Raw genomic sequence first — 48,745 nt, 5'->3', positions numbered from 1 at the left:
AAATTCTTATTTAACAATTTAAACATTATTTTTATTTATATACTAATTTTATCTTATAAGGAATATAATACTAAAGCTTATAGCAACTTTATAGATGTAGTCGTATAAAAAACTATTGACACAAATTAAAAAACATTATATAATGTCTATTGTGTTAGCGATGAAGACGTGCGGGGGTGGCGGAATAGGCAGACGCGTACGTTTGAGGGGCGTATGGAGTTATCCGTGCGGGTTCAAGTCCCGCCCTCCGCACCAAAATGAAAATAGATATTTTACATAAAAAAAATAAGCCTTTTGAAAGGCTTATTTTTTATTGTATCCAAATAACTTACCTATACCTTTTATTATGTAAACTATCAGACTTATTAGAAGATAAAGTATGAATAAAAGAAAAAGACTTGCACCAACTGTATGAAATGCATCTAAGATACTTACTTTAGATACTATTGATATAATTGTTGCTACTATCAAAATAGCAAGTAACTTATCTTTCATCCTCTCCACCTCCATCTATAATTTCCCTTATTATACTATTATTTTACAATAATTTTGCTTGAAAGACAATAATTGATACTTAACTATACTATATAAGCAGTAGTGAATTATTCGAGAGGTGGTTTTATGTCAAAAACTAAGGTTTCTAAAATTGTTAAACAAAAATAAGTTTTTAAGGCTTTTTTTATTACCATTTTAGCATTATAAGTGACATAAATATGATAGTTATAATGGTTGTAGATGTTATAAATATGGAGGCAAGTTTTACGTTTAAATTCCTCTCATCTGAATATATTACTGCTACTAGTGCTGTTGGCATTATTGAGCCTAGCATTATGGCTTTAATTGTCATTGAAGCTGTGCTGAAGAAAAGTGGCAGTGTAATAAACAATACTATACCAGGTATGTACTTTATAATAAGGCCTTTTATCAGTGATACTAATTCGTCTTTATCTAAATTAAAATCAAGGAAGTATCCGATTACGAAAAGGGCTAAGGTAGTATTTGGAAGTGAAATTTGTTCCACCAGATTAACGATTAAGCTTGGAAACTTAAATCCCAATATATTCAAAGTAAATGCAATAATATATGTATCAAATGGAACAAAGTATAAGATTTTTTTTAAAACTTTTTTTATATCTATTTTGCTACTTTGGGAGAATACATATGCAGCAATATATGCAATTCCAAAGACGTTAAATGAGTTACCCATGTCAAACATAGCAATGTGTAAAAGTCCATTACTACCATATATCTGCTGAATAAAAGGAAATGCAAAAAGACCGATGTTGTACCCACATAGTGAAATCATAAGCGTGCCTTTAGTTTCTTTTTTTAAGTTGGCATTTTTAAAAATTAAAAGCCCAATAAGAAAAGTAATAAAGCCCATGACAAATCCAGAAAATGTTAAAATGAATAGATTTGTACTTACTTTCGTAGTAAAAAATACTTTTGCAATGCTGGCAGGTAGAGTTATATATATGATGAAGTTATTTAATACCTTTCCAGTTTCATTTGGTAAAAATTTCATCTTTTTTACTGCATAGCCTAAAAAAATTATTATAATGCTTATTGATATTTTTTGAAGTATGATTATCTGACTCATCTAGATCCCCTTTCTGTATTGTTAAATAAAATTATACTATATTAGAGAGATTATTTATATAGATTGTAACAAATTTATAAATTTTTTATAAAATATATTAAGGAAATATTAAAAAAATATTAAAAAATTATTATGAAAACATTGACTTTATTAATAATATCTGATAAAATAAAAGAAACTTGTACATATTAGCAATCTTGCCGAATCCTATGTAGGTACGGAGGATTTTTCATGTTTGGGGTTAATCTGCCATATGCAGTAGGGGTACCTTCTATCCCGCACCCGTCAACTAACTCCGGAGGCAAAAAGGAAGGAGATTAGCTATGAATTGTCGATTAAGTAAATTAGTTTTTGGTGTATCCGTTTTCGGTATGACACTTGTAGGTTCTTCAATGTTGACGCATGTTTACGCAGATAGTCTTGGAACTGGCATTGTGACAGGAAATAATGTAAATATCAGAAGTGGTGGCAGTTTATCATCAAAAGTAATAACTCAATTAAATTGGAATGACGCTGTCACTGTACTTGGACAGGAAAATGGCTGGTACAATATAAAATTATCTAATGGAACTGTTGGATGGATATATGGGCAATACCTTTCTTTAAGATCATCATCTAGCACAGTGTCTAGAGGGGATGTTGATAGAAGTGTTGTTTCCAGGTTGATAGACTTTGGTAAGAAGTTTTTAGGGACTAAATATGTCTATGGTGGTGAATCACCTTCTGGATTCGATTGCTCTGGATTTACACAGTACGTCTTAAAAAGTGTAGGGATAGATCTTCCGAGAACTGCTTCAAGCCAAGCAACAGTTGGAACATATGTAGACAGAGGAAATTTACAGCCTGGTGATTTGGTGTTTTTTAAGACATTAGGTAGCAGCATAATAAATCATGCTGGTATATACATAGGGAATGGAGAGTTTATGCATGCCTCATCAGGTGCAGGAAAAGTCATGATAAGTTCACTTAACGATGGCTATTACAGCACTCACTATGCCACAGCCAGAAGAGTAATACAGTAAATAATATAGAGACAAAAAGGCACTTTCATGTGTCTTTTTTTGATGCATTTTTAGGTGATATCCTGACTTTTGCAGCAAAAAAGGATAAAAAAAGCCCCTAAGCCCTTAAAATGAAGGCTTTCGGGCTTTCTGTTTTTGTCAAAAAGTTGTAGTGGAAATGTCATTTTTTTACTTCTCCTAAAATTTTTTTAATCTCTCCTAATGTCATAATCTTTTTCCCAAAATCAATGCCTAATTCTTTACCTATATCTTCAAGAACATCATTATTAAAATCAAACAGATAATAATTTTCTTGTATGTAACTGCAGGATGCTTTTGCTAGACTCTCAAGTATAGCTGAAACAGAATATTTTCCCTTTAATCTATATTCAAGTATTCTCACAATTACAAGTGATATAAAGCATATCAGAAAATGAGCATCAATATGTTCCCTCAGTGATAAATAAACTGGTCTGCTTTCGATATCACTTTTAGTTATTTTAAAAGATTCTTCTATTTTCCAAAGACCACGGTACATTTCAATAATTTTATCATCAGATTCTTTGTATTCACTAGTAACTATTGCATAATATCCATCAAATTTTTCTTCTTCTTTTAGCCTTTCCTCATCAAATGTTAAATGCTGATGAGCACTTTCTAATATTTCGCCGGTTTCTTCATCAAAAATGAGATTCTTTACATATTTGGAAGCACCATATGATGTAGCTCTATTGTATTTTGCTGGATTTTTAATTAAGTCTTTTGCTTTCTCTATTGTAGCCGCTCGTTCATATTTCGCTTTTAAGGCATACTCTTCACTATAGAAAATAACCTGTTTTTCATCAACTACCTTTTTCATTTTTTTGCCTTTAGTGGTGGTTACTAATATTTCTCTTGGATAAAGTCTGGATTTTATCTTGAAGCTATCTCCTCTGTATGTATATCCATTTTCGTCAAGAACATATTTCTTAAATTCCTTATCCGCACAACGAACAGAATAGCTGAATACATAACCATTACCAGCAGATAAAGTATACCAAATGTTATCGCCAGTGATGATACCTTTATCAGCAACTACAATAATTCTTCCCAAAGAATAATCATGTTGTATTTTCCTTAACATAGGCATAAGTGTAGTTTTATCTAGAGCATTGCCAGGAAAAAGTTTATATGTAATAGGTATACCATTGGTATCCATAAATAATCCCATCTGCACAATTGGATCTGGCCTGTGTTCTTTAGAAACGCCTTTTTTACGCAATTCATCCTGTTCATCAATTTCAAAATAATAGTTGGTAACATCGTAATAAACCAGATTAGTATTTCGCTCATATAAAGACTTAATATGCTCATGAACCCAAAGCTGCAAAGCATCACTATGTTTGTTAAAAAAAGATAAACATCTGTAGATATCATCCAATGAAAAATCAAACCTCTCAAAGAATATATCTCTATTCTCATAAGTCTTTTTCTTTGAAGCAGGATACAATAAACGTGAAAATACGAGAAGTTTCATAATAGCATTAGCATCATACTCTTCTTTTGAATGACGCTGCCTGTTTTTCAAAAATTTGTCCAATTCAAGCTCGTGATAAATCTTACTAAATGCAGCGTAGCCAAAGTTTTTACGATTATTCGTATTAATCAAAAGTCTTTCATTAGGAGAAAAACTAAGAGTAATTGGAGCCTTTTTCATGGCTTTTTGTTCATTCAATTCTTTAACCTTTTGTTCAAAAAAAGCGATTGGATCATCGTATTGTTTTTGAAGTTCATCGAGGTATCCAAGGGATTCAATAGTAACAGTTCTTGTATGCCCTCTTTCTTTATCACGATATCCATCTGCAATAGATAAGTATATTCTACCGGAACTGCGTCTACTTTTCTTTAAATACACATTAAACTCCCCCCAATAAAATTCAATATAACTATATTATACCACAATCCGTAATAATCCGCAACCAAAATATGACAAAAATTTAAAAAAATTTTACCCGGAATCGTTAGTAAAATTGCTGGTTCTGGGTTACGCTACATAAAATTTTGCTGCAAAACTAGGGAAAAGGCACTTTCATGTGTCTTTTTTTGATGCATTTTTAGGTGATATTTATAGTTTGTTGACTATTTAAGCATATTAATATATCATTATATATTGTATAAAATTTGCATTTGTATGGAAGGAGTTAACCTAAATGGGGTTTGTAAGGGACGATATAAGGAATGTGGCTATAATAGCGCATGTTGATCATGGGAAAACAACTTTAGTAGATGGAATGCTTAAGCAAAGTGGCATTTTTAGACAGAATGAGAAAGTCGAAGAAAGAGTAATGGATTCAAATGAATTGGAAAGAGAAAGAGGAATAACTATTCTTTCGAAGAATACTGCCATAAGGTACAATGGTGTAAAGATAAACATAGTCGATACGCCTGGACATGCTGATTTTGGCGGCGAGGTAGAACGGGTACTAAAAATGGTTGATGGTGTATTATTGCTTGTAGATGCTTTCGAAGGACCAATGCCTCAGACCAGATTTGTATTAAGCAAGGCTTTAGAGCTTAATTTAAAACCTATAGTAGTTGTGAACAAAATCGATAGACCTGATGCAAGGCCAGAGGAAGTCATCGATGAAGTCCTTGATCTTTTTATTGAATTGGGTGCTGATGACGATCAGATAGATTTCCCTGTAGTATATGCTTCTGCCAGAGAAGGCATTGCTAAGTTAAGTTTAAAGGATGAATCAGTAGATCTGCGTCCTCTTTTTGACACTATCTTAAAAGAGATTCCGGCGCCAGAAGGTAATATAGATGATCCACTGCAGCTTATTGTTACCACACTTGACTATGATGATTACATTGGAAGAATCGCCATTGGAAAAGTGGTTAGAGGTAAAATCGTATCAGGTGAAAATGTAGCAATATGTAAAAGAGATGGGTCTTTGCAAAATGTTAAATTAAGCAATCTGTATCAATATGAAGGTTTGAAAAGGGTGCAGGTTGATGATGCTAAATTAGGTGATATAGTAGCTGTATCAGGTATAAGCGACATTGAGATTGGAGAGACGATAGCCGATCCAGAAAATCCAGAAGCTGTAGACTTTGTTGAAATAGAAGAGCCAACCATTTCCATGACATTTGGTGTAAATACGAGTCCGTTTGCAGGCAGAGAGGGCAAATACGTAACATCAAGGCATTTAAGAGAAAGGCTTTTTAAAGAGCTTGAAACGAATGTAGCGTTAAGAGTTGAGGAGACAGAGACGACAGAAGCATTTAAAGTATCTGGACGTGGTGAACTGCATTTATCCATTTTGATAGAGACTATGAGGCGTGAAGGATATGAGCTTCAGGTATCTAAGCCATCTGTGATTATAAAGGAGATAAATGGTGTCAAGCACGAGCCTATTGAGCTTGTTACTATTGACATACCAGAAGATTACATGGGTGTAGTCATGGAAAAGATGGGCTCAAGAAAAGGAGAGCTTATGGATATGCACACTTTAAAACCTGGTACATTAAGGCTGAAATTTAAGATACCCACAAGAGGTCTTATAGGATATCGCTCTGAATTTCTTACTGATACCAAGGGAAATGGGATAATGACATCTATAATCTATGACTATGAACCGTACAAAGGGGATATACCTACAAGATCGAGAGGGTCTTTAGTGGCTTTTGAAGCTGGCACTACAACGACTTATGGACTTTACAATGCACAAGAAAGAGGAACTCTTTTTGTAGGTCCAGGCGTCGAAGTGTACGAAGGCATGATAGTTGGTGAAAACTCCAGAAGTGACGATATAGATGTCAATGTATGTAAGAAAAAGCATGTTACTAATTTGCGCTCTGCTACTGCAGATGAGGCATTAAGACTTTCACCTATAAGAGAGATGTCTCTTGAAGAGGCTTTGGAATTCATCGCTAATGATGAGCTTGTGGAAGTTACGCCTAAAAGTATAAGACTTAGAAAAAAGATATTAAGCTCGCAACAAAGGTATAAAAATGCTAAATATAAACAATAAAAGGGGTATGACCCCTTTTTTATTTTGAACCATCGGATGTGTCATTCAATATTTTGCTTATGTAGTTTACGGTTTCTTCATAGGGCGGTATGCCACTGTATTTATTTACAGATTCTTCTCCCGCGTTGTATGCTGCTAAAGCCAATGCGGTATTGTTGTATTTATTAAGCAGTTGGCTCAGCAGTTTTGTTCCACCATCAATATTTTCTTCTGGGTTAAAAGGATTTGTAACACCTAAATACTGTGCTGTTGACGGCATTAACTGCATTAGGCCCATTGCGCCTGCGCTTGATACAGCATAAGGATTGTAGTCTGATTCGGCTTTTATGACGGCATCTATCAAATCTTTGCTGACGCCGTATTTTTTTGAAGCCTCATCTATATAGCTTTCTATTTTGTCTTTTGATACGTCAGTCATATCTGGCGTTTTATTATTAAAATCAATTGTTTCCGATTTTATATCTTCAGTTGAAGCAGTGCCTTCGCTTATCAATTCATTTAAGATGTTCTGAAATGAATTGCTTTTATCTACGAGGTTTATTTTTACAGGCAATCGCGATTGTATATCGCTAAATCTGCTTTCGATGATTGAATCTACAAAGTCCATTTTCAAAAACCTCCTCATAATTATCTATAATTCGACATAAAATTTAAAAATCCTTTTTCGCTTTAAAAAATGAGAATATAGTCTCAAATAATGAATGATTTGTAAAAAGGATTTTAGTGTTTGGTGTAGAATATATAATTAGGTGATTTATGTGTATACAGACGAAGAAAGCAAGAAAAATACAAAATTAGGTTTTAAAAGAGTTATATTGTTATTGCTTTTATCAATAGTAGCATCTATCGGAATAGGATTTATAATTTCTCAGTATGCCATAAAGCCATATCTGGCTAAGCTGTCTGAAAAAAATGTTTATTCTTATTCCGCGAAGATACCACAGCTTAATTATTACATTGTAAAAATAGGCCAGTACAGCGATGAAAAAGATGCTTCATATAATTTGAATTTGCTTACTATGAAAGGAATCTACGGAGAAATCCTTAAAGATGGTGAAAATTATATTTTGTGTTTGGGACAATTTATGGACAAAAAAGATGCCGATGCTTTTGGCTTAATGCTTAATAAAAGTGGCATTAAATCATCTATAAATTTATATGATGGACCTGTTTACCAGATATATTATGAAAAAAATTCAGAAAAGAATGTTAAGGAAGCAATTGACAATATAGATGTTTTTTTAAACAGTTTGTCACATTTATCACAGCTTTCGTACAAAATAGCTGTTGGAACTGCCAGCGAAAAAGATATTGACGATACAGAAAAGTACTTTAAAAAGTATAGCAATATGACTTATAATATAAATATAGATGAAAATTTAAAAAAGATTTTAGATGATACAAAGGCGATTAATAGTCAAATTTTAAACAATTTTGGTGATATAAAGATATCGTTTGAATTAAATGATGGAAATGCTTACAGGTTAACTCAGAAGCTTCTTATGGATTCCATAAAACAGTATTATGACAGCATGAGTTCTTTAAAATAGGGGAGTGTAGCATGAAACTTGAGGAAGTGAAAGAAATATTAAACGCGGAAGTGCTTTGCGGGCATGATAGATTATCTGAAGAAGTAAACACGGCATGTGGTGCAGATTTGATGAGCGATGTTTTGGCTTCAAAAGATGAAAAATCTCTGCTTTTAACAGGACTTACAAATGTTCAAGTTGTTAGGACAGCGGAGGTCTTAGGCGATATAGTGTGCATCGTCTTTGTGAGAGGTAAAAAGCCTGGACCTGAGATCTTAAAAATGGCAGATTCCGCATCGATAGTAATTATGAAGACAGATTATCCGCTTTTTATCGCTTGTGGTCTTTTATATAAAAATGGACTTGATTGTGGGAGTGAATTTTAATCGTGAAGCCGTATACAATGGATTTTGATGTTAAAGCAAGAGATTTTTCATCCGCAGGAGAATCGTCAAGCAAGTTCCGAAAGACGCTGCTTATGCTTTCAATACCATCTGACATAGTTAGAAGGGCATCAATTGCAGCTTATGAAGCCGAGATGAATATAGTTATTCATTCTTACGGAGGCAAGATGCATTTTGAAATATATTCTGACAAGATTGTGATAATTGCTGATGATACAGGTCCTGGCATAAAAGATTTAGAGCTGGCTATGAAAGAAGGATATTCCACAGCGCCAAAAGAGGTGATTGAGATGGGATTTGGCGCAGGAATGGGTCTTCCAAACATGAAGCGAAATGTCGACAATATGGAAGTAGTTAATCACGATGAAAGCGGAACAAAGATCGTAATGACGATTAATTTTTAAATTCTAAGGTGGTTGTTTTCAATGTATTTTCATTCTGTGACTCTTGATAAAGATAGATGCAAAGGTTGTACCAATTGTATAAAAAGATGTCCTACTGAAGCTATACGTGTAAGAGACGGAAAGGCAAAGATAATAAAAGAGAAATGCATTGACTGCGGAGAGTGCGTAAGGGTGTGTCCTTATCATGCTAAAGTCGTGGTGACAGATGATATAAGCATGATGGAAAATTACAAGTATAAAATTGTTCTTCCCGCGCCTTCTCTTTACGGGCAATTTAAAGACATGACAATAGGTGACATACTGGCATCTTTGCAGTCATGCGGGTTTGACGAAGTTTTTGAGGTTGCTTATGCTGCTGACATAGTATCGTATATAACTCGAAATATAGTAAAGACGAAAGATTACAAAAGGCCTATTATATCATCCGCATGTCCTGCTATTGTCCGGCTTATTCAACAGAGATTTCCTTCATTGATGGATAACATTTTAGACATAATGCCGCCTGTTGAGGTGGCTGGGAAGATTGCCAGAGATGAAGCTAAAAAGAAAACAGGGTTAAAAGATGAAGAAATAGGGGTGTTTTTCGTATCGCCGTGTGCTGCAAAAGTCACTAGCGTAAAAAATCCCATAGGCATTGAAAAATCGTATATAGATGGTGTTTTTTCTATGAGGGATGTATACAGCATGATATTAGATAAAAGAAAATTTGTTGAGAAGAAAATCGATCATATTTCATCGATGATAGGTGTCGGATGGGCAAATGCAGGCGGTGAATCGTACGGCACATCGTTGGAAAATTGTCTTTTTGTAGATGGAATTCAAAATGTCATAGGTGTATTGGAGGATATTGAATTAGGAAAATTAGACGACATTGATTTTTTTGAAGGTCTTGCTTGTGTTGGTGGGTGTGTAGGAGGACCTTTGACTGTCGCAAATAATTTCGTTGCTAGAAACAGGATAATGAAATTGAAAGAAAAATTAAACAAGGATGAAGTTACAAAAAAATATATAGAAGTTGATTTTAATGAGTTTATGCTAAATGTCAAACTTAAAAAAAGCGATGTCTTAAATTTAGATGAAGACATAGACAAAGCTATTGACATGATGAACTCAATTGATGAAATCTATAAAAGTTTGCCGGGGCTTGATTGCGGTTCTTGTGGTTCTCCTGGGTGCAGAGCTCTTGCGGAAGATATAGTAAAAGGATTTGCCAGCGAATATGACTGTATCTTTAAATTAAAAGACAGGATAAAAATACTGGCAGAAGAAATAAACAAGCTTTCTATTAAAATTCCGCCTGTAATAGGCAGTGATAAGGAGGTAAAGCATTGAAAGTAAAGGATATATTAAGTCATGAATTTACCTTGGTAGCGGGTGAGGGAGGCATAGAAAAGGAAGTAAGCAATGTCTATGTGTGCGATTTATTAAGCTTTGTTATGTCACATGTGAAAAGTGGAAGTGCATGGGTAACGATTCAGACGCATGTAAATGTGATTGCGGTCGCTGTTATGACAGAGATAAGCTGCATCATCATCTGTGAAGGCGAAAAACTTGATGAAAATGCTAAAGAAAAGGCTGATGATGAAAACATACCTGTTATAGCGTTTAATGGCAGTTCATATGAAGCAGCGATTAAATTGAGCGAGATGATTAAATGAAGTTTTACTATGACTTGCATATTCATTCATCATTATCGCCATGTGCCGATGATGATATGACTCCAAATAATATCGTCAATATGGCTTTAATAAAAGGGCTTGATGTAATATCTTTGACAGATCACAATTCAACTAAAAATGTAGAAGCCGTCCATGAATTATGCCGGCAAAAGGGAATAAAGTTTATACCAGGCATAGAAGTTCAGACAAAGGAAGAAGTTCATGTGTTATGTTATTTTTTTGATATTCTTGACTGTTTGAATTTTGGCGAAATGATTTATGACAGCTTAGACTGCGTAAAAAATAACAAATATCTTTTTGGAAATCAATTGATTATGGATAAAGACGACAATATTGTGGATGAAGCAGAAAAGCTGCTTCTATCTTCCAGCAGCTTTTCTGTTGATGAAATCTTTAGAATGATGGATGGCATTGGTGCTGCTGTGCCTGCTCACATAAATCGCACTTCTTACAGCATCATTTCAAATCTCGGTTTTATACCAGATATATCAAATCTTAAAACTGTAGAAGTGTCTTCGGCATCGATTGACAATAGCATTGTAGATGAATGTATAAAAAAGTACAAAGTGCTCACTTCTTCTGATGCTCATCATTTAGGACATATAAGCGAAAGGGTAAATTGCTTTGATTTAGATGACTTGGATATGGTAGTTGACTGGATGTGCAAGTAAAGAAAACATATCAAATTAGTCGGGATTTATCAGAAAATAAAAAAATTTTTATTTTTACCTGTTAAAAAAATAATTAACATATGGTATAATAATTATGTCCTATTTTGCAATTTTAAAGATTTTTTTAAAAGGAGGGTATTAGATGCAGGCAATCTACGAAAAATTCAGCGAAGAAAATATAAACAAGTTAAAAAAAGTTATAAACCAGTTGAAAGATACAGACGGTTCTTTAATTGCTGTCATGAATGAAGCTCAAGAAATATTTGGCTATTTGCCTATAGAGGTTCAGCAATTTATTTCAGAAGAAATGAATGTACCGTTGACAGAGATATTTGGCATTGCGACTTTTTACTCCCGCTTCACATTAAAACCGTCCGGGAAGTACAAAATCGGTGTTTGCCTTGGTACTGCTTGTTACGTAAAAGGTTCCGCGATGGTTCTTGACAAATTAAAAGAGAAGCTTGGCATAAGCGTAGGTGATGTGACAGGTGATGGCAAGTTTTCTCTTGAAGCCACTCGCTGTTTAGGTGCTTGCGGTCTTGCACCTGTAATGATGATAAACGGAGAAGTTTTTGGCAGATTGACACCTGACGATGTTGAAGATATATTAAAGAAATTTGATTAGATATGAAAGAGTTATCGCTTTACATTTTGGATATTGCCCAAAATAGCATAAAAGCCGGTGCAAAAAATATATCGATCAAGTTGGAAATTGATCATAAAAAGGATTTTATGCGTTTAAGTATTGAAGACGACGGATGTGGAATGGATGAAGAACTTTTAGAGAAAGCTTTTGATCCATTTACAACAACGAGGAAAGAGCGAAAAGTCGGATTAGGTTTGCCATTTTTTAAAGAATTAGCTCTTCAATGCGGCGGAGATGCAAAAATAAAGTCTCAAAAAGGTGTTGGCACTTATGTGGAAGGAACTTTTAAACTTTCAAGTATCGATTTAATTCCAATTGGCGATATACCTTCTACTTTAATTTCGCTTATAGTCTCTGATAGTGATGTTGACGTTTTGTTTGAAATTATATCAGATGGTAGAAAATTTTCATTTAATACTTTGGATATTAAAAAATTGCTAAACGGCGTAAAGATTACAGAGCCTTCTGTATTGCAGTGGTTAATTGAGTATCTTGAAGAAAACATAAATTGTGTCATGGAGGTGTAAATATGAAATCTATAGAGGAATTAGAAAAGATAAGAAAAGAGACATTGGAAAAGGTAAATCTTCGTAAAGATCGGAATGGCATAAGGATCACTGTCGGCATGGCTACATGCGGCATAGCTGCTGGTGCAAGGCCTGTTATGATGGCTATATTAGATGAGCTTGGTAAAAGAAATATTACGGATGTGGTTGTTGCTGAGACTGGTTGTATTGGCATGTGCAAATATGAACCTATGGTAGATGTTTATGTTCCGGGACAAGAAAAAGTTACGTATATAAAAGTTGATGAAAACAAGGCAAGGCAGATAGTTGCGGAACATGTAGTTAATGGACATCCGATTAAAGAATGGACTATTAGTAGTGTTGAATAAAGGAGGGCTGTAGATGTTATATAGATCACATGTTATGGTGTGCGGTGGTACTGGATGTACATCGTCAAATTCAGATAGAATAGCAAAATGCTTTGAAGAAGAAATTGCAAATAAAGGTTTAGACAAAGAAGTTCAGGTTGTAAGAACTGGATGCTTTGGACTTTGTGAGTTGGGCCCGGTTGTCGTCGTGTATCCAGAAGGAGTGTTTTACAGCCGCGTCAAAGAAGAATATGTTCCAGAAATCGTGGAAGAACACCTTCTAAAAGGAAGAGTTGTTAAAAAGTATCTTTACGGAGAAAGCGTCACAGAGGAAGGAATTAAGCCTTTAGAGGAAACAGCATTTTTCAAGAAACAGCAGAGAGTTGCTTTAAGAAACTGTGGACTTATAAACCCAGAGGATATAAAAGAGGCAATTGCATTTGACGGATATAAAGCATTGGCAAAAGTGTTGACTGAGATGACTCCAGAGCAAGTTATAGCGGAAATTAAAAAGTCAGGCTTAAGAGGTAGAGGTGGTGGCGGCTTCCCTACAGGTATAAAGTGGGAATTTGCTTACAACCAAAAAGAGACGCCTAAGTACGTCGTTTGTAATGCTGATGAAGGGGATCCTGGTGCCTTCATGGATAGAAGCGTATTAGAGGGAGATCCTCACAGCGTCTTGGAAGCTATGGCTATAGCAGGATATGCAATTGGTGCTAACCATGGTTATATTTATGTAAGGGCTGAATATCCTCTTGCAGTAAAGAGGCTTCAAATTGCGATAGATCAAGCAAGAGAGTACGGACTTTTAGGTAAAAATATTTTCAATACGGGATTTGACTTTGATATAGAGATAAGACTTGGAGCAGGTGCTTTTGTCTGCGGTGAAGAGACTGCACTTTTAAATTCTGTCATGGGAAAACGCGGTGAACCAAGGCCAAGGCCTCCATTCCCTGCTGTAAAAGGCGTGTGGGAAAAGCCAACTATCATAAACAACGTTGAAACTTATGCAAATATTCCTGCGATAATATTGAATGGCGCAGAATGGTTCGCAAGTATAGGCACTGAAAAATCCAAAGGCACAAAGGTATTTGCTCTTGGTGGAAAGATCAACAATACTGGCTTGGTGGAGATACCTATGGGTACAACCCTAAGAGAGATCATATTTGAAATAGGTGGCGGAATACCAAATGGCAAGAAATTCAAAGCAGCTCAAACTGGTGGACCATCTGGTGGATGTATTCCTGCGGAGCATTTAGATACACCTATTGACTATGATTCGCTTCTTAATATTGGTTCCATGATGGGTTCAGGTGGACTTATTGTAATGGACGAAGACAACTGTATGGTTGATATTGCAAAATTCTTCTTGGAATTTACCGTTGATGAATCATGTGGCAAATGCTCACCATGCCGCATAGGTACGAGAAGAATGTTGGAACTGCTTAATAAGATAACATCAGGAAAGGGCGAAGAAGGAGATATCGAGAAACTTGAAACTCTTGCTAATTCCATAAAGGCGTCTTCTTTGTGTGGATTAGGCCAAACAGCTCCTAACCCTGTTCTTTCCACTATAAGGTATTTTAGAGATGAATATGAGGCACACATAAAGGAGAAAAGATGTCCTGCAGGTGTTTGCCAGGCGCTTCTGAAATTTAGAATTGATCCAGATAAATGTAAAGGATGCGGCATATGTGCCAAGAATTGTCCTACAAACGCCATATCTGGAAAAGTAAAGCAGCCTCATGTGATAGATCAAGATAAATGTATAAAATGTGGAACATGTATGGATAAATGTCCGTTTGATGCTATATACAAGAAATAGTAATGAAAGGAGTGCAAAACATGGATAAAGTTCGAATAACTATTGATGGAATTCCTGCAGAGGTACCGGCTAACTATACAGTATTGCAAGCTGCAAAATATGCAAACATTGAGATTCCCACATTATGCTACCTTGAAGAGATAAACGAAATAGGTGCATGCAGGCTGTGTGTTGTTGAGATAAAAGGCGTTAGAAATTTACAGGCATCTTGTGTTTATCCTGTAAGCGACGGAATGGAAATATACACAAATACGCCTCGTGTAAGAGAAGCAAGAAGATCTAACTTAGAGCTTATACTATCTGCACACGACAGAAGCTGCCTTACATGCGTAAGAAGCGGAAACTGTGAATTGCAAGATTTAAGTAGAAAGTTTGGCATAGATGAAATAAGGTTTATGGGCGAAAATATAAAATATCAAAAAGATGAGTCATCACCTTCCATCGTAAGAGACCCAAATAAATGCGTATTGTGCAGAAGGTGTGTTGCTACCTGCAACAATGTGCAGAATGTTTTTGCCATAGGCATGGTTAACAGAGGATTTAAGACTATTGTTGCACCTTCATTTGGCAGAGGTCTAAACGAATCACCATGTATTAGCTGCGGACAATGTATAGAAGCATGTCCTGTCGGAGCGATTTATGAAAAAGACCATACAAAGATGGTTTACGATGCGCTTTTGGATGAAAAGAAATACGTTGTAGTTCAGACAGCACCTGCTGTGAGAGTTGCACTTGGCGAAGAATTTGGAATGCCTTATGGATCAATAGTCACAGGTAAAATGGTGTCAGCTTTAAAAAGGCTTGGATTTGATAAAGTATTTGACACAGACTTTGCTGCAGATTTAACTATAATAGAAGAAGGCAATGAACTTTTAAAGAGGCTTAACGAAGGCGGCAAGCTTCCTATGATAACATCCTGCAGCCCTGGATGGATAAACTATTGTGAGAGGTATTATCCTGAATTTATAGATAATCTTTCCACTTGCAAATCGCCTCACATGATGATGGGTGCAATAATAAAGAGCTATTTTGCAGAAAAAGAAGGTATAGATCCAAAAGATATCTTCGTCGTATCAATTATGCCGTGTACTGCCAAGAAGTATGAGATAGACAGACCTCAAATGATAGTAGACGGCATGAAAGATGTGGATGCTGTTTTGACGACGAGAGAGCTTGCTCGCATGATAAAACAGTCAGGTATAGACTTTGTCAACTTGCCTGACAGCGAATACGACAATCCGCTAGGAGAATCATCCGGTGCTGGTGTCATATTCGGTGCTACAGGTGGTGTCATGGAAGCGGCCTTAAGAACTGTTGCAGATATAGTTGAAGGAAAAGATATTGAGAATTTTGAGTACGAAGAAGTAAGAGGATTGGAAGGAATAAAAGAAGCGAAGATTGATATAGGCGGAAAAGAAATAAAAATAGCTGTAGCAAATGGCACAGGGAATGCTAAGAAACTCTTGGACAAGATAAAGAATGGCGAGGCAGAGTACCATTTCATAGAAGTCATGGGATGCCCTGGCGGTTGCATAATGGGCGGTGGACAGCCTATACACAATCCAAACGAAAAAGATTTAGTGAGGAAAAGTAGATTAAAAGCCATATATGAAGCAGATAAAGACTTGCCTATTAGAAAGTCTCACAAAAATCCAATGATAACAAAGCTGTACGAAGAATTCTTAATAAGCCCATTAGGAGAAAAATCTCATCACTTGCTTCATACAACCTATAGCAAGAAAGATCTTTATCCTATGAATGATTAAAAAATCTCCCTTTTGGGAGATTTTTTTTGCCATAAATAACATATTAAAAAAAGATTAGATTATGTCGAAATACAAAATATTTATGTTATAATTAAAAGGAAAAGTTTTAAAACTAGCGAATTGAGAGAAAATAAACAGAAGGAGTGGGAAGATGAAGAGAAGCAAGGGAATTGGTACATTGTGCTTTTTGCTTTTGGTAGGTCTTCTTTTTGGTGGATTTGTTGGAGACTTCCTTGCTAAGTACGTTCATGCTTTTTCATACCAACAGATGATAGGAATGAACAGCCCAATAAATATCGACCTAAATTTTATAAGAGTATCGTTCCTGTTGGCTTTTAGGTTCAACTTGGGAACTGTGATAGGACTTATAATTGCTATATTTTCGTATTACAAGGTAAAATAACAGATAAAACTGAAAGTGGAGTATGCAGATATGGAAATTGTACTTGCGTCTGGTTCACCCAGGAGAAAAGAAATACTATCAAATATTGGTGTGGATTTTTCTGTAATGACAAGTGACGCAGAAGAAGTGACAGATGAAAAAGAGCCAGATAAGATTGTTATGGATTTATCGAGAAAAAAAGCATCATTCGTCGCAGAAAAATTAAATGGTGATTTTTTAATTATAGGAGCTGATACAGTAGTTTTTGCTGATGGAATTGTCCTTGGTAAACCTAAAGATAAAAGTGATGCATTTAATATGCTAAAGGCATTGTCAGGGCGATGGCATCAAGTCTATACTGGTGTTACGGTCATATCATTGAAGCAGAATAAAATGGTTACAGAATATGAAAAAACAGATGTGCGCATCAAAAACTTAAGCGATGAAATGATCTTTAGTTATATAGAAAAAGGTGAGTATATTGATAAAGCAGGTTCATATGCCATACAAGGTTATGGATCACTTATTGTGGATAAGATAAATGGTGATTATTTCAATGTTGTTGGATTGCCTATATCGAAATTATACGATATATTTTTAAAAGAGTTTAACATAAGCCTGCTATAAGGGGGATAAAGTGTGGGAGAGGAATCACGCATTACAATAAAAGATTTACCTGAGGATGATAGGCCAAGAGAAAGATTAATTAAATACGGCCCGTCTGTATTGTCAAACGCCGAACTAATGGCTATAATTATAGGGACGGGAAATAAAGATGAAAGTGCTATAATGCTGTCACAAAGGCTTTTAAGCGAAGGGCATGGGCTTAAATACCTGTTAGATACAGGTGTTGAAAGGCTTTCAGAGATAAAAGGCATAGGATTGGCAAAAGCCGCAAAAATTAAGGCTGCTATTGAGCTTGGACGCAGAATGGCCCTTGCAGGCTACAGTGACGGCTATATCATAAAGAAACCTGACGACGTGATAAGCTTGCTTATGGATGAAATGAGATACTTAAACAAAGAGCACTTTAAAGTAGTTTTACTGAATGTAAAAAATAAGGTGATTGCTGTTGACACTGTTTCAATAGGGAGTTTAAATACTTCTATAGTTCATCCGCGAGAAGTATTTAAAGCTGCCATCGAAAGGTCAGCATCTTCTATAATAATGGTTCACAATCATCCAAGCGGTGATCCCACTCCCAGCAGAGAAGATGTAGAAGTATCAGATAGGATTTATAAAGGTGGCAATTTAATAGGAATAAAGGTATTAGATCACATTATTATTGGTGATGGAATAGGTATAAGTTTAAAAGAAAAAGGCTATTATGATTTTGATAAATAAGGAAGGAGTTATAAAAAGGATGAAAGGATTTTCAAGGGATATAGGTATTGATCTTGGAACTGCAACAACGCTTGTTTACGTTCAAGGAAAGGGAATTGTGTTAAGAGAGCCATCTGTGGTGGCTATAAAAAATGACACACATACGGTTTTGGCTGTAGGTGAAGAAGCTAAAAAAATGGTTGGAAGGACACCGGGAAATATTGTAGCTATAAGACCAATGAGAGATGGCGTAATCGCCGATTTTGACATAACAAAGATGATGCTTGACCATTTTATTGGCAAAGTAAATCCGAGAAAGGGATTATTTAGACCGAGAGTGATAGTTGGAATTCCGTCAGGAGTCACAGAAGTGGAAAAGAGAGCTGTAATAGAAGCTTCATTGCAGGCAGGTGCAAAAGAAGCGCATACCGTGGAAGAACCGATGGCAGCGGCTATTGGTGCTGGTTTACCTGTAGAGGAGCCTACAGGAAGCATGGTTGTGGATATAGGCGGTGGTACTACTGATGTGGCAATTATTTCTCTTGGTGGTATTGTAACAAGCAAATCATTGAGGGTTGGCGGAGATGAAATGGATGAAGCTATAATAAACTACATTAAGAGAGAGTACAATTTGATGATAGGTGAGAGAACGGCAGAGGAAGTAAAGATTCAAATCGGTTCAGCTTTTCCAAAGGCAAAAGAAGAATCAATGGATATAAGAGGAAGGGATTTGGTATCAGGGCTTCCAAAAACTTTGAAAATTACGTCGACAGAAATTTTAGAAGCATTAAAGGATCCTGTTTCCAGCATTTTAGATGCAATTAAATTGACACTTGAAAAAACTCCACCAGAGTTGGCAGCGGATATAATGGATAGAGGCATAATGCTTACAGGCGGCGGTGCTCTCTTAAGCGGTATCGATAGGCTTATAAGGCAGGAGACAGGTATGCCCATCCAAATTGCTGATCAACCACTGGACTGTGTTGCATTGGGAACAGGCAAGATCTTAGAAGAAAGTTCTTTGTTTAAAAGGGTTTTAACACCTACCAGCAAGTTAAACTGAGAGGAGTGGGAAAGTGCCACGATTTCTCAAAAATAAGCAATTTATATTTGTGATTTTAATAGCCGTGGCACTTATATCCGCCATGGCATATACTTATGGCGGTGGACGCAATGTTACACCTATTGAATCAGCTATAGGCAGTATTTTATCTCCTGTAGAAAAAGTTTTTTATTCAATAGGAAATAATGTATCTAACTTTTTTTCTTCCATAAGAGAGATTGGAACATTGAGAGCTAAAAATGCAGCTTTGGAAAAAGAGATTATTAAATTAAATAAAAACGACATAATGCTGCAAGAATACATTAATGAAAATAACAGACTAAGAGATATTTTGAATTTTAAAGATAATAATAAAAATATAACTACTCAACCTGCTAATATTGTAAGCAAAAATCCTGGTAATTGGTTTAATACATTTAATATAGATGTTGGATCAGATGATGGGATAAAGCCAAAGATGGCTGTTTTAGATGAAAAAGGAAATATGGTTGGAATAGTAACAGACGTTGGGAAAAATTGGGCAAAAGTCCTGTCAATTATTGACGTAGATAGCTCTGTAAGTGCCATTGATGTTAGAACAAGGGACAATGGCATTATTCGAGGAGATTCCAATGGAAATCTAACTATGATATATATTCCAATCGATTCCAAGATAAGTAAAGGCGACATAATTACAACATCAGATATGAGTATGTTTCCAAGAGGGCTAATTATTGGTAGAGTAGAGAAAGTAGAAAAAGATGAGGGCTCACTTTTAAAACAAGCAATCATAAAACCTGAAGCAGACTTTGAAAGGCTTGAATTTGTACAAGTAGTGACAAACATGAAAACTACGGGAGATTAATTATATAAGTCTATGTACTTTATGGTGATTGACACAGATACAATGGAGGTTAAAATGAGGAGCATATATAAATACCTGTTAGTTATATTTGTTATAGTCCTTCAAGGCACATTATTTAGATATATTGCTATTTTAGGCGTTAAACCTGACGCCTTATTAATTTTAGTTATCGCCTTTTCTCTGTTAAATGGGACAAGAGAAAGTATTATATTAAGTTTGTTTGGAGGAATTCTTGTAGATGTACTTTTTAATAACGCCATTGGTTTTGTAACTATTTCCCTTCTTTCTGTGGCTTATTTAACAGGATTGCTGAGCAAAAATGTATTTAAAGAAAGTACATTTGTAGCATTTGTCTTTGTATTTTTAGGAACAATTCTTTACAATCTAATAATGGTATTTTCTATGCTCCTTATGAAATATGACATCAATCCATCTTATTTATTTAATGTCATTATTGTTCAATCTGTCTACAATTCTTTTATAACTATTTTTGCTTATAGGTATATTGTGATGTTTAACAGCTATATAAATACAAAAAAATTTTTTTTTAAGATCTAAAGGTGGTCAAATTGAGTGAAAGTTTAAAAAAGAGATTCAATATATTTGGATGGGTAATAGCCATAATGCTTGTTACTCTTGTGGGTAGACTGGTGTATTTGCAGCTTATAAAAGGTGATTATTATAAACAGCAGTCTTTAGGAAATGCTATAAGATCTATCACGATTACAGCTCCAAGAGGTGATATAGTCGATAGAAACGGTATTAAACTTGCAACAAACAGGCCTAGCTATTCTATCGAGCTACTGCGCAGCGATGCCAAAAATGTCAATTTAAATGATGTAATTTTAAGATTATTAAATATCCTTAATAAAAACGGAATTAAGTATAAAGATGATTTGCCTATATTTCTAGACAACAAAAACATGCCCTATTTCAATTTTCAAAATCCAGATGAAAGCAATGTATCTCAAACAGTTTTAAAACAGCGTGAAGCACAATGGAAGAAGAATAACAATATACCTAAAAATGCTACAGCATATGAAACGTGGGAAATATTGATAAACAAATTTAAGATATCAAAAGAACTACCTCCACAAGATATAAGAGGTATAATGGCGATACAACAGTTGATGCTGGAACAAGGATATACCCAATACAAGCCTGTAGAAATAGCGACAGATGCGAACCAGCAGACAGTTGCAGAAATAGAAGAAAATCATCTAGATTTGCCAGGTGTAATTATAGATGTTAAACCTATAAGACTTTATCCTTTTAAGACATTACTTTCCCAGACATTAGGATATATTGGACGTATGACAGCGGAAGAGTGGAAAAAGTATAGTAAGGAAGGCTATCAAATATCTGATCTAGTGGGGCACTATGGTTTAGAAAGCTACCTTGAAAAATATTTAAGAGGTACAGATGGAAAGCAGCAAGTGGAAGTAGATAACTATGGTAGATTAATAAAAAAACTGGATGAGGTTAGCCCGAAGCCTGGAGATACTGTTTATTTGACTATAGATAAAAAACTACAGCAAGTAGCAGAAGAATCACTAGAGAAGACTATGGAAAATATAAGAAAAACAAAAAAGGGTCCCCATGGTGAGTATTTACCGGCAAATATAGGAGCTGTCGTCGTTACAGACATAAATACTGGTGAAATTTTAGCACTTGCCAGCGTACCCGGTTATGATCCCAATATTTTTGCATCAGGCAATCCACCAAGCAGCGTAGTAAATGAATTGTTTAAACCGCGAAATGCTACTATCGACCCAAGCCCTATCTTTAACTATGCCACACAAGGTGCAGCGCCTCCAGGCTCAACATTTAAGATGGTAACTGCATTGGCTGCTTTGGAATCTGGTGTCACGACAGTAAATGAAAAATACGTTGATCCAGGTATATATCCTCCAACAGGTCAGGAAAACTGGCTGTATGGGGAATATGGAAGAACGCAAGGAGCTGTAAATGTATCTGAGGCCATAAAATACTCAACGGATACCTATTTCTACGAGATGGGAAGAAGAATGGGGATTGACAAAATATATGAATACGCACATATGTTAGGCCTTGACCAAAAAACGGGAATAGAATTATATGAGACGATAGGAACAATATCTAACAAGAAATTTAAAAGGGATTATAATTTATCAATATTGAAATCAATGGTTAAGTCTGAATCAAATCCAGAAGGTAAAATAACTCAAGAACAGTACGACAAAATAGTAAGTTTAATTGACAAAGGTAATTTTAGCGACTATTCTACGTTTTTAGAGCTAAAAAAAATGGGCATAACCGATTCAAAACTGCAGATGACTATATGGCAGTTGATGGATGCGACTAAGTGGACATTAGTTGATACGACAAATGCATCTATAGGACAAGGCAGCAATCAATTTACGCCTGTAGAAATTGCAAGTTATTTATCGACGCTTTTAAATGGCGGAACAAGATATAGATTGCATTTGGTGGATAAGATAGTTTCACCAGATGGGAAAATTGTTAAGGAAGAGAAGCCAGAAGTATTAGATAAGATCAGCATACCTCAGAAATACTTAGACGCTATAAAGCTGGGAATGAAAGGAGTAACTGAAGAAGGAGGTACTGCCAGTGCGGCATTTCAAGGGTTTCCAATACCTGTTGGTGGTAAAACAGGCACTGCTGAAGTAGGGTCTCATGGTACGAAAGTCATGCAGAATTATGCGTGGTTTGTTGGATTTGCGCCATATGATAAGCCACAGATTTTGGTTACCGCACTGATATATCAAGGTGGCTCTGGTGCATATACTGCATATGTTGCAAGAGATATAATGGATGCTTATTTTGGATTTGCCAATTCAAATAATAAGACGCAGACAAATAGTCAATAAAGCAATACTACCAATAATCATTAATTATTATTTAGATATGTATCATTGTTGTGTGAGAGGATTTTTTGTCCTCTTTTGTTTTTTTTAGAAGGAAAAATCTAAGTTATGGAGAATATTATAAGTAAGACTATATTGGGAGGGCAAAAAATGTTAAATGATTATGTAAAAATCCATGGTTCAAAAGATGGATTGGTAATTATCGCCAGTGATGTTTCTGATATAAATGTTTTAAGAGAAAAAATAATTAATAGAATTGAACGTTCACTAACATTTTTTAAAGGTGCACAACTTACGGTAAAAGTTCGCAATTTAAATGTAGATGAGAAAAGTTTGGATCAGTTGAAAGAGCTTATATTAGAAAATTATGGAGTAAATGTCAGATTTAAAAAGATTCAAGATAGGCACCTAAAAAATGTGACAGGTGAAAATGCAATTTTTGATGGACTTGATGAGGGAATGACCAAATTTTACAATGGAACTGTAAGATCAGGTCAAGTTATAAAATACTATGGAAATCTTGTTGTTTTAGGCGATGTAAATCCAGGCGGTATTGTACAAGCATCTGGAAATATTGTTATAATGGGGACTCTGAGGGGAATTGCCCATGCAGGCATATCTGGAAATATCGATTCCATAATTGCGGCATCTAAGATTAATGCCATGCAGCTTCGAATCTCTAACATAATTTCACGTTCACCCGATAATGATATTGAGGCTTTGTATCCCGAAATTGCTTTAGTCAAAAAAAACAAAATAATAGTTAAACCACTTTACTTATATGGAAAAATATAGTAAAATAAACAATTAGAAGAAATACAAGAATGGAGTGAAAATGTATGAGTGAAGTTATAGTTATAACATCTGGTAAAGGCGGAGTTGGAAAAACCACAACTACGGCTAATATAGGTACATATTTGTCAATGAAAGGATTTAAAACAGCATTGGTAGATACTGATATAGGTTTGAGAAATCTTGACGTAGTTATGGGGCTGGAAAATAGGATAGTTTACGACCTAGTTGATGTGGTAGAGGGACAGTGCCGTCTGAAGCAGGCATTAATAAAAGATAAGAGATTTGATGGACTTTACCTTTTACCGGCTGCTCAAACAAGAGATAAAACAGCTGTAAATCCAGAACAGATGCGGGCAATTACTGATGAATTAAGACAGGATTTTGATTATATATTGATAGATTGTCCTGCAGGAATCGAACAAGGCTTTAAAAATGCCATAGCAGGCGCTGATAAGGCTTTGGTGGTTACGACGCCAGAAGTATCTGCAGTGAGAGACGCCGATAGAATAATAGGGCTTTTGGAAGCATCGGATGTACGGGATCACATGCTTATCATAAACAGGATAAAGATGGATATGGTAAAAAGAGGAGACATGATGAATATTGATGATATAATGGATATACTGGCTATAGATTTGCTTGGTGTTATTCCAGATGATGAAAATATAGTCATATCTACAAATAAAGGTGAACCGATTGTTGTTGATGAAAAATCATTAGCTGGACAAGCGTATAGAAACTTGACACAGAGATTGATAGGGGAGGATGTCCCGCTTATAAATCTTGATATTAATTACGGAATTTTAGACAAGTTAAAGAATTTGTTTAAAATTTCTTCTAGTCGGTAGTGCCGGGAGGTGTAATAAATGGATTTATTTAAATCTTTTGGTGGGAAAAGCAATAGTAAAAATGTTGCAAAAGAGAGGCTGCAATTATTGCTTGTTCATGACAGAGCAGACGTATCTCCAAAGCTTTTGGAACTCATGAAAGAAGAAATAATGAATGTAATATCCAATTACGTTGAAATTGATGAAGATGGATTAAATGTAGAAATTACAAAAGAGAAAAAAAGAGATGATACACTTGTACCAGCTTTGCATGCAAATATACCTATAAAAAAGATGAAGAGAAATGTTAGATAACCGGTTTAAGCCGGTTATTTTAGCTTTTCAAATTTTACATATTTTTAAGAATTAAGTTCCTAAATTATATATAGTGAAATCATGTATTCTATGATATAATACAAAATGAAATCTTAATAATAGAGGGGAACTAATAGATTAATGTTTAACAAAAAGTTATGGAAGAATTTTGATTTTGGTCTGTTTATTACGGTTTTATTCATATGTGCATTTAGCGTTGTCGTCATATCAAGTGCATCACATGCAGTAGAAACGGGATCGTACAAAAATGTGATAGTTCAACTTATAGCAGTTTTGGTTGGAATGATTTTTCTGTTTTTTATTATATTGTTTGATTATAATCAGATTGCCAGGCTTTCAAAGATAATTTACGTTTTAAATATTTTAATTCTTATTTCTGTTCTTTTCATAGGGAAGGTAAGCAATGGCGCTCAAAGCTGGATTCATATAGGACCAATTGATGTGCAGCCATCTGAATTTTCAAAAATTGCCCTCATATTAACACTTGCAAATCTTTTTAATGAAATGGGTGAAATAAAGAGTTTTAAAGATTTGGTTGGTCCATTGATTCACGTTGGTATACCATTTATAATTGTAATGCTGCAGCCGGACCTTGGAACAGCTTTAGTTTTTTTAGCAATCTTTATTGGCATGCTTTTTATATCAGGTGTAAGGCCAAAAATTTTTGCGGGATTAATTGCAATGGGTCTGGCGATGCTTCCTGTGGCATATAAGATATTGAAACCATATCAAAGAAATAGGCTTTTATCATTTATAAATCCCAACCTTGACCCAATGGGTTCTGGCTACCACGTAATACAGTCTAAAATTGCAATTGGCTCTGGAATGTTCTGGGGGAAAGGACTTTACAACGGCAGCCAAACACAACTTTATTATTTACCTGAGGCATGGACAGACTTCATTTTTTCTGTAGTTGGTGAAGAATTGGGATTTATCGGTGCAACGGCATTAATAATTCTTTATGCGTATATGCTGTATAGATGCTGGAAGATAGCTGTTATGGCTAAGGATAAATATGGATGTTTAATAGCCGTTGGCATTATGTCGATGTTTACATTCCATATATTCGAAAACATTGGAATGACTGTTGGAATAATGCCTATTACAGGTATACCGTTACCTTTTATGAGTTACGGAGGCAGTTCAATGGTTGCTAACATGATTGCACTTGGGTTGTTATTAAATGTAGGTATGCGAAGGCAAAAGATTAATTTTTAAACTTAGTAAGAGAGGATGGTTAATATGAATATTGCATTAATTGCACATGATATGAAGAAATCTTTGATGATAGATTTTGCAATAGCGTATAAAGACATTTTAGAAAAGTGCAATATATACGCTACAGGGGCTACAGGTCAATTGGTTGAGGAAGCTACAGGGATTAAAGTTAACAAGTTTTTGCCTGGACCAATGGGTGGTGACCAACAGATTGGTGCTATGATTGCAGAAGATAAGATGGATTTAGTCATATTCTTAAGAGATCCATTAACTGCACAGCCCCATGAGCCTGATATATTGGCACTTTTAAGGGTATGCGATGTTCATTCAATACCCCTTGCTACAAATTTAGCTACTGCTGAGGTGTTGATTAAAGGACTTGATGCTGGACTTTTGGAATGGAGAAATGCCGTTAAATGAAAATATCATAAACTTCCTTCATATGTAATATAAATATAGAAAGAAGGAGGTTTATCAAATGAAACCCAACAAATGGCAATCTGGTAGTTATTCTAAAAATGGTTTAAACAATTTAAAGAAATATTTTGGTATGTTTGAAAACCAGTTGATAGTGTGTCTTTTGCTTTTAGGTGTTGCGATGCTTTTTAAGGCTATTAATGTTCCGATGACGAATAAAGCAGTGGCAGAAGTAAAATCTGTACTAAATTATAATTCAAATTATGAAAATACTAAAAAGGGACTTAAACTAGTTATGAGCAAGATACCATCATTAAAAAATGATGTTGTAAAAGTATTTTCTAATAAAACCGAAGATGTGAAGGATACAGTCACGCAAAATGTTAATAGTAAAATGATAAGGCCAATTAGTGGCGACATTGTATCTGTATTTGGGACAAAAGTTGATCCAAATTCAGGGAAAGAGATAAAAAATGATGGTATTGATATAAGTGTTACCAATGATGAGCCAGTAGAAGCTGTATTAGATGGAGAAGTTATGATAGCTGATAATTCTAATCCCGATTGGGGCAAGGTAGTTGTAATAAAGCATAATGGGGATGTTCGTTCTGTTTATGCGTATCTATCTGAAATAGACGTAAAAGTTGGTGATAAAGTATTACAGGGCCAGGTGATAGGAAGGACAGGAAGCGACAAGAATAAAAGCACCACTCTACATTTTGAAATATGGGAAAACGGGAAACCTGTAGATCCAGAGTCAAAGATAAATTTTAATGTTGTAAAAAGTGATGTGCAAAATGAAAATTGATGATCTTAAATTAAAGATAAACCCATTTACGTGGGTTTTTATATTGCTACTCATTATTACAGGTTTTTATATTGAGCTGATAAACATTATTTTGACTGTTGCAATTCATGAGATAAGTCACTACTACGTTGCCAAAAAGCTAAATGTGAACATGATACAAGTTGAAATATTCCCTTTTGGTGGAGCTGCAATTTTTGAAAGCGAAATTTTTATACGGCCTGATTTGGAGATTGTTATTGCATTGGCAGGGCCTTTGTCTAATCTTGTCTTTATTATGATATTGGTAATTTTAAGTGAAGTAACAAGCATTTCTTTTGACTACCTCATTAAAATAAATGTTTTAATGTGTGCATTTAATCTTTTACCAGGTGTTCCTCTCGATGGTGGCAGAGCTTTAAAGGCTATTTTATCCAGTTTTATAGGTATCACGAGAGCCAATAATGTAGCAGTTAAATTTTCTTATGTGATATCATTTTTGCTTATTTACAGTGGTATACTTATGATTATTAATGGCAATAAAAATTATGTACTTATAATTACTGCTATATTTCTCATCATTTCTGCAAAAAAAGAAAGAAAGTTGTCTGCATATTTTAATCTAAGAGATTTGGCTTATAAAAAAGAAGAATTTTACAAGAAAGGTTGTATGAATGTAAAACAGATAGCAGTCCTCGAAAACCAGAAGTTAATAAAGATAATCAATTGTTTTTTGCCATTAAAATATCATATAATAGTTGTGTTGGATAAAAATTTAAGAGAGAAAAAAAGACTTACTGAGACTGAACTTTTCGATTTTGCAGTCAGTAATGGACTATATTTAACGATAGGTGATATCTTAAATAAGCTGAAATAGGAGGTAACAATGTTAGATATTAAAGATAAGTTAGATAAAATATTGATGAAAGTGAGTAAACCTGCCCGTTATATAGGCGGTGAAATAAATTCTGTAATTAAAGATGTAAATAGTGTTGACATCCGGTTTGCCTTTGCATTTCCTGACGTTTACGAAGTCGGAATGTCGCATTTGGGATTGAAAATACTTTATCATCTAATGAACGATAGAGATGATACATATTGCGAAAGGGTATTTGCTCCATGGGTAGATATGGAAAACCTAATGCGAGAAAATGACATACCGCTTTTTTCACTTGAAACTAAAACACCTCTTAATATGTTTGACATTATAGGATTTACGCTGCAATACGAATTAAGCTACACAAACATATTAAACATGTTAGATTTATCTAAAATTCCAGTGAGAAGCAAGGATAGACATGGCTATCCATTAATCATAGCTGGAGGTCCTTGTGCATACAATCCTGCTCCCCTTTCTGATGTTGTGGATTTATTTGTCATAGGAGATGGAGAAGAAATTATCAATGAACTTTTAGATTTAGTTAAGGCTTGTAAAAAAGATGGAGCACCAAAAGAAGTGCTTTTAAGGCGTGCATCTAAAATTCAAGGTGTATATGTTCCATCGTTTTACAGGGAAGTATACAATTGTGATAATACTATTCGCACTATAGAGCCATTAAATGAAGATGTGCCTGCTAAAGTAAAAAAACGCGTAGTAAAAGATTTGGATAAAACGTATCATCCAGATAGACAGATTGTGCCGTTTATAAATACAGTGCACGATAGAATCATATTGGAAGTTTTTAGAGGTTGTACAAGAGGATGTAGATTTTGTCAGGCTGGAATGATTTACAGGCCTGTAAGGGAAAGGTCGAAGAAAACTTTACTTAAATTAGCTGACAAATTAATAAAATCAACCGGATATGAGGAGATTTCTTTGACTTCCTTAAGCACATGTGACTATTCAGAAATAGAAAGTTTGATATATGATTTAATTGAAAAATATAAAGATAGAGGCATTGGAGTAGCACTACCGTCTACCAGGATTGATGCCTTCTCTGTAAATTTACTAAATGAGATACAGAAAGTAAGGAAGACAGGGCTTACACTTGCACCAGAGGCTGGCACGCAAAGGCTGAGAGATGTGATAAATAAAGGTGTTACTGAAAGGGACTTGATAAATTCTACGAGAGAAGCCTTTAAAGCAGGGTGGAGGAGTGTAAAGCTGTATTTTATGCTGGGGCTTCCTAAGGAGACGATGGAAGATGTAAAGGGGATATCAGATCTTGCCCATTTAGTAGCTGATGTATATAAAGATGTGAATGGCAACACAAAGGGACTTAAAATAACAGTAAGCACTTCAACTTTTGTTCCAAAACCATTTACTCCTTTTCAATGGTGTCCTCAAGACGACATGGATACTATAATTAAAAAACAGAATTACCTAAAAGAGCTACTAAAGGGAAAGATTTTCCACTACAATTGGCATGAGCCGAAGATGAGCTTTTTAGAAGCTGTAATTTCTAAAGGCGATAGAAGAGTAGGACAAGCATTGATTAAGGCGTGGGAAAGTGGATGTAAGTTTGATGGCTGGGATGAATTTTTTAAATTTGATAATTGGCTTAAGGCCTTTGAAAGTGTAGGAATCGATCCAAGATTCTATGCTTATAAAGAAAGAGATTTCAAGGAGATATTCCCATGGGATGTGATTGATGCTGGTGTGAAAAAAGATTATCTTGTAAGAGAATACAAAAAGGCGTTGGAAGGAAGACTTACAAATGACTGCAGGTTATATTGTACAGGCTGCGGAATAAAAGATCTTGATGAAGGAGTTGTATGCTTTGAAACTGAGAAGTAAATTTGAAAAAGATGGTGATTTAAAGTTTATCTCTCATTTAGATCTCATGAGGGCGATTGAGAGAGCGATGAGAAGAGCTCAAATAAAGTTTTCACTTTCGAAAGGCTTTAATCCACATCCGCTGTTGTCTTTTGGACCGGCATTGATGATGGGTGCAACGACTCACGGAGACTATTTTGATGTAGTTTTAGAAGATGAAATAGATCCGGAGAAATTTAAAGATGATATGAATAGAACACTTCCAAATGGATTAAAAATAATAGATTGCTATAGAGTTGATGATAAGGACTTGCTGTCAGATAGAGTTGTAGAGGGTGAATATACAATAATTATTGATCTGCTAGACTATGGAAAAGACATGGGAGATATTATTGAAAGATTTTTGAACAAAGATGAAATATTAGCAGAAAAAGACACAAAAAGTGGTAAAAAGATGATTGATTTAAAAAAATACATTGAGGAATTTAAAATATTAAGTGTCCATGATGGCAAAATAAATTTATATCTACGGTTAAAGATTTCTGAAGGTTCACCAGGCCCGATTCATGTTTTGAAGGCTCTTGATGACTTTGCAGGTCATGTTTTTGATTTGGAGAAGATTCTCATAGACAGAAAAAAGCTTATATTAAATTGAGGTGAAATATTTGAAGCGGATTTTATTTGATATAAGTGATAAATTTGATCAAGTAGCGTATTTAGAAGATGGTACGTTGGTTGAGTATCACGTAGAATATCCTGATAATAGAAGCATAGTGGGAAATATTTACAAAGGAAAAGTTAAAAACACCATAAAAGGTATGCAAAGTGCCTTTATAGATATAGGTATAGGTAAAAATGCATATTTATTTATAAGTGATGTAAATAAAAAAGGCAAAGCTGATGAGAATTGTTCAATTACAAAGCTTATAAAACCTGGTCAAGATATAATTGTTCAGGTATCAAAAGATTCTATAGGGTTAAAAAATCCAAAAGTCACAACAAATATATCTTTACCTGGTAAATATGTTGTTTTGTTGCCTGAAACAGATTATGTTGGGATTTCACACCGCATTTATGATGAAGAAAAGCGCTTAGAGTTGATAAACATAGCGAAAAGAGTTAAACCAAATAATATAGGTATTATAATTAGAACAGCAGCGCAAAATGTAAGTGAAAAAGAGTTCGAAAAAGACATTTTGGCTTTATGTTATTTGTACGATGAAATAATTAAAAAATATAAATATGCCAACGCTCCTGAATTAATATACGAAGAGGAGAATTTTATTGTTAAGTATATAAGAGATTTGTCGTCATTTATGGTTGATGAAATAGTGATTAATGATGTTAAACAGTATGAAAAAACCTTGGATTATATAAAAAAGCAGGGGCAAAATGTATCTATAAAATACGAAGAAGGAGACTTAATAGGCTTATATGGTGCTGAAAAGCAAGTTGAAAAACTTTTAGACAAGAAAGTGTGGCTTAAAAGCGGCGGATTTATAATAATTGATAAGACTGAAGCATTGACGGTCATAGACGTAAATACAGGAAAATATGTAGGGAAATCTTCGCTTCAGGAAACTATATTAAAAACAAATATAGAAGCGGCTAAAGAAATAGCGCTTCAATTGAGACTGAGGGATATTGGCGGTATTATAGTTATAGATTTTATCGATATGGACAATGAAAGTGACAGGCAGAAGGTTTTAAAGGTTTTTGAAGAATCGTTAAAAAGCGATAGATCGAAATGCAGTATCCTGGGATTTACTCATTTAGGATTGGTTGAAATGACGAGGAAAAGAGTAAGATCAAATGTAAGCGAGTATTTGCAGGATAAGTGTGAGTGCTGCAAAGGTACAGGGTATATTGTGTCAAACAATATGCTTGTGCTTAAAATTAAGAGAGCAATTGAAAGAATTTTGAGAAATACTAACGCAAAAAAAATTAAAATAATTTCAAATAGAAGAATATTGAATTTAATTAGGCAAAATGATCTAGAGAAAAGATACAAGGAAAAATTTGAAATAGAAATAAATACAGTTTTAGATGATAAGCTTGACATAGATGAATTTCAGGTTGATTACGAATTATGATTGACAATTAATTATTATTATGCTAGAATACACTTTGTAGCCGCTCGGAACGGGTTTTTTAATGCTTCCATTGGGAATGCCTATGGAAGTACCTTGGTTTCGGCGAGACTGGTAAAGAGGAGGTGCCATAGTGTACGCAATTATAGAAACAGGTGGCAAACAATACAGAGTTCAAGAAGGCGATATTCTAGAAGTTGAAAAACTTGATTGTGAAGCTGGTAGTGTGTATTCTTTTGATAAGGTGTTAGCTGTAGCAAAAGACGATGGAACTGTAGATTTTGGCAAACCATATCTTAAAGATGTAAAAGTTGATGCAAAAGTTCTTGAACATGGAAAAGGTAAAAAAATCATAGTTTTTAAGTATAAGCCAAAGAAGAATGAGAGAAAGAAGAAGGGGCATCGTCAGCCGTTTACGAGAGTACAAATTGAGAAGATTATGTAAGTAAAATGATTAGGATTAATATATTTAGAGATGCGGATAACAAAGTACAAAAATTTGAAATCAAAGGACATGCTGGTTATGATGTTTACAATAGAGATATAGTATGCGCCGGCGTTACTGCAGTGGCGCAGACAGCTGTCCTTGGCTTAGAATCACTTAAAACAGTATCCATTAAAAAGAAGATAAGTGATGGATATATGTATGTTGAAATAGAAAATTATGGTACAAATGATGATAGCATTAGATTGTGTGCTATTATTGATACAATGATTTTAGGGCTTAAAGACATTGAAAGGGATTATTCTGCATATGTAAAAGTATTTGATAGGAGGTGTAATTGATGAGGCTACAGTTATTTGCTCATAAAAAAGGTATGGGAAGTACCCGCAATGGTCGTGACAGTGAGTCAAAGCGACTTGGTGTAAAAAGAGCAGATGGCCAATTTGTATTAGCGGGGAATATACTTGTAAGGCAAAGAGGTACAAAGATACATCCTGGAGTTAATGTAGGTAGAGGTAAAGACGATACATTGTTTGCACTTATTGATGGATATGTTGCTTTTGAGAGAAAAGGAAAAGACAAAAAACAGGTAAGTGTATATGAAAAAAGAAAGGAAGTCCTGGCATAAGCCGGGATTTTTCTTTTTTATACCAAGTTATATGGTATAATATATATAAATTATTTATTTAACTTGGGAGTGATACAAATGACAAAAGATGATGAAGAATATTTAGTACGATATATAAATTTAAAGAGGCATGAATATATAAATGATCTTCAGGTTTTGCTTGGTTATGCTCAGCTTGGAAAAACTGATAAAATTTTTGAGTATATTCAAAAAGTTATTGATAAAAGCAATGATGAACGTACTGTATTCAATAGCGGTATGGATAATATTATGAAATACATTAAAAATAAGATTGAAGATAAATAATTTAAAGTAGGTGATGGTGTGTTTATAGATAGTGCAAAAATTTATATAAAGTCGGGAAATGGTGGCAATGGTGTTATCTCATTTAGAAGGGAAAAATATGTGGCGTACGGTGGACCAGATGGGGGTGACGGCGGTAAAGGCGGTGACGTGGTATTTATTACCGATCCTAATATGTCCACATTGATGGACTTTAAATATAAAAGAAAATATGTAGCACCTAGTGGCGAAAATGGAAGCGGCAATAATAAGTACGGTAAAAATGCTGATGATCTATACATAAAAGTGCCTGTTGGCACACAAATACTTAGAGATGATACAAACGAGTTAATTGCTGATCTTACAAAACCTGGTCAGAAAGCTATTGTTTTGAAGGGAGGTAAAGGTGGAAGAGGTAATGCAAAATTTGCTTCAGCCACACTAAAGACTCCTAGATTTGCAGAAAGTGGTGAAGAGGGAAAGGAACTTTATATTCGCTTAGAATTAAAGCTATTGGCTGATGTTGGACTTGTTGGATTTCCAAATGCAGGTAAATCAACTTTATTGGCAGCTTGTACTAACGCCAGACCAAAGATAGCAAACTATCCTTTTACTACTTTATATCCAAATTTAGGTGTAGTTTATCATAAGGGGAAATCTTTTGTCATGGCTGACATACCAGGTCTTATAGAAGGTGCTCATAGAGGAGAAGGACTTGGGTACGACTTTTTGAAGCACATAGAAAGGACAAAATTGATACTGCATATTATTGATGTGTCAAATCCATTGTCAGATCCTATAGATGATTTTAAAAAAATCAATGAAGAAATGTACTTATACAATGATAAGTTAAAAGATATACCTCAGATAGTGGCACTGAACAAAATAGATGCATTAGACACATCATTAATTGATTTAGATGATATAAGCGCAAAAATTCAAAATTTGGGGTATGATGTTTTTAAGATATCTGCAGTAACTGGTATAGGTATTGAAAATTTGCTTGATAAGACTATTGAAATCCTTGATAAGTTTAAAGTTGATGTTGAGGAGAATACAGAAGATGTTATTATTTATAATATGCCAAAAGAAGAGGAAACCGTAGATATAGATATTAAAAATGGTGTATATTATTTAAGTGGTTCTAAAATTGATAGATTATTGAAAAGAGTTAATCTACAAGATGAACACTCTTTAAGGTACTTTGAAACGATATTAAAAAAATCTGGAGTAATAGACATGTTGAAGGAAAGAGGTTTTAAAGATGGTGATACTATAAATGTACGGGATTTTGAATTTGAGTATTACGAATAATCAAAATATCAATAGAGCTTCTTGAATGTTGTCAGTAGTTGCTTATTATTGTATAATTACGTATATAAAAAGCTAATTAATTGAATTTTAACTGGAGGATCTATTTAGATGACAAATAATTTTCTTAGGATTGGCATTATGGGTGGCACGTTTGATCCAATACATTTTGGACATCTTGTAACAGCAGAGGCTGTTAGGGATCAATTTAATCTTGATAAAGTAATATTTGTTCCATCAGGGAATCCACCTCATAAAGTCAAAAGAAATATTACAGATAAACATATAAGATACTTGATGACGATTCTTGCTACTGTTACAAATCCATATTTTGAAGTATCTGCTATTGAAATAGATAGGGAAGGATACACTTATACAATTGATACTTTAAAGGAGTTTAAAAAGATATACGGGGAAAATACGCAGATATTTTTCATAACTGGTGCAGATGCAATACTTGAAATTTTGACTTGGAAAAATGCTGAGGAGCTTTTGCAAATGTGCAATTTTGTTGCGGCAACAAGGCCTGGATATGCTGGTGATAGTATCAGCGAAAAAATAGGTTACATTAAGAAAGTTTATAATAAAGATATATTTCAAGTAACTGTTCCATCATTGGCTATATCCTCAACAGACATACGCAATCGGGTATATGAAGGTAGACCTATAAAATACTTGTTGCCTGAATCTGTAGAAAGGTACATTGAAAAAGCTGGGCTTTATAAAAGAAGGTGATACCATGAATCCTGAATTTTATATTGATAAACTGAAAAAATTATTAAATGAAGATAGATTTAAACATTCTCTAGGTGTGATGGAGACAGCGGAGAAATTAGCTATAAAATATAATGCAGATGTTGAAAAAGCAAAAGTAGCAGGACTTCTTCATGATTGTGCAAAAAATCTCAGCGATGAAGAACTTATTTCATTAGCCAATAAATACAACATTCAATTAGACGATGTTTTGTTAAGGTCACCATCTTTGTTGCATGGACCTGTTGGAGGATATCTTATTGGAGATTGTTTTGGAATACATGATGAAGAAATAAAAAGAGCTATTATGCTTCATACAACTGGAGACAAAGACATGACATTATTAGATAAAATAATATTTTTAGCAGACTACATTGAACCAAATAGAAATTTTGAAGGAGTAGAGGATTTGCGAAAAAAATCATTAAGTGATATTGACGAGGCTGTCATAATAGCATTAGACCAGACCATAAACTATGTCATCAAGAAGCATCAACTGTTATATGTAAAAACAGTGATTGCTCGTAATGATATGATTATTAAAGAAAATTCAACTAAAATACAGATTTAAGTTCGGAGGTATTACATTGGGTAAAGATAGTGCTGAATTAACATTAAAAATTTTAAAGATACTGGATGATAAAAAAGCTTTGGATGTAAAAGCTCTTTATGTGGGGGAATTAACCACAGTAGCTGATTACTTTGTGATAGCCAGTGGTACATCAACTACTCATGTTAAATCTTTGTGTGATGAGGTATTAGAAAGGCTGGAGGAAGAAGGCGTTACGGTAAACCATATTGAAGGGTATAATTCAGCTTCATGGATTTTGATGGATTACGGCAGCATTGTTGTGCATATTTTTACGAAAGATGAGAGGAATTTCTACTCTTTGGAAAGACTTTGGGGTGATGCTAAGGAAATTGCTCTTGACAACGTAATATTTGATTAGTATAATATTTTTAATATAAACCTCCAAGGCCTGCAGATGAAGGCAGGGAGGTTTTTTTCGTAATTTTTTATTCAATAAAATGTTTAATATTTAAATTAGTTTAATTTATATTTTGAAGTTTTAGGGGGGATAAAAGTGCCTACAAAAGTGCATCCGGCTTTAAAAAACATGATACCTATTGTAGACAGCATTGCAAAAACATTTGGGAAAAATTGTGAAGTTGTTTTATATGATTTTTCAAATTTACAAAGTTCTGTAATTGCAGTTGGTAATGGGCATATAACAGGTAGAGAGGTTGGAAATCCTATACCAGAGGTAATTTTGAAATCACTTAAAGCCAATAAAACTGAAAATGAAGTGAATTTTAAGACAAAAGGTAAAGATGGCAAAATACTCAAGTCTACTATTGTTTATATCAAAGATGATGCTGGTAAACCTATTGGCTGTTTATGCATAAATATTGATATTTCTGAATATATAATGGTTAAGAATACGTTAGAGGACCTTTGTGAAATTAATAATGGTGAGGAAACGCCTGTAGAGCCGTACGGAGGCAGCGTAAATGACGTTTTAGAGAACATTGTAAATACTACAATAGAGAACTACGGCAAGCCAGTTAATTTTATGTCAAAAGAAGAAAAGGTCAATATGGTAAAAATGCTAGATGCTAAAGGTACATTTTTAATTAGAGGTGCAATAGATTACGTTGCAAAAATATTGTGCGTGTCCAGATATACTATATACAATTATCTTGATGAAATAAGAGTAGGCGATGATCTAAGTAAATACTGATGTTAATATAATATTGAAAAATTTTACGTAGGAATGTGCTGTGTTGCATTCCTATAACTTTTATTGCTACTCGATATTAAGAAGTATATTGTAATTAAAGGTGGCGTTTATTTTGAATATTGTATCTATTGAAAAGTGTGATTCCTACTCTGCTGATGAAGTAAGAAAAGCTATGGAAAGGTCTTATAAAAATCTTGGTGGTTTAGAAAGGTACATAAAAAAAGGCGATAAGGTCTTTTTAAAGGCAAATTTGTTGAAAAAAAACAAACCAGATGATGCTGTTACAACACATCCAGCAATAGTTGAAGCTGTTGCCAGTACAATAAAAGATATGGGGGCTATTCCTATTATTGGTGATAGTCCTGCAGGACCATTCAGTGAGAGGGCTTTAAGATCCATCTACGAAACGACAGGTATGATAGATGTTGCAAAAAGGACTGGTGCTGAACTAAATTACAATACTGATGAGATAGTTGTTAAAATATCTGATGGGAAACTTATTAAACAAGCGACTTTTATGAAAGCACTTATGGAATGTGATTCGATTATATCACTTCCAAAATTAAAAACACATGGTATGACAGTATATACAGGCGCAGTTAAAAATCAATTCGGTGCCATACCAGGACTTGTGAAGGCTGGGTATCATCTATCAATGCCTGATGTAAAAAACTTTTCAGACATGCTGATTGACATCAATGTCTTTTTAAAGCCGGTTTTATCGATTATGGATGCAGTCATTGCTATGGAAGGGAACGGACCATCGGCAGGTAAACAAAAAAAAGTAGGACTAATTATATCATCTAACGATGTTTTTTCTCTTGACACAGTGGCAACGTTGATAATCGGACTAAATCACGAAGACGCACCAACGGTTTTTATGGCACACAGAAGAGGGCTTGGACGTTTTGAAGATATAAAAATAAAAGGAATGAATATTGAAGAAGCTAAAGTCAGTAACTTTGATATACCAACTTTGAGAGGATTTAGTGTCACTGAAAAAATACCATCATTTTTAATGAAGTATTTAGATAAGCATGTAAAGCCGTATCCAATTTTTGATTATGATGTATGCAAAAGTTGTGGAATATGCGTATCTAATTGCCCTCCTAAAGCATTAAAAATGATAGATAAAAAACCTACTGTTGATCTTAAAACCTGTATAAGATGTTTTTGCTGCCAGGAATTATGTCCTCATAAAGCAGTAAGCATAAAAAGGCCATATATTGCAAGATTATTTTACAGATAAAAAAGGGGCTATGCCCCTTTATTTTATAAATATAAATCTGTTTTTTGCTCTTTTTCTTCGCCAAAGCACAACTGAAACTAAAATAGCAAATAATCCCAATATCAATTCAATATACGATCTTATCGTACCATAATCTTTTATTATTGTAGTTCCATCGCTATTGTAATAGGTTCCTAAGTAATTTTTGTAGACTGATTCATCTGCAACAAGCTGCACACTGCCAATACTTTTGCCATCAAAAGTGAAATCAATTTTACCCAATACAGCGCCTTTTTTAATAGGTGCTTTAATATTATCTTCTAATGTTATGTTTGATTTAATGTTGTTTTCTTCACCTTTGGGTACAGCGTAATAGAAAGAATCTTTTGCTATTAGAGGCAATTTGAATTTCACTTTTCCAACATCTGCATATGTTACAATAGAATCTTTTTCAAGAGGATTGACTAATGTATAATTGTTAAATCCGTAATTAAGCAATTTTATTGTATCTGACCATATGTTAGTTCCCACATCTCCCATTATGACCGATATTAACCTATGACCATTTCTTGTGGCAGAACCGACAAAAACTTGATTTGCGGCGATAGTGTAACCTGTCTTTACGCCATCTGCTCCATCATAGTGGAAACTTGAAGGTTTTATAAGTCTGTTGCTAATCCATAAATCTCTTGGCTTGTCAAACTTATTGGTAGGGGGTATCTGATAATGTATCGTGCTTACAATTTTTCTAAATGTCGCATTTTCCATTGCATATCGCGCAATTAATGCCATATCATATGGTGTCGAATAGTGATTATTATCTGGCAATCCATTAGGGTTGACAAAATGACTATCATTTGCTCCTATCTCTTTTGCCTTTTTATTCATCATATCAGCAAATACCTGTACACTGCCACCAATATGATCGGCAACTGCAATTGCAGCGTCATTAGCAGATTCAAGTAACATTGCATAAAGCAGTTGTTCCAACGTAAGCTGTTCACCAGGAACTAAGTAAATAGAATTACCATCGATATTCTTAACATCGTCGTTTACAGTTACAACATCGTTTAGTTTTCCTTTTTCTATAGCTATGATTGCAGTTAAGATTTTTGTTGTGCTTGCAGGATACATCTTTTGATGCATATTCTTATCGTAAAGCACTTGTCCTGTAGTGAAATCCATTAATACTGCGGTCGGACCCACTATCTGAGGTGGACTTTCAATTGCGTACACACGAGGGATAAAACTTATTAAAAATATAAATGCCATAATAAAAGTAAAAGTTTTTTTCATACTTTTGCCTCCATTTTGCGCTTATAATTTTAGTATACCAAAAAAATATAAAATTTAAAAAGGAATTTATATAAAAATGTAGAAATATTTATATAAATAAATAAAATCGGCGAGAGGTGAAACATGTTTAAATTAACTAAAAACCAACAGTATGGAATAATCATATTGCTTGCTGTAGTACTTTTTACAACAGGATATTTTATTTTTGAAAAAAATAAAAACAATGACAGTAACATTGATATGAGCTTAAAAAGCACTGATTCGGTCTTAAATGCAGGTAATACAAATGAAATAGTAAGCAATGAAAAGCCCAAAGAAATAAAAGTCTATGTGACAGGACTTGTTAAATCACCTGGTGTATATACAATGAAAGATGGTGACAGGATTGATGACGCTATAAAACTTGCAGGTGGTGCTTTGGAAGGTGCAGATCTTTCCAACATAAATTTGGCCGAGAAAGTGAAAGATGAGCAAATGATAAAGATACCAAAAGTTGGAGAAGATAATAGTTCCACAGGAGGAATCGGTGATGTTAAAAAAGCTGATGGCAAGATAAACATAAATAAGGCTACAAAAGAAGAGCTTGATACATTGCCGGGAATCGGTGAAGTCACTGCACAGCGTATAATCGACTTTAGAGAACAACATGGGAATTTTCAAAAAATAGAAGATATTATGAATGTTTCAAGGATTGGTCCAAAATTATTTGAGCAAATAAAAGACAAGATAACAGTAGACTAAAATGTAAATTTGTTCCATATAGAACATTATGGGGAGAAATTATGAAGAAATATATATCGATAATACTAGTTTTTTGCTTAATAGTTTCCGAAATTACGATAGTTTATTCTGACCCTGCATCTGACTTAAAAAATGCCCAGTTGGAAGAGAAAAAAATTGTTCTCGAATTGTTTAATTTAAACATGGAAAAAGCCAGATCATTAAGGCTTCTTGACCAAATTAATATGGAAATCATCAATATTAATGAGAAAATCGATTCTATGGAAAAAGAAATATCCAGCTTAAATCAAGATATTGTAAGAGAAAGAAATAACGTAAAAAGTTGGTTCAGATTCTTATATATGAATGGAACAAATACCATCTTATCGTTACTATTAATGTCAAATAATGCATCAGAGCTTTTGCATAGGTTAATATACATAGACATAATTACTAATTATTTTTACAGTAAATTAGATCACATAAACTACCTTTTGAAGAATAAAAAATCTGAAGAAGAAGCATTAAACAATCAGCGCAATGATCTAAAAAAGAAACTGGATGAACAAAAAAATATGGTACTTAAGATTGAACAGTTAGAATCTAGCAAAAATGCAATGCTAGTCAATATTAAAAGGCAAATTGGTGATTATCAGAAAATATTAAGCTTAAGTGAGTCGTTGGAGACTAGCATACCATCTCTTGATTTTTTGCTAAATAATATTTCTAAACTGCCTTGGGACAGTTTACAGCCCGATAACATTGATATCCAGTTTGATGCTGTTTCAGCTTCCCTCAGCGATGTATCGATAAGCAATATGATTGATAATTATGATGTCATGCTAAAAAATGTAAAAATTGCATTCGATGATAGTGGCTTTACATTAATTGATGGAGACAATTATACTTTAGAAGGGATCTTTAAAGTAGATGGGGGCAAAATAAATTTTAATATTGAATCAATTGATGTAAAGGGTGTTGAGATAACAGGAGAATATTTAAATAATCTCATTAAAAATTATAATACCGTTTTAGATTTTGAAAGTCCTTTAAAACAATATAAATTAGATAGTGTTGAGACAGCCAATGGTGAAGTGAAATTTAAATTGGTAAGAATAAAATAAGAATGTTTTTCTTTGACAACTTTGTATGGTAAACTTATATTAGATTTTGACGAGGAGGAATAGCGATGAAAGAAATAGTTTTAGCTGGAGGGTGTTTTTGGGGTGTTCAAGCTTATTTTGACACTATAGATGGTGTTGTTGAAACCAAAGTTGGTTATGCAAACGGAAACAAAAAAAATCCAACATACGAAGAAGTCTGCACAAACACAACAGGCTTTGCAGAAGCTTGTCACATAAAGTACGATGAAAACATAATATCACTGGAAGATTTATTAAGAAATTATTGGAAGATTATAAATCCAACACTTAAAGACAGACAAGGCAACGATATAGGGACGCAATACCGTACGGGCATTTACTATATTGATAGTGATGATGCTGACATCATAATAAAATCGAGGGATGAAGAACAAAAAAAATATGATAAACAAATAGTGACTGAAATTGAGCCATTAAAGAACTTTTATGATGCAGAAGAATACCATCAGAAATATCTTGAGAAAAATCCTAATGGCTATTGCCACATTCCAAGAGAGCTTTTTAAAAAATGATTAAATGAAGGGGCCTAAATATTAAAAATAGCCCCTTTTAATATTTAGTTAGATTTTTCGCTTTTAATTGAATGAGCTATCCTAGAGCAGGCAGCTGCTATTATTGCGGCAACCAGATCATCTATGAATGTATTGCATCTTTCATCCTTATGTTCATTCAAGATTCCAATTATGCCAAGTTTGATCTTATCTAAATACCCAAAGTTTGTAAGTCCTATTGAACCGTATATATTAGTAATACTTAATGCTAATATTTCATCAATTCCATAAAGGGGTTCATCTCTTTTAAGGATTGAAAGCAAAGGTTCCTCAAGCATGTTTTTTTCTGCCAGTTTATCAAGGGTTATACCTGTTAAAACAGCATTTTGAACTTCTCTTTTATCTAGAACAGAATTTAAGCTTTCTATTGCTTCTTCTCTTGTCAAATCATAATATTTCTTTTGAAGTTCTAAGACAAGATCTGCCATATCCTCAATAGTAACTCCTCGTTCTTTAAGCAAATTTACTATGATATCCTTCATAACGTACCTCCTAATATTGAAAATTTGGTATATAACCATATAATATGATGGATTGTTGAAAAATATTATATATTACAGTATAATCTAAATTAGTTTGAAATCCAATAGACAGTTGAAAGGGATGTTTATATGAGGGATGTTAGAGTAAGGTTTGCACCAAGTCCTACAGGTAATTTACATATTGGCGGTGCAAGGACTGCACTATTTAATTGGCTTTTTGCAAGGCATAACAATGGTAAAATGATTTTAAGAGTTGATGATACAGATTTAGAGCGTTCAACAGGAGATTCTATGAAGGCTATAATAGATGGGCTAAAGTGGCTTGGAATTGATTGGGATGAAGGACCTATATACCAGTCCAAAAGGTTAGATTTGTACAAAAATTATGCGGATAATTTAGTAAAAGAAGGTAAAGCCTATTATTGTTTTTGTACGAAAGAAGAACTTGATGAAATGAGAAATGAGGCCCAAAAAGCAGGCAAGCCTCCTATGTATACAGGGAAATGTCGAAATTTATCGGCTGATGAAGTAAAAAAATATATGGATGAAGGCAAGAAATATGTTATAAGGCTTAAGGTGCCGAAGGAAGGGAAAACGATCGTACATGACATAATAAGAGGTGATGTTGAATTTGACAATTCAACGTTTGATGATTTTATTATAATGAAATCTGACAATATGCCAACTTATAACTTTGCAACTGTAATTGATGACTATGATCTTAAGATAAGCCACATAATAAGAGGGGAAGAGCACCTATCCAATACGCCTAAACAGATTCTTATATATGAGGCCTTAGGATTTGAGAAGCCAAACTTTGCACATGTTTCTATGATATTAGCACCTGATAGAAGCAAACTCAGCAAAAGGCATGGGGCTACATCAGTACAGGAATTTAGAGACCTAGGTTATCTTCCAGAGGCAATCATAAATTATATAACGTTACTTGGATGGATTCCCTCTGATGGTGAGGAAGTATTTACGACTGAAAAAAGCATAAAAGAATTTACTTTAGATAGAGTATCTAAAAATCCTGCAATATATGATACGAAGAAGCTGACTTGGTTAAATGGTATTTATATAAGGAACTGTGATATTGATAGATTGACAAAAGAAGTCATACCGTTTTTAATTAATAAAGGTTTAATAGGCGATAACTATGATTACGATTATATTAAAAAGATTGTGAGTGCTATAAGAGAAAGAGAAAAAACTTTAAATGAAATCGCCGATGCGATGTCTTATTATTTTAATGATGAGTTTGATTATGATGAAAAGGGTGTAAAAAAATATTTTGAAAAAAATGGCGTTGATAATATACTTAAGGAAGCCATTAAAGTATTAGACAAAGTAGATGATTTTAATTTAGTTGAGACTGAGAAAGCATACCGTGATTTAATAGAAAAATTAGATATAAAAAGTGGGGATTTGTTTCATCCAACGAGGCTTGCTATATCAGGAAGGACGTTTGGACCGGGATTATTTGATATAATGGAGCTATTAGGCAAGGAAAAGACGATTGAAAGGATAAAAAAAGCTGTAAAGTACATTGAAAATCTTAAAGGAGAATAAGAGGACATTGTGTTCTCTTATTTTTTTAAGTTTAAATATAATTTTTATGGTTAACTTTTTACGATATTAAATTCAGTAATTTAAAAGGAGGCCATCTTATGGGTAAACTATATTTGGCATATGGAAGCAATATGAACTTTGCGCAAATGTTGAAAAGATGCCCTAAGGCAAAATTAATAGGTCCGGCAATCATTAAAAACTGGAAACTTGTATTTAGGGGTAAAGATAAAAATGCCTTTGCTACTATTGAGCCGTCAGATAATAGTGAAGTTCCTGCTCTTTTATGGGAAATAGAAAAGTCAGACGAAGATGCTTTAGATATGTATGAAGATTATCCGAATCTCTATCACAAAGAAATTGTAGAAGCAATATGTGAAGATAAGCCAGTAAAAGCAATGGTTTATATAATGAACCCGGGAAATGATATAGGAAGACCTAGTAAGAGATATTACAATATTATAAAACAGGGTTATATAGATGCAGGGTTTAATATTGAACTACTTGAAGAAATCTTAAAAAATTAACATAAACGTAACATGTACTTAATATCAACATAACATTTATCTTGTAATATTAAAAATGACAAGTATATATAAATTTTCAGGTTGGAGATGAAGAGAAACCGTTAATGTGATTGACAATTTCATAAATAAATTGTTAATCTCAATAGGTTTCTTTTTTTAATGCTATACGCGTTATTGATGAAATTCACATATAATTAGAATTTCTATAACTGCTATTGACAAAATTACTGTTTAGTAATTGTAAAATCACTGTTTAAGATGTAGGAGGTGAGATATTGAAAAAAGATGAGTTTATAGAAAGGCTAAAATGCAATAAATTGATTGCTGCTGTCAAAGAAGAAAAGCATATTGAAAAAGCAATTAATAAAAACTTAAGCGGTGTGTTTTTACTTACTGGGAATATCGGCGTTATAAAAAGATATGTAGACTTTTATAGATCTCATGATATGTTTGTCTTTGTTCACATAGAAAAAATAGGTGGTATAAGCTTTGATAAAGAAGGACTTGAATTTGTTGCAAATTATGTAAAACCAGATGGAGTAATTACAACTAAAAATAATCTAATAAAGATTGCAAAGAAATTCGATATATTGACAATTCAGAGGTGTTTCATGATAGACACAGATGCGTTAAAAAAGACGATAGAAATTTCTAAAGAAGCACAGCCTGATTTTATCGAACTTATGCCAGCTTTGATGCCTGATGTAATTTATGAATTTACTAAAAATGCAAAAGAACTAGTAATAAGTGGTGGATTAATTAAAACAAGTGAACACATGATAAATGCATTATTAAGCGGTGCAATCGCAGTATCAACAGGTGATCCAAAATTGTGGGATATAAACATATCAAAAATGTTAGAGGATGTGTCACAGTGGAAAAATCGGAAATAATTATAAAACATGGAAAAACTTTAGATGATAGCCAAATAAAAGGTAATGTTATAAGATTTAAAAATAATATTGAGCCATATCTATATCTTTTTCCGTCTACTATAATTTTTGCAGCATTTGTATTTTATCCATTCTTAAAAACTATTTATATCAGCCTATTTTTGACAGATCCACAAGGTTATTTAAGCCAATTTGTGGGGATAAAAAATTACGTGGATATGTTTAAATCAACTGATTATCTAAATAGTATTTATTTAACATTGAAATTTGCGGTTATGACAGTACCTTTTGAAATGATTATTGCATTTATTCTGTCAGTCTTTGCTAACGCAAAGCTTAAAGGTATTGGAGTGTTTAGAACATTATATGCATTGCCAATTGCAATATCATCGGCATCGGCTGCAATTATATGGATGCTTTTATTCAATCCCAGCATAGGATTTATTAATTACATACTTAGTTTTTTCGGCATTCATGGAATTGGATGGCTTACAGATGCAAATTATGGCATGTTCTCTGTATCAATAGTAAATGTATGGTTAAATATAGGCATTAACTTTGTATTTATGCTTGCAGGACTGCAAGGTATATCAAGGGAACTTTATGAAAGTGCCGAAATAGATGGGGCAAATATTTTTGTACAGCAGATTAAAATAACCATACCAATGCTTTCACCAACACTATTTTTTCTTCTTGTTATTAATATAATAAATGCTTTTCAAGAATTTGGTGTGATCAATATTATGACACAAGGCGGCCCTGTTAATTCTACAAATGTCATGGTTTATTCAATATATAGGGATGCATTCTTTAATTTTAGATTTGGCAATGCAGCGGCAGAATCGATAATTCTTTTTATACTGCTTTTAATATTTACATTGTTGCAATTTATATCTGGTGAAAAGAAGGTGTTCTACAAATGACAGATTACATGAAGTGGTTAATAAGGAGATTTTCACTTTATTTAGTTAATATTATTTTAGCAATTATCGTGATTTTCCCTATCATATATGCTTTGTCAATAAGTTTGATGCCTGCCAGTGAGGCATTTCAATATCCTCCAAAATTAATACCACATTCGCTGTATTTGGGAAACTACATTGAGGTCCTTAATTCTGTTCCGATACTAAGATTTATACTAAATAGCTTTATAGTTTCGGCAATTGTCACAATAGGGCAGATATTGACATCGAGCCTTGCAGCATATGCATTTGCATTTTACGAATTTAAAGGAAAGAATATAATTTTTGCAATATTTCTATCAACTATGATGATTCCCGGAGAGGCTATAATAATAGCAAATTACCTTACTATACGGCAATTAAACTGGTTAAATACATATGCCGGGCTTATTATACCATATTTAAGCTCAGCCTTAGGAATATTTTTATTAAGGCAGTTTTATTTAACTATACCGAAAGATTATTATGAGGCAGCGCAGCTTGATGGCTGCAAAAGGTTTGAATTTCTGATAAAAGTGGTAATGCCCCTTTCAAGACCGGCAATCGGTTCTTTAGCTGTATATTCTTTTTTGATGACATGGAATCAGTACATGTGGCCCCTCTTAATAACTAATACAGACAACATGAGAACAGTGCAGATAGGTATAAGCATGCTTCAGTGGTCTGATTCACAATCATTTGGACTTATTATGGCAGGCGTAATCATGATTTTACTTCCATCAATTATAACATTTATATTTGGACAAAAGCAGCTTATAGAGGGCTTAAATGCCGGAGCATTGAAAGGTTAAAATATTAAAAGAAAGGATGAAAAAAATGAAAAAGCTTAAGAGAATTTTATCTATTGCATTAATTGGAAGTGTATTATTATCAGCGACAGCATGTTCAAATGGTACAAAACAGGCAACAACATCTAATACAAAGACAAACGAAAACAAAGTTATAGAGCTTACATTCTGGCATGCAATGGGTGGTAAAGGCGGAGAAGCAATAAATAAGATGGTGAAGGACTTTAATCAATCACATCCAAATATCAAAGTTACGGCACAGTATCAAGGAACATATGATGATGCATTAAACAAGTTGAAGACATCTGAACAGTCAAAAGCAGGTCCAGATATTATGCAGGTATATGATATAGGCACTAAATTTATGATTGACAGTAAATGGGTAACACCTGTACAGAAATTTATCGATGAGGACAAATTTGATACATCTAAACTTGAGCCAAACCTTTTAAAATACTATACAGTTGATAATAAATTATATTCAATGCCATTCAATTCATCAACTCCAATATTGTATTACAATAAAAATGCATTTAAAGAAGCTGGAATAGATCCTAATAAACCTCCTAAGAATTTCAGTGAAATAGAAGAATATGGAAAGAAACTTTTAAAAAAAGATGCATCGGGAAAAGTTACGCAATACGGGTATTCGATGGCAATATATGGTTGGTTCTTTGAACAATTTATGGCAAAACAAGGTGCATTATATGCCAACAATGGTAATGGCAGAGATAAAGAGGCAACAGCCGTAGCATTTAATAATGATGCTGGATTAAATATTATCAACTGGTGGAAAAAACTTGTTGATGAGGGTATCGCAGGTAATTTTGGAAGGAAAACAGATGATACAAAGAATGCTTTTATTGCAGGTCGTACAGCAATGATAATAGAATCAACAGCATCATTAAAATCGATATTAGACGGTGTTGGAAATAAATTTGAAGTTGGAACAGCATATTTACCTGCGCTAAATGATAATAAAGATGGTGGAGTAGTAATAGGTGGTGCCTCATTGTGGATACTAAATAATAAATCAGATGAATACCAAAAAGCCGCATGGGAATTTATTAAATTTATGGTTTCTCCCAAAGAACAGGTATTTTGGAATGAAAATACAGGATATTTCCCTGTAACAAAGGAAGCTTATGATTTGCCTGAAATGAAGATGCACCTTGAAAAGTATCCGCAATTTGAAACGGCTATTGAACAGCTTCATTCAACACCAATAAACAGAGCAGTTTGTGTCAAGTAGTTGTTGGCAAATTTTTTTCTTCAAATTTTATTCACATAATGTTTAATGTATTGTGAATTTTCATGCAATTGTTTTTACT

Annotated in this window: 55 protein-coding genes, 1 tRNA gene and 1 riboswitch; of the genes, 50 read left to right on the top strand and 6 right to left on the bottom strand. The window is 33.9% G+C overall.

Going from position 1 to position 48,745, the window contains the following annotated elements:
* Window positions 1–170 precede the first annotated feature (170 nt).
* Window positions 171–255 (top strand) — tRNA-Leu (locus J2Z80_RS10930).
* A 48-nt stretch (window positions 256–303) separates the two neighbouring features.
* Here J2Z80_RS10930 and J2Z80_RS10925 read toward each other — a convergent pair.
* Together J2Z80_RS10925 and J2Z80_RS10920 are read right to left on the bottom strand one after the other, a co-directional pair.
* Window positions 304–510: a hypothetical protein gene (locus J2Z80_RS10925; protein ID WP_209454417.1), complete on the bottom strand. Its 207-nt coding sequence runs from the start codon at window positions 508–510 to the stop codon at window positions 304–306.
* A 172-nt stretch (window positions 511–682) separates the two neighbouring features.
* Window positions 683–1,600, bottom strand: coding sequence for an AEC family transporter (locus J2Z80_RS10920; RefSeq protein WP_209454416.1), 918 nt, complete (start codon window positions 1,598–1,600; stop codon window positions 683–685).
* Window positions 1,601–1,788: 188 nt separating this feature from the next.
* Window positions 1,789–1,918, top strand: a riboswitch (cyclic di-AMP (ydaO/yuaA leader).
* 5 nt (window positions 1,919–1,923) lie between these two features.
* Here J2Z80_RS10920 and J2Z80_RS10915 point away from each other — a divergent pair.
* Window positions 1,924–2,622, top strand: a complete 699-nt coding sequence (locus J2Z80_RS10915; RefSeq protein WP_209454415.1) for a C40 family peptidase — start codon at window positions 1,924–1,926, stop codon at window positions 2,620–2,622.
* Window positions 2,623–2,782: 160 nt separating this feature from the next.
* Here the strand turns inward: J2Z80_RS10915 and J2Z80_RS10910 are convergent, their stop codons facing one another.
* On the bottom strand, window positions 2,783–4,495 hold the full coding sequence (locus tag J2Z80_RS10910; protein ID WP_209454414.1) for an IS1634 family transposase: 1,713 nt from the start codon (window positions 4,493–4,495) through the stop codon (window positions 2,783–2,785).
* Window positions 4,496–4,790: 295 nt separating this feature from the next.
* Here J2Z80_RS10910 and typA point away from each other — a divergent pair, with 295 nt between their 5' ends.
* Window positions 4,791–6,614 carry a translational GTPase TypA gene (typA, locus tag J2Z80_RS10905; RefSeq protein WP_209454413.1) on the top strand — a complete coding sequence of 608 codons (1,824 nt, stop codon included), beginning with the start codon at window positions 4,791–4,793 and terminating at the stop codon, window positions 6,612–6,614.
* 19 nt (window positions 6,615–6,633) lie between these two features.
* On the opposite strand, the gene J2Z80_RS10900 is transcribed toward typA, so the two are convergent.
* The gene (locus J2Z80_RS10900) at window positions 6,634–7,221 is read right to left on the bottom strand and encodes a lytic transglycosylase domain-containing protein (protein WP_209454412.1); all 588 of its coding nucleotides are present in this window, start codon (window positions 7,219–7,221) and stop codon (window positions 6,634–6,636) included.
* 151 nt (window positions 7,222–7,372) lie between these two features.
* Here J2Z80_RS10900 and J2Z80_RS10895 point away from each other — a divergent pair, with 151 nt between their 5' ends.
* The 38 genes from J2Z80_RS10895 to J2Z80_RS10710 all read left to right on the top strand — a co-directional run bounded on the left by J2Z80_RS10895 (window position 7,373) and on the right by J2Z80_RS10710 (window position 38,484).
* Window positions 7,373–8,164 (top strand): SPOR domain-containing protein, encoded by a 792-nt coding sequence (locus J2Z80_RS10895; RefSeq protein ID WP_209454411.1) that lies wholly within the window; start codon window positions 7,373–7,375, stop codon window positions 8,162–8,164.
* Between the two features lie 11 nt (window positions 8,165–8,175).
* A complete protein-coding gene (locus J2Z80_RS10890; RefSeq protein ID WP_209454410.1) occupies window positions 8,176–8,529 on the top strand; it encodes a DRTGG domain-containing protein in 354 nt (117 codons plus the stop codon).
* Between the two features lie 2 nt (window positions 8,530–8,531).
* On the top strand, window positions 8,532–8,951 hold the full coding sequence (locus J2Z80_RS10885; RefSeq protein ID WP_209454409.1) for an ATP-binding protein: 420 nt from the start codon (window positions 8,532–8,534) through the stop codon (window positions 8,949–8,951).
* Between the two features lie 21 nt (window positions 8,952–8,972).
* Window positions 8,973–10,283: a [Fe-Fe] hydrogenase large subunit C-terminal domain-containing protein gene (locus tag J2Z80_RS10880; RefSeq protein WP_209454408.1), complete on the top strand. Its 1,311-nt coding sequence runs from the start codon at window positions 8,973–8,975 to the stop codon at window positions 10,281–10,283.
* Window positions 10,280–10,609, top strand: coding sequence for a DRTGG domain-containing protein (locus tag J2Z80_RS10875; protein WP_085112667.1), 330 nt, complete (start codon window positions 10,280–10,282; stop codon window positions 10,607–10,609). Before J2Z80_RS10880 ends, J2Z80_RS10875 begins: the two co-directional genes overlap by 4 nt.
* Window positions 10,606–11,301, top strand: a complete 696-nt coding sequence (locus J2Z80_RS10870) for a PHP domain-containing protein (protein ID WP_209454407.1) — start codon at window positions 10,606–10,608, stop codon at window positions 11,299–11,301. The genes J2Z80_RS10875 and J2Z80_RS10870 overlap by 4 nt, the downstream gene beginning before the upstream one ends.
* Before the next feature lie 142 nt (window positions 11,302–11,443).
* Window positions 11,444–11,926, top strand: coding sequence for an NADH-quinone oxidoreductase subunit NuoE family protein (locus J2Z80_RS10865; RefSeq protein ID WP_209454406.1), 483 nt, complete (start codon window positions 11,444–11,446; stop codon window positions 11,924–11,926).
* 2 nt (window positions 11,927–11,928) lie between these two features.
* Window positions 11,929–12,474 carry an ATP-binding protein gene (locus tag J2Z80_RS10860; RefSeq protein WP_085112665.1) on the top strand — a complete coding sequence of 182 codons (546 nt, stop codon included), beginning with the start codon at window positions 11,929–11,931 and terminating at the stop codon, window positions 12,472–12,474.
* A 2-nt stretch (window positions 12,475–12,476) separates the two neighbouring features.
* Window positions 12,477–12,842 (top strand): (2Fe-2S) ferredoxin domain-containing protein, encoded by a 366-nt coding sequence (locus J2Z80_RS10855; protein ID WP_014758971.1) that lies wholly within the window; start codon window positions 12,477–12,479, stop codon window positions 12,840–12,842.
* A gap of 13 nt (window positions 12,843–12,855) precedes the next feature.
* Complete coding sequence (nuoF, locus tag J2Z80_RS10850; protein WP_209454405.1) at window positions 12,856–14,646, top strand: NADH-quinone oxidoreductase subunit NuoF; 1,791 nt, start codon at window positions 12,856–12,858, stop codon at window positions 14,644–14,646.
* 20 nt (window positions 14,647–14,666) lie between these two features.
* Window positions 14,667–16,412: an NADH-dependent [FeFe] hydrogenase, group A6 gene (locus J2Z80_RS10845; protein WP_209454404.1), complete on the top strand. Its 1,746-nt coding sequence runs from the start codon at window positions 14,667–14,669 to the stop codon at window positions 16,410–16,412.
* Window positions 16,413–16,563: 151 nt separating this feature from the next.
* A complete protein-coding gene (locus J2Z80_RS10840; protein ID WP_209454403.1) occupies window positions 16,564–16,815 on the top strand; it encodes a DUF4321 domain-containing protein in 252 nt (83 codons plus the stop codon).
* Window positions 16,816–16,845: 30 nt separating this feature from the next.
* The gene (locus tag J2Z80_RS10835) at window positions 16,846–17,421 is read left to right on the top strand and encodes a Maf family protein (RefSeq protein ID WP_209454402.1); all 576 of its coding nucleotides are present in this window, start codon (window positions 16,846–16,848) and stop codon (window positions 17,419–17,421) included.
* 12 nt (window positions 17,422–17,433) lie between these two features.
* Complete coding sequence (gene radC / locus J2Z80_RS10830; protein ID WP_209454401.1) at window positions 17,434–18,138, top strand: RadC family protein; 705 nt, start codon at window positions 17,434–17,436, stop codon at window positions 18,136–18,138.
* 19 nt (window positions 18,139–18,157) lie between these two features.
* Entirely contained in the window at window positions 18,158–19,180 is a 1,023-nt protein-coding gene (locus J2Z80_RS10825) for a rod shape-determining protein (RefSeq protein WP_038069099.1), read from the top strand.
* A gap of 13 nt (window positions 19,181–19,193) precedes the next feature.
* Window positions 19,194–20,024: a rod shape-determining protein MreC gene (gene mreC, locus J2Z80_RS10820; protein ID WP_209454400.1), complete on the top strand. Its 831-nt coding sequence runs from the start codon at window positions 19,194–19,196 to the stop codon at window positions 20,022–20,024.
* Between the two features lie 54 nt (window positions 20,025–20,078).
* Window positions 20,079–20,582: a rod shape-determining protein MreD gene (gene mreD / locus J2Z80_RS10815; protein ID WP_209454399.1), complete on the top strand. Its 504-nt coding sequence runs from the start codon at window positions 20,079–20,081 to the stop codon at window positions 20,580–20,582.
* Window positions 20,583–20,593: 11 nt separating this feature from the next.
* Window positions 20,594–22,894 (top strand): penicillin-binding protein 2, encoded by a 2,301-nt coding sequence (locus J2Z80_RS10810; RefSeq protein ID WP_209454398.1) that lies wholly within the window; start codon window positions 20,594–20,596, stop codon window positions 22,892–22,894.
* Window positions 22,895–23,041: 147 nt separating this feature from the next.
* Window positions 23,042–23,686, top strand: coding sequence for a septum site-determining protein MinC (gene minC, locus J2Z80_RS10805; RefSeq protein ID WP_209454397.1), 645 nt, complete (start codon window positions 23,042–23,044; stop codon window positions 23,684–23,686).
* A gap of 44 nt (window positions 23,687–23,730) precedes the next feature.
* Window positions 23,731–24,534, top strand: coding sequence for a septum site-determining protein MinD (gene minD, locus J2Z80_RS10800; RefSeq protein ID WP_192404013.1), 804 nt, complete (start codon window positions 23,731–23,733; stop codon window positions 24,532–24,534).
* 18 nt (window positions 24,535–24,552) lie between these two features.
* Window positions 24,553–24,828, top strand: a complete 276-nt coding sequence (minE, locus tag J2Z80_RS10795) for a cell division topological specificity factor MinE (RefSeq protein WP_192404011.1) — start codon at window positions 24,553–24,555, stop codon at window positions 24,826–24,828.
* Between the two features lie 141 nt (window positions 24,829–24,969).
* Window positions 24,970–26,067: a rod shape-determining protein RodA gene (rodA, locus tag J2Z80_RS10790; RefSeq protein WP_209454396.1), complete on the top strand. Its 1,098-nt coding sequence runs from the start codon at window positions 24,970–24,972 to the stop codon at window positions 26,065–26,067.
* A gap of 24 nt (window positions 26,068–26,091) precedes the next feature.
* Window positions 26,092–26,487, top strand: coding sequence for a methylglyoxal synthase (gene mgsA, locus J2Z80_RS10785; protein WP_015311399.1), 396 nt, complete (start codon window positions 26,092–26,094; stop codon window positions 26,485–26,487).
* A gap of 58 nt (window positions 26,488–26,545) precedes the next feature.
* Window positions 26,546–27,292, top strand: a complete 747-nt coding sequence (locus tag J2Z80_RS10780; RefSeq protein ID WP_209454395.1) for a M23 family metallopeptidase — start codon at window positions 26,546–26,548, stop codon at window positions 27,290–27,292.
* Window positions 27,282–28,145 (top strand): M50 family metallopeptidase, encoded by an 864-nt coding sequence (locus J2Z80_RS10775; protein ID WP_209454394.1) that lies wholly within the window; start codon window positions 27,282–27,284, stop codon window positions 28,143–28,145. The genes J2Z80_RS10780 and J2Z80_RS10775 overlap by 11 nt, the downstream gene beginning before the upstream one ends.
* A 9-nt stretch (window positions 28,146–28,154) precedes the next feature.
* Complete coding sequence (locus J2Z80_RS10770; protein ID WP_209454393.1) at window positions 28,155–30,005, top strand: TIGR03960 family B12-binding radical SAM protein; 1,851 nt, start codon at window positions 28,155–28,157, stop codon at window positions 30,003–30,005.
* Window positions 29,989–30,639 (top strand): TIGR03936 family radical SAM-associated protein, encoded by a 651-nt coding sequence (locus tag J2Z80_RS10765; RefSeq protein ID WP_209454392.1) that lies wholly within the window; start codon window positions 29,989–29,991, stop codon window positions 30,637–30,639. The genes J2Z80_RS10770 and J2Z80_RS10765 overlap by 17 nt, the downstream gene beginning before the upstream one ends.
* Window positions 30,640–30,649: 10 nt before the next feature.
* Window positions 30,650–32,077 (top strand): Rne/Rng family ribonuclease, encoded by a 1,428-nt coding sequence (locus tag J2Z80_RS10760; protein ID WP_209454391.1) that lies wholly within the window; start codon window positions 30,650–30,652, stop codon window positions 32,075–32,077.
* Window positions 32,078–32,207: 130 nt separating this feature from the next.
* Window positions 32,208–32,519: a 50S ribosomal protein L21 gene (gene rplU / locus J2Z80_RS10755; RefSeq protein ID WP_209454390.1), complete on the top strand. Its 312-nt coding sequence runs from the start codon at window positions 32,208–32,210 to the stop codon at window positions 32,517–32,519.
* A 5-nt stretch (window positions 32,520–32,524) separates the two neighbouring features.
* Window positions 32,525–32,860 carry a ribosomal-processing cysteine protease Prp gene (locus J2Z80_RS10750; RefSeq protein WP_209454389.1) on the top strand — a complete coding sequence of 112 codons (336 nt, stop codon included), beginning with the start codon at window positions 32,525–32,527 and terminating at the stop codon, window positions 32,858–32,860.
* Window positions 32,860–33,147, top strand: a complete 288-nt coding sequence (gene rpmA / locus J2Z80_RS10745) for a 50S ribosomal protein L27 (RefSeq protein WP_013297628.1) — start codon at window positions 32,860–32,862, stop codon at window positions 33,145–33,147. The genes J2Z80_RS10750 and rpmA overlap by 1 nt, the downstream gene beginning before the upstream one ends.
* 78 nt (window positions 33,148–33,225) lie before the next feature.
* Window positions 33,226–33,453: a Spo0B domain-containing protein gene (locus J2Z80_RS10740; RefSeq protein WP_209454388.1), complete on the top strand. Its 228-nt coding sequence runs from the start codon at window positions 33,226–33,228 to the stop codon at window positions 33,451–33,453.
* An 18-nt stretch (window positions 33,454–33,471) separates the two neighbouring features.
* Entirely contained in the window at window positions 33,472–34,743 is a 1,272-nt protein-coding gene (gene obgE, locus J2Z80_RS10735; RefSeq protein ID WP_209454387.1) for a GTPase ObgE, read from the top strand.
* A 108-nt stretch (window positions 34,744–34,851) separates the two neighbouring features.
* On the top strand, window positions 34,852–35,475 hold the full coding sequence (gene nadD, locus J2Z80_RS10730; RefSeq protein WP_209454386.1) for a nicotinate-nucleotide adenylyltransferase: 624 nt from the start codon (window positions 34,852–34,854) through the stop codon (window positions 35,473–35,475).
* A 4-nt stretch (window positions 35,476–35,479) separates the two neighbouring features.
* Window positions 35,480–36,064, top strand: coding sequence for a bis(5'-nucleosyl)-tetraphosphatase (symmetrical) YqeK (yqeK, locus tag J2Z80_RS10725; RefSeq protein WP_209454420.1), 585 nt, complete (start codon window positions 35,480–35,482; stop codon window positions 36,062–36,064).
* A gap of 16 nt (window positions 36,065–36,080) precedes the next feature.
* Window positions 36,081–36,443: a ribosome silencing factor gene (gene rsfS / locus J2Z80_RS10720; RefSeq protein WP_209454385.1), complete on the top strand. Its 363-nt coding sequence runs from the start codon at window positions 36,081–36,083 to the stop codon at window positions 36,441–36,443.
* Between the two features lie 135 nt (window positions 36,444–36,578).
* Window positions 36,579–37,235: a helix-turn-helix transcriptional regulator gene (locus J2Z80_RS10715; protein ID WP_349292598.1), complete on the top strand. Its 657-nt coding sequence runs from the start codon at window positions 36,579–36,581 to the stop codon at window positions 37,233–37,235.
* A 112-nt stretch (window positions 37,236–37,347) separates the two neighbouring features.
* On the top strand, window positions 37,348–38,484 hold the full coding sequence (locus J2Z80_RS10710) for a DUF362 domain-containing protein (protein WP_209454384.1): 1,137 nt from the start codon (window positions 37,348–37,350) through the stop codon (window positions 38,482–38,484).
* An 18-nt stretch (window positions 38,485–38,502) separates the two neighbouring features.
* On the opposite strand, the gene J2Z80_RS10705 is transcribed toward J2Z80_RS10710, so the two are convergent.
* The gene (locus J2Z80_RS10705) at window positions 38,503–39,735 is read right to left on the bottom strand and encodes a D-alanyl-D-alanine carboxypeptidase family protein (protein WP_349292599.1); all 1,233 of its coding nucleotides are present in this window, start codon (window positions 39,733–39,735) and stop codon (window positions 38,503–38,505) included.
* A gap of 147 nt (window positions 39,736–39,882) precedes the next feature.
* Between J2Z80_RS10705 and J2Z80_RS10700 the strand changes: the two genes are divergently transcribed.
* The 3 genes from J2Z80_RS10700 to msrA all read left to right on the top strand — a co-directional run bounded on the left by J2Z80_RS10700 (window position 39,883) and on the right by msrA (window position 42,154).
* Window positions 39,883–40,500, top strand: a complete 618-nt coding sequence (locus J2Z80_RS10700) for a helix-hairpin-helix domain-containing protein (RefSeq protein ID WP_209454382.1) — start codon at window positions 39,883–39,885, stop codon at window positions 40,498–40,500.
* 41 nt (window positions 40,501–40,541) lie between these two features.
* Entirely contained in the window at window positions 40,542–41,603 is a 1,062-nt protein-coding gene (locus J2Z80_RS10695; RefSeq protein WP_209454381.1) for a coiled-coil domain-containing protein, read from the top strand.
* A gap of 65 nt (window positions 41,604–41,668) precedes the next feature.
* Entirely contained in the window at window positions 41,669–42,154 is a 486-nt protein-coding gene (gene msrA, locus J2Z80_RS10690) for a peptide-methionine (S)-S-oxide reductase MsrA (protein ID WP_209454380.1), read from the top strand.
* Window positions 42,155–42,198: 44 nt separating this feature from the next.
* Here msrA and J2Z80_RS10685 read toward each other — a convergent pair whose 3' ends face one another.
* Complete coding sequence (locus tag J2Z80_RS10685) at window positions 42,199–42,675, bottom strand: phosphatidylglycerophosphatase A family protein (RefSeq protein ID WP_209454379.1); 477 nt, start codon at window positions 42,673–42,675, stop codon at window positions 42,199–42,201.
* Between the two features lie 129 nt (window positions 42,676–42,804).
* Between J2Z80_RS10685 and gltX the strand changes: the two genes are divergently transcribed.
* The 6 genes from gltX to J2Z80_RS10655 all read left to right on the top strand — a co-directional run bounded on the left by gltX (window position 42,805) and on the right by J2Z80_RS10655 (window position 48,666).
* Window positions 42,805–44,247 carry a glutamate--tRNA ligase gene (gene gltX, locus J2Z80_RS10680; RefSeq protein WP_209454378.1) on the top strand — a complete coding sequence of 481 codons (1,443 nt, stop codon included), beginning with the start codon at window positions 42,805–42,807 and terminating at the stop codon, window positions 44,245–44,247.
* A 98-nt stretch (window positions 44,248–44,345) separates the two neighbouring features.
* On the top strand, window positions 44,346–44,771 hold the full coding sequence (locus J2Z80_RS10675) for a gamma-glutamylcyclotransferase family protein (protein ID WP_209454377.1): 426 nt from the start codon (window positions 44,346–44,348) through the stop codon (window positions 44,769–44,771).
* 275 nt (window positions 44,772–45,046) lie between these two features.
* Complete coding sequence (locus J2Z80_RS10670) at window positions 45,047–45,664, top strand: glycerol-3-phosphate responsive antiterminator (protein ID WP_209454376.1); 618 nt, start codon at window positions 45,047–45,049, stop codon at window positions 45,662–45,664.
* Complete coding sequence (locus tag J2Z80_RS10665; RefSeq protein WP_209454375.1) at window positions 45,646–46,587, top strand: carbohydrate ABC transporter permease; 942 nt, start codon at window positions 45,646–45,648, stop codon at window positions 46,585–46,587. The genes J2Z80_RS10670 and J2Z80_RS10665 overlap by 19 nt, the downstream gene beginning before the upstream one ends.
* A complete protein-coding gene (locus J2Z80_RS10660; RefSeq protein ID WP_245301275.1) occupies window positions 46,584–47,417 on the top strand; it encodes a carbohydrate ABC transporter permease in 834 nt (277 codons plus the stop codon). The genes J2Z80_RS10665 and J2Z80_RS10660 overlap by 4 nt, the downstream gene beginning before the upstream one ends.
* Before the next feature lie 25 nt (window positions 47,418–47,442).
* Window positions 47,443–48,666, top strand: coding sequence for an ABC transporter substrate-binding protein (locus tag J2Z80_RS10655; RefSeq protein ID WP_209454374.1), 1,224 nt, complete (start codon window positions 47,443–47,445; stop codon window positions 48,664–48,666).
* Window positions 48,667–48,745: the final 79 nt, after the last annotated feature.

The sequence above is a fragment of the Thermoanaerobacterium butyriciformans genome, from assembly GCF_017874545.1.
In the GTDB taxonomy this organism is placed as follows: domain Bacteria; phylum Bacillota; class Thermoanaerobacteria; order Thermoanaerobacterales; family Thermoanaerobacteraceae; genus Thermoanaerobacterium; species Thermoanaerobacterium butyriciformans.
This window is presented reverse-complemented; position numbering and strand designations above follow the sequence as displayed.

Bases quoted from the DNA above. Each gene is read 5' to 3' on its own strand.
- J2Z80_RS10780 (WP_209454395.1), top strand. From the start codon at position 26,546: ATGAAACCCAACAAATGGCAATCTGGTAGTTATTCTAAAAATGGTTTA.
- J2Z80_RS10915 (WP_209454415.1), top strand. From the start codon at position 1,924: ATGAATTGTCGATTAAGTAAATTAGTTTTTGGTGTATCCGTTTTCGGT.
- yqeK (WP_209454420.1), top strand. From the start codon at position 35,480: ATGAATCCTGAATTTTATATTGATAAACTGAAAAAATTATTAAATGAA.
- J2Z80_RS10840 (WP_209454403.1), top strand. From the start codon at position 16,564: ATGAAGAGAAGCAAGGGAATTGGTACATTGTGCTTTTTGCTTTTGGTA.
- J2Z80_RS10655 (WP_209454374.1), top strand. From the start codon at position 47,443: ATGAAAAAGCTTAAGAGAATTTTATCTATTGCATTAATTGGAAGTGTA.
- minE (WP_192404011.1), top strand. From the start codon at position 24,553: ATGGATTTATTTAAATCTTTTGGTGGGAAAAGCAATAGTAAAAATGTT.
- typA (WP_209454413.1), top strand. From the start codon at position 4,791: ATGGGGTTTGTAAGGGACGATATAAGGAATGTGGCTATAATAGCGCAT.
- J2Z80_RS10705 (WP_349292599.1), bottom strand. From the start codon at position 39,735: ATGGCATTTATATTTTTAATAAGTTTTATCCCTCGTGTGTACGCAATT.
- J2Z80_RS10695 (WP_209454381.1), top strand. From the start codon at position 40,542: ATGAAGAAATATATATCGATAATACTAGTTTTTTGCTTAATAGTTTCC.
- J2Z80_RS10675 (WP_209454377.1), top strand. From the start codon at position 44,346: ATGGGTAAACTATATTTGGCATATGGAAGCAATATGAACTTTGCGCAA.
- nadD (WP_209454386.1), top strand. From the start codon at position 34,852: ATGACAAATAATTTTCTTAGGATTGGCATTATGGGTGGCACGTTTGAT.
- gltX (WP_209454378.1), top strand. From the start codon at position 42,805: ATGAGGGATGTTAGAGTAAGGTTTGCACCAAGTCCTACAGGTAATTTA.
- J2Z80_RS10870 (WP_209454407.1), top strand. From the start codon at position 10,606: ATGAAGTTTTACTATGACTTGCATATTCATTCATCATTATCGCCATGT.
- J2Z80_RS10920 (WP_209454416.1), bottom strand. From the start codon at position 1,600: ATGAGTCAGATAATCATACTTCAAAAAATATCAATAAGCATTATAATA.
- J2Z80_RS10660 (WP_245301275.1), top strand. From the start codon at position 46,584: ATGACAGATTACATGAAGTGGTTAATAAGGAGATTTTCACTTTATTTA.
- J2Z80_RS10880 (WP_209454408.1), top strand. From the start codon at position 8,973: ATGTATTTTCATTCTGTGACTCTTGATAAAGATAGATGCAAAGGTTGT.
- J2Z80_RS10925 (WP_209454417.1), bottom strand. From the start codon at position 510: ATGGAGGTGGAGAGGATGAAAGATAAGTTACTTGCTATTTTGATAGTA.
- J2Z80_RS10770 (WP_209454393.1), top strand. From the start codon at position 28,155: ATGTTAGATATTAAAGATAAGTTAGATAAAATATTGATGAAAGTGAGT.
- J2Z80_RS10860 (WP_085112665.1), top strand. From the start codon at position 11,929: ATGAAAGAGTTATCGCTTTACATTTTGGATATTGCCCAAAATAGCATA.
- minC (WP_209454397.1), top strand. From the start codon at position 23,042: ATGTTAAATGATTATGTAAAAATCCATGGTTCAAAAGATGGATTGGTA.
- minD (WP_192404013.1), top strand. From the start codon at position 23,731: ATGAGTGAAGTTATAGTTATAACATCTGGTAAAGGCGGAGTTGGAAAA.
- J2Z80_RS10740 (WP_209454388.1), top strand. From the start codon at position 33,226: ATGACAAAAGATGATGAAGAATATTTAGTACGATATATAAATTTAAAG.
- msrA (WP_209454380.1), top strand. From the start codon at position 41,669: ATGAAAGAAATAGTTTTAGCTGGAGGGTGTTTTTGGGGTGTTCAAGCT.
- J2Z80_RS10855 (WP_014758971.1), top strand. From the start codon at position 12,477: ATGAAATCTATAGAGGAATTAGAAAAGATAAGAAAAGAGACATTGGAA.
- J2Z80_RS10835 (WP_209454402.1), top strand. From the start codon at position 16,846: ATGGAAATTGTACTTGCGTCTGGTTCACCCAGGAGAAAAGAAATACTA.
- mreD (WP_209454399.1), top strand. From the start codon at position 20,079: ATGAGGAGCATATATAAATACCTGTTAGTTATATTTGTTATAGTCCTT.
- J2Z80_RS10750 (WP_209454389.1), top strand. From the start codon at position 32,525: ATGATTAGGATTAATATATTTAGAGATGCGGATAACAAAGTACAAAAA.
- rpmA (WP_013297628.1), top strand. From the start codon at position 32,860: ATGAGGCTACAGTTATTTGCTCATAAAAAAGGTATGGGAAGTACCCGC.
- J2Z80_RS10700 (WP_209454382.1), top strand. From the start codon at position 39,883: ATGTTTAAATTAACTAAAAACCAACAGTATGGAATAATCATATTGCTT.
- rodA (WP_209454396.1), top strand. From the start codon at position 24,970: ATGTTTAACAAAAAGTTATGGAAGAATTTTGATTTTGGTCTGTTTATT.
- J2Z80_RS10825 (WP_038069099.1), top strand. From the start codon at position 18,158: ATGAAAGGATTTTCAAGGGATATAGGTATTGATCTTGGAACTGCAACA.
- mgsA (WP_015311399.1), top strand. From the start codon at position 26,092: ATGAATATTGCATTAATTGCACATGATATGAAGAAATCTTTGATGATA.
- J2Z80_RS10865 (WP_209454406.1), top strand. From the start codon at position 11,444: ATGCAGGCAATCTACGAAAAATTCAGCGAAGAAAATATAAACAAGTTA.
- J2Z80_RS10845 (WP_209454404.1), top strand. From the start codon at position 14,667: ATGGATAAAGTTCGAATAACTATTGATGGAATTCCTGCAGAGGTACCG.
- J2Z80_RS10900 (WP_209454412.1), bottom strand. From the start codon at position 7,221: ATGGACTTTGTAGATTCAATCATCGAAAGCAGATTTAGCGATATACAA.
- J2Z80_RS10775 (WP_209454394.1), top strand. From the start codon at position 27,282: ATGAAAATTGATGATCTTAAATTAAAGATAAACCCATTTACGTGGGTT.
- J2Z80_RS10685 (WP_209454379.1), bottom strand. From the start codon at position 42,675: ATGAAGGATATCATAGTAAATTTGCTTAAAGAACGAGGAGTTACTATT.
- J2Z80_RS10890 (WP_209454410.1), top strand. From the start codon at position 8,176: ATGAAACTTGAGGAAGTGAAAGAAATATTAAACGCGGAAGTGCTTTGC.
- nuoF (WP_209454405.1), top strand. From the start codon at position 12,856: ATGTTATATAGATCACATGTTATGGTGTGCGGTGGTACTGGATGTACA.